The sequence below is a fragment of the Psychrobacter sp. TWP2-1-2 genome (assembly GCF_049896785.1).
Classification (GTDB): Bacteria; Pseudomonadota; Gammaproteobacteria; order Pseudomonadales; family Moraxellaceae; genus Psychrobacter.
On the sequence record NZ_JAFCVA010000015.1, the window covers coordinates 1 to 50,314 of the forward strand.

Sequence of the window (50,314 nt, forward strand, 5' to 3'; positions counted from 1 at the left end):
AACTGATATATAGGGTAATTCTCTTGCTGTTTAGTCTTAAACCCTTGCGGGTCAAGCTATCTAGCGAGCCGACTATCTTATCATAATGATTTGATTTGTCAAGCTTTTTTATGTTTTGTCTCACTCAAGTGAATTGGGTTATTTATATGTATCTTACATATAAGCTTCCAGCTCGTCTTGATGAGGGCGTATTATAGAGGGTTTGAATCTTTAGTCAAGGGCTATTTTATTTTAATTTGAATAATCTTGGTGATTAAACTAAATTAGCAGGATGGCGACACTACTTTTGCTTTAACTGGATGGCAGTGTATGTTTATTTGCGCTGGGCTGAGGTAAGCTCGTAAATAAGCATGCTTATTTCATCTCAATCATGTGGGTTTCTTTAACGAGTCGTTATCAATGATCATTAGCTAAAAAATGAGTTGGTTCTTCTTTATCTTATCGTGATGAATACACTGATAGCCAGCTTGATATCTAAAGCGCATAAAAAAAGGAACTTACCCTACGGTAAATTCCTTAATATGACACCAACAATCAATTCTAAAAATTTGCTTTTGCTTTAATCGTCGTAACAATACCCGACAATGCATAGATAATACCAATGGCTAAAATACCGACAGGTATGTCATAGAGCACAATACTCATGACCAACACACCGATTATTAGAACCACAAAAGGTACTTTCTTTTTATCAAACTCTTTAAAGCTATAGTATTTGACGTTACTAACCATCAATAAACCACAAATCACCACCCAAGCAGCAAATAAGAACATGACCGCCGTATCGTACTGCCCAACCCATTCATTATGGTCAACAGCGACCATAACCGCTGCCGTTACTAATATAGCAGCGAGGGGACTGGCCAAACCGACAAAGTATTTTTTATCGACAATGCCGACCTGAACGTTAAAACGTGCCAGACGGAAGGCAGCACAGGCGGTAAAGACAAACGCACAGCCCAAGCCAATGCGACCTAACGGCTGCAGCGCAAAACTATAAACTAAGATCGCTGGTGCAACACCAAAAGCCAGCATATCGGCAAGCGAATCATATTGCTCGCCAAACGGGCTTTGCGCATTAAGCATACGCGCCACTCGCCCATCAGCACCGTCGAGAATAGCGGACAAAAAGATGGCTAAAGAAGCTTTGTAGAACTCGCCTTGCGTACTGGCTAAAATCGAATAAAAGCCAGATAGCAGTGACAAGGTTGTAATTAGGTTTGGCGCTAAATAGACACCGCGACTGACTACTCGCTGCCCTTCAGCAACTTCTGCTTCAATCACTTCAAAGGTCAAGCCATCATAACTCTCATTATCCGCTAAGCGAATATTGAAATCATGCTCATCAACAAAGGGCGGCTGGGCGGCTGCGCTGTCTTGTAACAATCCATCATTTAGAGGCGGATGATTTGATTCGTCTTTAGGTGATTGCACGTTAGTCATCTCAATATCCTTATTTGCCGGCATAGTTATTCACTAACATGGTTATTCGCCGACTAGCCAGCGTACATTGGTTGCGCTATCAGGCGTTAAATCTGGAGCATCAGCCACTTTTAATGCAGGCTGTAAGAAGCGTAATATCTCACGTGCATGATTATCAAATTGCCAAGGTGGATTGATTACCAGTAAACCTGTACCGTTAAGACCAACCGCCACATCATTTGGATAAATATTCAGCTCACAAACCAACTGGCGGCGCATTTCGGTACGCTTCAGTTTTTTGTAAAACAATTCAACGGCTTCAACGTTCTTAATAGGGAACCAAAGCGCGTAAGTACCTTGTGGCCATTTATTATAAGCAGCAACGAGTAGATTTATAAGGCGTGTAAAATCTTTGTGCTCTTGCTCATAAGGCGGATCAAGAAAAATCAGACCACGCTTTTCTTTTGGTGGAATAACGGCAGTAATACCTTCAAAGGCATCACGATGCTGTATACCAATAGGTAACTTGTGCAACTGATAATTTAGCGCATCATATTCGCTAGCTTTGGCTTCAAAAGCTTCACCGCGCACGCCTGCATCTGGATTTTTCTCAATATGATGGGCAACCCACCAAGGAGAACCAGGATAGACTTTATTGTCATAAGTGAAACGGGCTTGCTTAATGCCTTCCATATAATCTTTGACAGCAGCGGGTGCCTTGTCGGTATTGGCATTTAATAACGCTTGGATACCACCTTTGGCCTCACCTGTCTTGCGCGCTTCTTCACTGCTCAGTGAATACAGTCCGCGACCACCATAAGCATCAAGCACATAAAAAGGTTTGTTTTTTTGCCCCAATTGATTAAGGAGTTGTACCAATAAAATGTGTTTAACCACATCAGCAAAGTTACCAGCGTGGTAGGCGTGTTTATAGTTCATAATCTCAAAAGTTTAAATAAGAAAAATTACATCTATGGTAGCATAGGCAGAGTAAAAGATAACGATGGTTTTGGTAAAAAGGCATTGATTGGCTATGTATTGCTAGCTAACTGACCATAGTGAGACGAAATGACAGAGATTATTAGCAATCTTGATGTGACAAAGTTGGCGATTGATCATCCGATAGGAGAAGATAATCCACCATTATTGTTTCCTCATAGCGACGACCCAAGCCAAAAACCACTGACTCAGCACGTATTACAACAGTCTGATTTTGATATCAGTTGGCAAGATAAGCTGACTGATACACAACTGGATAAATTCGTTGATGATGGTTGGATCATTATTGATGAGGTCTTTGAAACAAAAGCGCTGTTAGCCTTGCAAGCAGAGAGTGGTTTTATTGACTATCGTGACGCAGAGCTGACGGCTGGGATTCGTGTCAGTGATATTCGCGGTGATCGCATCCGCTGGATTACAGAAAACTTCTTTGCTGGGTTTTATTATTTGCAAAGTATCAATGCGCTTGCCACCTTATTTAATCGCAGTTTATTTGCCGGTATTCGCCACAGTGAAGCGCATTATGCTTGCTATCCGATTGGTTTTGGCTACCAATGGCATAGTGACAATCCAGCTGGGCGTGATGAACGCGTTATCTCTGCGGTGTTTTATATCAATGATGAATGGGAACCAACTGACGGCGGCGCACTAGAAATCATTGATAAACATGGCGTTCATCATAACGTCATGCCTGTCGCCAATAGATTGGTGATATTTGACAGTGACCTAAAACATCAAGTGCAAACTGCCCATCGGCAGCGTTACTCTATCGCGACGTGGATGCGCCGTGATGGTTTGGTGCCGTTTGTTGAAGATAATATTTAAAACGTATTAGCAAGCAACGAGCAACGACTGCAAGCAACGACTAATTGTATCGTGGCTGCCAATCTTAAAAATTTATCATTTTAATTTATAATAAAAAGGTTTATTCATGTCGGACTTTAATAAACAAACCATCCATCAACAAGAAAACCATCAGCAGCAAACGCTAGATTTAAGTATTGCGCTACTTGAACGCCCTTCAGTCACCCCAAATGATGACGGTTGCCAAGATATATTGTCAGAGCGCTTGGAGCGAGCGGGCTTTGACTGTGAGTTTATGTATTATGGTGATAGACAAGCAAAGGGCGAGCACGCTGAAGTCAAAAACTTATGGGCGCGCCGTGGCACCATTGATCCAGTTATTTGTTTTGCTGGTCATACCGACGTCGTGCCTACGGGTGATGAAAACAATTGGACGTATCCGCCATTTACGCCAACCATCGCTGATGGTTACCTATGGGCTCGCGGAGCCGCCGATATGAAAACGGGGATTGCGGCTTTTACCGTCGCCGCCGAGCGTTTCGTCGCTAATTATCCTGAGCACAATGGTTCGATTGCTTTTTTAATCACCTCAGATGAAGAAGGCCCGTCTATTAATGGCACGGTCAAAGTCATTGAGACCTTAGAAGCCCGCAATGAAAAAATCACCTATTGCTTGGTTGGCGAACCATCGAGCACAGATACGCTCGGCGATATCATTAAAAACGGTCGCCGCGGCTCATTGGGTGCGGAACTTACGGTCACTGGCAAACAAGGTCATGTGGCTTATCCGCATTTAGCTTGCAACCCTATTCATGCCACGATGGCAGCTTTGGCAGCACTGACTGCCGCTACTTGGGATAATGGCAATGACTACTTCCCTGCGACATCACTGCAAATATCAAATATCAATAGTGGCACGGGCGCAACCAACGTCATTCCTGAAACATTAAAAGTCATCTTCAATTTCCGCTTTTCTACGGAAACCACTGAAGATGAGCTAAAAGCCAAAACGCACGCTATCTTTGACAAGTATTTTACTGATAGTAAGGCCGGTTATAATATCCATTGGAAATTGTCTGGTCAGCCGTTTTTAACCCCTGAAGGTAAACTGGTTTCTGCCTGTCAAAAAGCCATCAAAAAGGTAACCGATACTGACACGACACTATCTACATCAGGTGGTACTTCTGATGGACGCTTTATTGCACCAACGGGTGCACAAGTCGTTGAGCTTGGTGTAAGAAATGCGACGATTCACCAAGTTGACGAAAAAGTAGAAATCGATGACCTAGGCAAGCTTGCGCAGATTTATGAAGGAATTTTAGAGAATCTACTACTGGATTAATCATTCGTTGAAGTAAGCAAAAAAAAGCGCCAAATCTGAATTAGATTTGGCGCTTTTTTATTACTATAAAATACAGCTTTAAACTTTAATATACCCTATAACCATTTCACCTAAAGTTGTCATATGTGTTGTACGACCGTTACTTTTAACTAGTCCAAAGCGTAGTAATGTGTCTTTATAGCTATCTTGCAATGCAGCTTTCTCCAGTTGTTCATCAGAAGCAGTATTATCTCTAGATATCGGATACAAAACATCTGGATGCTGTAATACCCAATCAGAATGTGGACCTTTGCCAAGTCTTGGTTCAAGAGAATAATATATCAACCAAATTATCTCAGGATCGGTTAACTCTCTAAATATATTGAGAATTTTCCTTGATTCTTCATATTTTAAATCTTGTTTACCCAAGGACTTTTCAAGTATAGATGCAAGTCTCTCTTTACGTTCACGACTTATCGAACGAGAAGCCTGTAGCATGCCTTCCTCTAGTAAATCTATGCCTTCCTCACTATTTAGATTTAACTTAAAGTGTTCAAGCTTTTCATCGATTTGAGATACTTTTAAGTCTAATTCTTGAAGAAATACTACTATACGTTCGAACCTCAGATTAGGGACAACGCTATCAAGCAGTTCTGAGACTAGATTTCCTATGTATGGAAGTGTACCTGCTACTGCTTTAGCAATGCTAACCAACCTATCTTGAGAATTTGGCTCTAACTGACTCATTATTACTCCGATATAATAGCTAAGGTATAATACTGCTAAAACATTACTTTTAAGTAATTGATGCGCCTTAATAATTAAATTTATTTGAATTGATTATAAGAGCTTTCACTCAGTTATTTAGAATCAATAGCTTCACTCAATACCAATATAGAGATCAACTTGACCATACTCTAGATTACCACCGATATAATGCTCAAAATCGACATCAAAAGTTCGGGTATGCTCACAGCTGCGATCATTAAAATAGGTCCAAGCCTTTTCCCAAGCATTCATCACCGTGTATGGCATTCTACCCTGCTCAGAGAATACCAAATACTTTCCTGCAGGAATATCTACTGTTACTAGGTTTGCAGCCTTAGACATATTTTCACTGTCTGAGGGCTCTTGCTCACTGGCTACTTTCCAACTGGCAACCACATCAAAAGCGCCGACCAAATCATCGCTCTCATAGTTATGATAGACACCATAAATGTCTTCGCCTTTAGGCAGATCACTGGCATGGTTTTGGTAAAACTTTTGCCATAAACGACCCAGTTTCGCCGTGTCTTCGCTAATCTCAGCGTTATTGGTCGTACGAACGCTAATACCTTTACAAGTTATTGCTTCAGGTAGCTCTTTAATTTGTGAAGTCATGATCTGTAAGTCCTATATATTTATTCAGTTTTCTATTTGAGATAGTATTAAAAATAGCGCTTCAGAGTATAAATCTAATCTGCTTCATCAATCCAATTCATCTGAATGGCTTCTAAGATGCCTTCGTTTGATTTTTGTGGATCATCATCAAAACCTTCAAGCTCAGTCACCCAGCGATGTAAATCAGTAAAACGGATGTACTGCGGATCGGTCTCTGGAAACTTCTCATACAGCTCAATAGCGATATCTAAGCTGTCTGTCCATTTTAATTTTTGCGGGGTCATGGTAGCTCCTTAACTTTTAATCATTTTTAGACACGTCATCAAATCAGTGGTCAATTTGAATGGTGATTTAATTGGCAACTTAATAACCGCTATCCTACCAAAATTCGCCCGCTGATTATAGACAAGTTCGTTATGCAGCATTTGTTGTTTTACTCGTTTCAGCAGATTTGACAGATTTAATCGCCACTTGATGCTCATTCCAAGAATCAATGACCTCATTCAACCGCTCGCCTATCATATCCAATATCTCTGGCGCACATTTGCCTTTTTTATTGGTCAATACAAACTTAGTCATACCAACGCCCATCAGCTGGTTTTTTACAAAAAAGCGCGTTTCAAAATAAACGTATTTTTTATCCCAGCCAACAAGCGTGCTACTTACCGTCATTTTATCTAAAAATTTAATTTCTTTCAGATAAACCATCTCTTGCATGGCGATAACCCAATTCAAGGGCTTAATACCTTTTTGATGACAGCACGCCATCAGCCAGCGAGTAATGTTTAGCTCAATAAAGGACAAATAACGATAATTAGGCAGATGATTCCGAAAGCCCATATCATGCGGCAACACTCGATAATGACGAACCGTCGGTGCAATCAAGAGCTCAATACTAAGGCGCTCGCTTACTGATTGCTGCTTAAGTTGTTGTTTTAGCAAGCAGACCATAATAAAAAAACGTATCAACATGTTCATAAATGACTCTCTTAACGCTTATTTTGTGTAAATTTATTGGGTATAAATTATTGTATATAATATATAAACAGTGACTGGCTATAAATGCAGCGTACCTTAACGCAAAAAAGCCACCTAAGTGACTTTTTTATTTAAAAGCGGATATTTAAAAGCCTACATTTAAAAACTTATATTTAAAAACTAATTTTAGAGATTAATGACCTGCACCATTGATACTACGTACCATCTCTTCGACCATTTTCTTGGCATCACCAAAGATCATCATAGTCTTGTCCATGTAGAACAGGCTATTATCAAGCCCTGCATAACCTGTATTCATTGAGCGCTTGATGACCATGATCGTTTGGGCTTTGGTCACTTCTAGAATCGGCATACCAAAGATTGGCGAAGTTGGATCATCTTTTGCAGAAGGGTTGACCACATCATTTGCACCGATTACCAAGACGACATCTGTGCTCGCGAAGTCTGAGTTGATTTCATCCATCTCTAAAATATCATCATAAGGTACGTCAGCTTCCGCCAATAGGACGTTCATGTGACCTGGCATACGACCAGCGACTGGATGAATGGCAAAACGCACGTTCACGCCTTCTTCTTTTAGCAACTCATACAGCTCTTTTACCGCGTTCTGTGCACGACCTTGCGCCATGCCGTAACCCGGAACAATAACCACACTACTGGCATTGGCCATTAAGAACCCAGCATCTTCTGCTGAACCAGCCTTGTAGTTTTTAGGTGCACCATCATCAGCGCCTGCTGCTACAGCTCCTGTACCCATACCGCCAAATAAGACGTTGAGTAATGAGCGGTTCATGGCTTTACACATGATATAAGATAAAATCGCACCTGATGAACCAACCAACGAACCCGCGATAATCAACATCGAATTGCCGAGGGTGAAACCAATTCCTGCCGCCGCCCAACCAGAAAACGAGTTCAATAATGAGACAACCACTGGCATATCACCGCCACCAATCGGCGCAATCCACATCCAACCAAATATCACGGCAATCACTGCCATCGCATAAAATGCTGGTAATGAGTCAGTGATGAAATAGACGCCACCGAAAGCAATCATCGCAATGAATAATAATGCTTGGACGGGTTTTACCCAACCCCCAACCAATGTTTTAGCCCAGCTTTTTGCGGCTAATTTACCAAAGGCAAAGACAGAAGCTGAAAAGGTAATCGCACCGATGAAGCAACCAATAAACAGCTCAACTCGCGCAACCGCGCCATGCTGTTGTTCCGTATGCAGTACCGTTGCCAATGCAATGGCGACCGCAGCTAAACCGACAAAGGAATGCATTAAAGCAACGGTTTCTGGCATTTGCGTCATCGCGACTGTTTTCGCTTTCCACATGCCGACGAGGGCACCCAAAATCATCGCACCGATAATTAACCAAAGGACAGGGCCTTCTGCTAAGAAGAATGTCGTGACGACCGCAATCGCCATCGCTACCATACCAAAACGGTTACCACGGATAGCGGTCTTTGGGCTGGATAAACCACGCAAGGTTAAAACGAAAAGGATAGCGCCGACCAGATAGAACCAATCCGCATTTGCCGCAATCATTGCTGAGAAATCATTCATGCGTCACCTCCAACATCAGTGGTTGCTACTGGTGCTTTTTTTACTTTCGGTTTAAACATCGCAAGCATACGCTCAGTCACGGCAAAGCCACCGAAGATATTGATACTGGCTAAGAATACGGCAAAAGCGCCAAGGATACTGGTCGGTGTAAAGACAGAGCCGTCAATAGTGACGGTCTGTAGCATGGCACCGACGATGACGATACTCGATAGTGCGTTGGTGACAGCCATTAATGGTGTGTGCAATGCAGGCGTGACGCCCCAAACGACGTAATATCCGACAAAAATAGCGAGTACAAATACGGTAAAAATCGCTACAAATGGGGTGCTACTCATGGCCGCACCAGCTGGCGCTGCCGCTAAAATAGTGGCAATCATCTCATCCTCCTAAAAATTTATTCGTTACTGGCAAATGTGTAGTGAAAGGCAGTTAAAACTTAGCGTTTGGCTAGTCGTACCTGACTGTTATGTGTCACTGCCAGTGCGCCTTGAATCTCGTCTTCCATGTCTAATTTAAGTGCCAAATTAGCTGATGCGTCACTTGCTGACGCGTCATCGCTAGCAGGCGCAATTAATGTGGTGATAAAGTTAACCAAATTGTTGGCATACAAATCTGAAGACTGCGCGGCGAGCATCGATGGGATGTTGGCAGCACCAACGATACGTACGCCGTTGTCTGTAGTAATGGTCTCATTAGGCACACTGCCTTCGACGTTACCACCTGTACCAGCAGCCATATCGATCAATACGGAACCCGCCTTCATTTTAGCAAGGGTTGCGCCGTGCACCAGACGAGGAGCGTTACGACCAGGAATCTGCGCTGTAGTGATGACGATATCAGCATTGCTTAATGCCTTGTCAACCACTGCCGCTTGGTCTTTGACATATTGCTCTGATGGCGTCCACGCATAACCACCAGTAGACTTGGCAGTCTCAGCCTCCTCTGCACTCATCGGCACATCCAGCCATTTACCACCCAATGACTCTACTTGCTCACGAGCAGTCGGACGTAAATCGCTCGCTTCTACCACTGCACCTAAACGCTTAGCCGTTGCAATCGCCTGCAAACCTGCAACGCCGACACCCAAGATGACCACTTTGGCAGGCTTAACTGTACCAGCTGAGGTCATAAACATCGGGAAAGGACGCGAGTATTCATTAGCCGCCAGCAATACTGCTTTGTAACCTGCAAGGTTGGCCTGTGATGACAGTACGTCCATATTCTGTGCGCGTGACAGTGTGCGAGGCAATAACTCCATGGCAAAGGCAGTGACACCTTTGGTCGCATAAGTATCAAGCTGAGTATTACGATACGGGTCAAGCATGCCAATGACGATCTGACCTGACGTCAAGCCTTCAATAGCTGCAGCAGGCAAGTCATTGACGGTGGTAATAATTCGAGACTGTGTGATTACCTCGGCGCTGCTGCTGGCAATGTCGGCACCTGCAGCCTGATATAACTCATCCGCATAATATGCCGCTCTACCTGCACCTGACTGTATGAGGACTTCAAACCCAAGCTTACGCAATTTTTTGACTGCGTCTGGGGTTATCGCTACACGGTTCTCGCTCGCGATATCTGCACTGATTACACCGATTTTCATACCGTCTCCTTACTTACGTCTAATGACTATACTTACGTCTCACGACTACCTTTAACACCCTCAACGCACATTTAAAAAGCACAGGGGACAAAAAAACCTTTGGTCATGGTTGGTTCAACATCATGACCAAAGATTATCAATCTAATAAATGATAGCGACTTTGCCATCATGTCTTTTTATTATAGAGACATCATCTGCCAACTTTCATTGCCTAATGATGACCCACAAGTAAAATAAAAAGTTAGGCATTTACACCATCTGCATAACTTTTATTGTTATATTAAAAATTTTTCCTTTTCAATTAAACGCTAAACTTGACAAGCTATCGGCTTATATCACTCAATTATGTCATTTTTAAGGATAACGTTAAACAACACGAAATAACGACGGGTAGGTCAAGATACAATGCTGCTTATCGTATAATAAGAAAACTTGATACATAAATAGAATACCCATTGACTCACTATAATAAGGAATGACGATGTATTTTTTACTTTCCCCTGCCAAATCTTTAAATGAGAAAAATGCGGTGCCAGTGAACTTAGACAAATATTATAGTCAACCAGAGCTCATCGAACATGCGCAAGCGTTGATGAAAAACTTAAAATCAAAAGAACCGATTGATTTACAAGAACTGATGGGCATCTCTGATGATTTGGCACAGCTCAATGTCAAGCGCAATCAAGAGTGGCGTTGGAGCAACGATAAGCCATTTACTTTAGACAATGCCAAACCTGCAGGTTATTTATTCGATGGCGATGTTTATACTGGACTTGATATGTATCATATGGATAAAGAAACCGCCATTTACGTCAATAAGCATCTGGGTATCTTGTCTGGATTATATGGCGTATTGAAACCGCTCGATTTAATTCAACCCTATCGTTTAGAGATGGGTACCAAACTGAAAAATGAACGTGGCGATAACCTTTATGAGTTTTGGGGCGAGGAAGTAACTGCCATTATTAATGCACGTATGGTGGATAGTGATGATAAGATTTTGATTAATCTGGCGTCAAATGAATATTTCAAAGTGGTCAAGAAGAAAGCGCTGAATGCGGAAGTTATCACGCCACGATTTGAAGATGAAAAGAATGGTCAATACAAAGTGATTAGCTTCTATGCCAAAAAAGCACGTGGACTGATGGTGAAGTATGCTGCTGATAATAAGCTGACCAATGCTGAGCAGCTAAAGCAGTTTGATTTGGCGGGATATTATTACTGTGAAGCCGCTTCTGATGATAAAACGTGGACGTTTAGACGGGATGCAGCCAGTCAGTAGTTTTTAAAAACATATCTAATTTGTATAAATAAACCCCGATAAGCTCAGCCTATCGGGGTTTTTCGACAGCATATCATCACCAGTTGCCGTAAAAATTCTCAATGATCATACGGTAAAGCGCAATTTATCTCTTGAGGCATCAAGTACGACAGTTTGATCATATACGTTATAGGTATGAAGACGATCGATATCGTTCTCCCAATTGGGTTCGATATAACGCACAAAGGTTTCTTTGTAAGATGTCGGTGTCAACTCTTCTACCAGATACAAAGCCACTCTACGCCCATACCTAATAGTGCCATCTTGAGCCGTACGAAACAGCTGACCATCTCTCTTAAATAGTGCACCTGCTAATCGTGACCCACGCACGTCAATTTTTAAAGGCGCCGAGGGATGAATGGTCCAGTTATCTGACTCCAACTTATCAGACGTATAAATATGCAATTCCAAATCCATTGTAAGGACTGAAATTGAACCATGCGTGGTAAAAAGATACCATAAGCCATTGTGCTCAGTAACGGCACTATCTGCTGCCTGAACTCCAGACACCAACTCATGAACTTTTTCCCACTTCTGCGGAAAATCCGTCGCTTTTAATAGGTTGATACAATTGGTCTTGGCCGCTTCTGGAATCATATATACAGCGTCTTCATGCTCGAATACATTAGGAAAGCTTAAATGAGAGCTAATACCTAAATCGACTGGTCCAGCATTGATAATTTGATGGTGCTCATCCAGTTCCACCCACTCTATACGGCCGATACCTTCTTTATAATTTAAGCTCTCAAAAAATATATAACGCCTTGAATCTTGCTCAATATAAAAAGGGTCAGCCCAAAAACATCCTTTTTCAGGCAATAGCTCAGTGTATGTTTGCATCGACTGATCAATAGAACCAATCAAAATACTCCAGTTATTGTGATAAAGACTCTTATAGAAAGTCTTTATCGTATAGTTTTAAAAAAAACCCATCAAATGCCGTATGGCAGTCAGTTGTTGGGGTTGTTCGTAAATTGCATCGTCAAGCATTAAATTTGTCGAATTTCCATTTTTAACGCCAATTTTATTTTTATGGAAATACCAATACAATATAGATGCTGCGACACCATTTAATTTATGCTCGGTTAAATTATAGTCCCAGTAAAATAAAGAGCCATACCCTCTCCCAACGACTTTATCACCATTAAGACGCTCATTTAACAGATGTAGCGTGACTACACTATTCTCCCATTGTTCGGCAAACTGCCAATACAATGCTGATCCGCGTCTTTGTTTGGTTTCATCGCCGTAACGAAATAAGAGAATACCTTTTTTTGAAACACTCAGAATTCTCCCTGCTAAGGTGCGAAAACCAAATTTGACCAGATAATCTAGATTGGCGGCTTCAAGTTTCTCAATCACTGAATCCTCAATCTCATCATAAATCTTATCCTGATTTACTACTGATATTACGATGGGCATCGTACCATTAGCCACCAAGTCATGAATAGAATAACGCTTGGTATTACTCTTATTTCGAGAAAGAAATGAAAATAACTTTTGATTAATGGAAGGAATAACTTTGGATAGACGAGACATGTGAAACGCTTGTTTTTTATCTCGTTGGACAGCAATACAAACCTCAACCTTGCCTTCATCGACGAGAGATTTTAATGGTTTGAACTTATACCATGCCAATGTTTCCTCTTCTACAAGAATCCCAAGCCTAATTTTTTTCATCATCATCACCTTGAATTGCACAAGAGTTTGTGGCTGGGCAGCCTTAACACATGTTCAATTGTCCTTTGATAAAGTATCAGTCCATTAATTACATTTAAATAATAACATATATAAAAAAACTTTATATATTCAATGCTCTTGATAATGTGAGGTCGATTTTGTTGATCTAATGGGTATTTTATTTGTTGAAGTTTTTAGAAATGCATCAAAGACCATGAGTAAATAGCAGGTAAAGTGTCACCACTAAGTCTGGGAAACAGCAACGCCCTCACTATGTCTGTCAATTGGCAACCTTTCCAAGCATAAAACACTTATCCAACCTATCGAATGAATGTATATAAAACCGTGATTACCTCATATACCAATGAGTAGCGCTATAAAAATTAGGCAAAAAAAAAGCCCTGCTATCTTCCGATAACAGAGCTTCTAATAATCAAATAAACTTTATGACAAAATCATACTTCTAGCGAAAAGCGATTTGTCGAGGAAGATGCGCAAAAATAGTACCTGTTGTACATTGAGCGCATCTGACGAAAAGAAATCGCTTTGTAACAGAAGTAAAATTACATCATGCCGCCCATTCCACCCATACCGCCCATTCCACCAGCACCGCCCATGCCAGCCATACCGTCATCACCTTGTGGCAAATCAGTAATCATGACTTCGGTCGTTAGCATTAGGCCTGCAACAGATGCTGCATTTTCTAGCGCTGAACGAGCTACTTTAGCTGGATCAAGAATACCCATCTCTAGCATATCGCCGTATTCGCTAGAAGCTGCGTTGTAACCATAGTTACCGCTGCCACTCTTCACTTCGTTCACTACCACTGATGCTTCTTCGCCAGCGTTGGTAACGATTTGACGTAATGGTGCTTCCATTGCGCGACGTAAGATATTGATACCCGCGTTTTGGTCATCGTTATCGCCACGTAGCTCAGACAATGCATTCATTGCACGAACTAAGGCAACACCGCCGCCAGGGACAACGCCTTCTTCAACCGCTGCACGAGTCGCATGTAGCGCATCGTCAACACGATCTTTCTTCTCTTTCATTTCAGTTTCAGTCGCAGCGCCAACTTTGATAACGGCAACGCCGCCAGCCAGTTTCGCCATACGCTCTTGAAGCTTCTCTTTATCGTAGTCAGACGTTGATTCTTCAACTTGACGTTTAATAGATTCAACGCGATTTTCGATGTCAGCAGAGTTACCAGCGCCATCAACAATCACAGTGTTTTCTTTACCGACAGTGACTTTCTTAGCCGTACCAAGTTGCTCAAGAGTAGCAGTCTCTAAACTTAGGCCAATCTCTTCAGAAATCACAGTACCCCCAGTTAGCGTTGCGATATCTTCAAGCATGGCTTTACGACGATCGCCGAAACCTGGTGCTTTAACGGCACAAGTTTTTAAGCCGCCACGCATGTTGTTGACAACCAATGTTGCCAATGCTTCGTTTTCAACGTCTTCAGCGATGATCAGCAATGGCTTGCTTTGCTGCATCACTTGCTCAAGTAATGGCACGATTTCACGAATGTTGCTGATTTTTTTATCAACCAACAAGATATATGGGTTTTCAAATTCAGCGGTTAAGCTATCTTGCTTATTCGCAAAGTACGGGCTGATATAACCACGGTCAAACTGCATACCTTCAACGACTTCTAAGGTATCTTCAAAGCTTGAACCTTCTTCAACAGTGATTACGCCTTGCTTACCGACTTTTTCCATCGCTTGCGCAATCAATTCACCGATTTTGGTGTCTGAGTTGGCAGAGATAGAACCAACTTGAGCAATCGCTTTTGAATCGTCAGCTGGGGTAGATAGCAAATGGATTTGCTCAACAGCCGCACGTACCGCTTTATCAATACCGCGTTTTAGATCCATTGGGTTCATGCCAGCGGCAACTGACTTCATGCCTTCTTGCAAGATAGATTGCGCCAATACAGTCGCAGTCGTCGTACCATCACCAGCAACGTCGTTGGTGCGGCTAGCAACTTCACGAACCAATTGAGCGCCCATGTTTTCAAATTTGTTTTCAAGCTCGATTTCTTTAGCAACTGAAACACCATCTTTAGTGATGGTTGGCGCGCCAAATGATTTATCGATAACCACGTTACGACCTTTAGGGCCTAAAGTTACGCGTACTGCGTTTGCTAGAACGTTTACGCCGTCCATCATTTGTTTACGGGCATCAATGCCGAATTTTACGTCTTTTGCCATGTTAAATTACTCCACTATTATAAGTATGAGAATGCAATTAAATGTTTCAATAATTTTTCAATGATATTGTCAAAATGCGTTGAGTATAATAATACTCAAAAGGGACTAGCCTTCTAACACACCCAATACATCAGATTCTTTCATAATCAATAGTTCTTCGCCGTCAACTTTCACGGTTTGGCCAGCATATTGACCGAACAAGACTTTGTCGCCAGCTTTTACATCTAACGCGCGAGTTTCACCGTTGTCACGAATCTGACCGTTACCAGTTGCTAGCACTTCACCTTGTGAAGGCTTTTCTTGAGCAGAACCAGGAAGCAAGATACCACCAGCCGTTTTTGTTTCTTCTTCTATGCGGCGGACAACAATACGATCATGTAAAGGACGAATATTCATCAATATGTCTCCAATAATTGGTTATTTAAGTTAAAAATTTATTTGGTTTGTTGGTCTCAACATCCTATCTTCAAAAGCCATCTTATAAAAACGCTTTTATTAAGATAAGCCTTGAGCTTGTTTCAAAAAGTGGGGGCATAGCGAGGTAGCTTCAAGTGTAAAGACCAAAAATTTACAAGAATTTTGCATATCGTGGATTATTTAGTTGGTAATGACGTTTATGAACAGTCATTTGATTGGATTGCACCGTGTTAAAGGCCTTAGCAAGATTTTAAAAGCAGCCATATGAATGCTAAATTTCAGCACCGATAAGTTACAGCATATCATTTACAACTGACCGATTAACTTACACCTGCTTGCTCAAGTTACAGCAAGTGACGCCTGATGATATCGCGCTCGATGTCAGCAACCTTGACTACAATAGCAACACCACAGGGACGGCCTTCACTCTTGAAAAGATAGCAGAACATGACCATTATAGTCCTTGAGAAAATAACAATAGTTATAAGCAATGCCATAAATAGCGATTAAGGAATGTCCATGAGTTTTTTATCAAACGATCAAAAGTCATTAACAACCGATACTAATAATACTAAACGTAGCAAGTCTAAGTTTTTAACCGCCCTAACCACTGGGGCCAGTATTGCTACGATTGGAGCGATAAGTATGACTGCACCAACCCTTGCCAGCGCAAAGAATATCGAACCTTCAAGCGCCAACTACAGCTTTACGGTTGAAGACAAATATAAAGGTACGGCTACTCGCATGCTTAACAAATCAGGCAATACTTGGAAATATAATGTCAATGCTCGGGTGGCAGGTGTTGCAAGTGCTTCGCAAAACAGCACTTTTACCATTAACGGTAATAATGTCATTCCGACTCAAGCCAGCACCACTTATAAGCTATTAGGCGTTGGTCGTACGCACAAATTAGACTTCAATCCAAGCAGTAAAAAGGTGGTGAGTAACTATAAAGGCAAGTCGACGACCATGAACATGGCACAACAAGCTTTTGATGATTTAAGTTTGGAAGTACAAATTCGCCAAGATTTATTGAACGGTAAATTCTCTGGCAACTATTACATGGCGAAAAAAGACAAAATAGAGAAAACCCCTTTCAAAAAATCTGGTAACACCAAGATTACCGTTCCAGCTGGCACATTTGATACCGTACGTGTCGACCGTATCCACGATGACAATAGTCGTTCTACCAGTTTTTGGCTCGCACCAAGCTTAGATTACCTACCAGTAAAAGTTAGCCAAATTAATGATGGCAAAAAGATGGATTTAGAATTAACCAAAGTAAATTAAGCTTTTTATTAAATAAGCAGAAATAGCATAAAAAAAGCGGCGCTCTAAATAGAGCGCCGCTTTTTTTGTCTGAAACTTCGCTAAATCAACTAACGTGGCTGCTTAACGACGTTGTTCATTGAAGGAAGACGCTTTAGTAGAATAAATAACCAAATATTGATTGCCAGTAATAAGACAAAATCAAGCAGATAAACCACTATCTCTGCCCAGCTGCTGCCGTAAACGCGGGTAAACAGCACCACACCACTCGCCCCCAAATAAACCAAGGTAAGCATACTGCCTATCAATAGCACATATGGCGAACGACCCCGTAGTATCGCGGGCGTCAAAATAAATGCTGGCACTAGCCATAATGCTTGCCAAGCGATACCGCCAATGACATCAGGACTACTGGGATTAAAAACATTGATAAAAATAGGTAGCCCAAGCAGTCTATAAACCAACCAAATCAGCCAAGTTACCATCAAGCGCTGACGAATGGGCGTAATTGGCTTTTTAAGTTTAGCAGCTTTGGCAGATTTTTTGGCTGGTGCGCTTATCTCACTATCGGAGCGGTTTGTGACCATTAGATATATTTACTTCCTAATTAATAGCGTTATATAAGACCTTTCATGCTATAAAAATCCGCTTAGCGAGTCCAGTTAGCTTGCGCCAATGCAGTAGCACTAATCGCCAAGCGGCGACCTTGGGCGATAGCCAACTCGCGCTCATCAGCTGAGACGGGTTGATCATGTAACGCCCCACTCACGTGGCTGGCACCATAAGGCGAGCCACCACGATGAGTACGATTAAGCGCAGGCTCAGCATAAGGCACACCAACAAGGATCATGCCGTGATGCATCAACGGCAACATCATGGTCAGCAATGTCGTCTCTTGACCGCCGTGCATCGAGCCGGTCGCAGTAAATACAGCAGCAGGTTTGTTCTGTAAATTACCTGCCAGCCAAATAGTGACCGTATTGTCCCAAAAATATTTCATGGGAGCAGCCATATTACCGAAGTGCGTCGGGCTACCAAGCGCCAAACCCATACAGTCTTTTAGATCGTCCATAGTGCAATACAAGTCACCTTCATCAGGTATTGCAGGCTTGCTCGATGTGGTCTCGGGTGCAACCGTTGGTACAGTACGGATACGGGCTGTCATACCAGCATCCTCAATACCTTGAGCGATAGCATAAGCCAATGTCTTAGTCGTACCGTAATTTGAATAATAGAGCACCAAAACATAAGGGGCGGTCTGACTCATTAGCAATACTTCCTCATAAAACCATTAATGTTATTGTTGATTCTAATCACCTACAACCGCTTCTATGCAGTCTATTTCTTTAGCATAAAACCTTATTGATTATGTAGCTATAGTCGATTCAATTTAAAAATAGTACTAGTTCAAGGCAACCGAGTGTAGATGTATATTTAATACTTCAAGCGAGGTTAACGCTGTAATAATTTTATAGTGGAATGACTATATATATAATCTGTGACAGATACCGCAATATAGGCATATATTATGCCCCAGTCATTCACCGACATGCAAACAGCCTTGGTACACATTGTCGCTAATAACCTGCTAGAGAGGTTGCTGCTGTGCATTTTGACACAATTAAACCGCAGATGGTAACAGCATATCTTTGTTACACTACTGTCACTCAAACACCTGCTAAATGGTCGATATGGAAAATTTATCAAAAAAAATCCCGTTTTTACATCAACGCTGGTTTCAATTCTTACGATTCTTGACTCGGCACTTTTTTGAAGACAATTGCCAGCAAAAAGCGGCATCGCTGACCTACACGACTATGTTGTCAATTGTACCCGTCCTAACCGTCCTATTGATGATTTTATCTTCTGTACCAGCACTTGCGTCCGTTAGAGCACAGATATATGAAGTGATTTATAGTAACTTACTACCACAATCCAGCATGCAGGTCAGTGAGTACATCAATAGCTTTGCTGAAAAATCCTCAAATCTAACCATCATTGGGGCAATGGTGTTATTTTTTACGACCATTATGACGTTAACAACTATCGAGCGCGCATTTAACCAAATCTGGCGGGTAGAAAATCGCTCTGGCGGTATGAAAAGTATGCTGCGCTATTGGACCATCGTCACGTTAGGACCGTTAGTACTGGGTACGGCATTTCTTGCTTCAAGCGCGGTACAAAGCTTGAGTTTTTTAAATCGACAAATCGCTGGTTATGGCATTGACTGGTCTTTTTGGGTACAAGCTGTATCCATTGGTATCACTGTTGCAGGCTTTATTGGTATGTACTGGTTCATCCCAAAAGCACGTGTACCCGCAAAAAATGCAGCCATTGCTGGTCTCTTCGTCGCTATCGTATTCGAGCTGATGAAGCACCTGTTTGGTACAGTAATGGCAAACTTCACCAGTTATGAAGCGATTTACGGGGCTTTTGCGGCACTGCCCATCTTCTTATTATGGATATATTTGTCGTGGAATTTAATTCTATTAGGTGTTGAGATTAGCTATACCTTGACGATTTTTGAGACTGAAGAGGTCTATCCACGCCACCCGCTCCTAAGTTTGCTCGATATGCTAAACCTCATTTATACCCATCATTTAAAAGGGGAAGCGGTAAGCGAACAAGCGCTACGTAACGTGCTAGGACGCAAAGAGCTACCGAAATGGTATACCTATATTAATTATCTGCAAGACAGCAATCTAATCACCATGACTGAAGATAATGATTATGTGCTCAAGAGAGATTTGAGCAAAATGACATTATGGGATTTTTATCGCACGCTACCTTATCCCTTGCCTATCAAAGATGAGCTAGATGAGATGGGGCCAGAGGATCAAAAACCTTGGCTTAGCTTGCTAGTCAATCGTTTTGAAAATACGGAAGCTTATGCCAAGCAACAGTTAGATCTACCGTTAAATGCTATTTTTGCCAATAGTGAGCCACGTAAAAAAGCTGATTCTAATGGAAAAGGCATCAAAGGCGGTCAATCAAATTTATTTAGAAAAACCTCGGCGACCACTGCAGCATTAGACAAGAATGCGCCGATCAAAGACACCCCACACTTTGACCCAATAGCTTATGATAAAGACAGTGATATTGAATGCGATGAGCAGGATAATGAGATTCTTATCCCTAAAGATTTGAATGACTCTCAAATTAAAACCAATGGTAATCTCTTTAATCATAAAGGCGATATCATTACTGAATCAGATAACCCAAAAACGAATTGAGAAAAGCGTTAGTAACGAATGAGGCATATTGAATAATAAAAATTAGTTTTCACTAGAGGTTATAATAGAACTTATTATTATACATCGAACAAAAGTCGTACGAGATGCTAACACAGCTGTTATATTGCCTTAAACTTTATTAGGGCAATAACTTGAAAAATACAATAGCATTCCCAGTAACAGCGCTAAGCATTTGTGTCGTATCCATTATGCTTTCTGCTTGTGGTGAAGGTGATGGCAGCACATCATCACTTGTACCACCAACCATTAATCTACCAGTAGAAACGCCGCCTGTTAAACCACCGGTAATCAGTATTCCTGCTACGCCACTTGAACCAAGTACGCCTGTTAAACCACCAATAACAAGTATTCCTGCTACGCCACTTGAACCAAGTACGCCTGTTAAACCACCAATAACAAGTATTCCTGCTACGCCACTTGAACCAAGCACGCCTGTTAAACCACCAGTAACGAGTATTCCTGCTACGCCACTCGAACCAAGTAAGCCTATTAAGCCGCCAGCAACGAGTATCCCTGCTACGCCACTCGAACCAAGTACGCCTATTAAATATCCAGAACCAAAAAAAGATATTGCTGATTTTTATTTATTAGGGTTTTTTGACCACGATGGTAGAGTGGGAGAAATTCGTGCTATTCGTCCAGACTTGGTTGGCGACTTTCAAGCGATGATACAGTTTGGGCAGAATCATACCGTTGATCCACAGGGTAACGAAGCAAAAAACATGCCGCGCCTGACGGCAGAAAAAGAGGCGCTGTTATTAGTGACGCCTACGCTTGAAATGGGTGACATTGATGAGCTAGTGGTAGAGATTTATCAAGATGGGGTTTTATTACGAACTGTCAATTTAGCCGACCCGACTCAAATCCCAGACACGGATCAGACTAACACTGATCAGCGCGCACGCGTTGCTTACAGTAAGCGCGCATGGTCAACCAAACTCAACTGGGATGAGGTACAAGGTGGTCTCAAAATTCGCATTGTGGATGACCAAAATCGTAGCGGTGAATTGTCAGAAGATAACATAGATTTTGCCGCCCCTGGTGAGTTGGTATTGACCAATATCCGTCTAGGCATGTTAACGGATGCGCCTCAATCTTGGGGTCACTACATGCTACGCGATCCAGAAAGAGCGGGTTCAGATTACTTCCAAACCATTCCAGCAGCACAAATGACCGTTGCTAGCTATGATAACATGAAGCTCGAACGAGTAATGGTCGCCAATGGCACTATTTATGATTCAGTCAGTGACTCAAATGATGCTGGCGTTTATGCTGGTGATATGCGCGAAAACACCGCGAAATCAACCTTTGGTGTTGGCATTAATTTAGCCAATTGGGGCGTCACCAGTGCTTCAATGCAAAGTCAAGAGCAACCGCAATTGACCCAAAACGTCAATGCGCATCACGCTCGCGGTAAATATAAGAATGGTGAATATAACCACGGCTTAAGCGGCGGTAATGGTATGTTGACCCTAATCGACTCTCAAGGTAATGAGTTCAGCCACGAAATCGGTCATCATTATGGCTTGGGTCATTATCCTGGTGAACAGAACGGCGATTTCTTTTGGGCCGAGCATCATGCCAATAGTGGCTGGGGCTATAATGGCGTCAGAAACAAAATGCGCAGCAACTTAGACTGGCCACGACAGGTCGAGGGTGATGGTCTCACTGGCAAACCTCTTTTCTTAGCCACCTATGGCTATGGTCGCGATGCGATGTCTGGTGGATCACAGAGTGGCGCTTATTCAAACTATACCCACTATACGGGTTATAGTACAAAAATTAAGATCCAGCCAGCATTTGATAAAGCAGTATTTGACGCTGACTCACCAACTGGCTATAAGAAATGGAATGCCGATCTCAGAAAGATGGAAGTCATCCAGCCTAAGGTATGGCAAGGTTCTAAAAACGTTTGGTACAACAGCGCGGATGGTAATTACTTAAAACCACGTTTGCAGGGCGTGCCAATATTTACCATTTTAGGCGGTTATGACCCTGTCGCGCAAAAAGGCATCATTTATCCAGAAGCACGTGGTAACTGGGGCAACGTCTTTGAGTTACCGACACCCCATAACTCGCTTGAATCAGCAAGCTGCTGGTTAAGCGTTACTTATAGTAATAACACGATTAATGATATTGCGTTGGCTCCTAATCGGATGACCAGTAACGCCAATAAGTTCCATGTTAATTTAGCGATTGCAGACAACCCGAAAAAAGTAGATTTGTACTGTAAAAAGGTCAATGAAGCACAAGTACAGCTCTCAACTATTGATATTCGTCAATATAGTGATGCGATTAAACCCGCGGTTACCTTTGGTAAAGAACAGGGCTATACGGCACTAAGAAAGGTAGAATTGCCAATCTTAGAGCAGAAACTTCTTGCTCAAGCAGAAAATTCGACTATTAGTTTAGACGCCAACGGTCAGTTATTATATGATTCTTACAAAGAGTATCGTGATGAGCTTAGCCCTCTCGCATTCCAAACATTAGAGCGTTATGAGAAGCAGCAAGAAACTCTAAATCGTCTAAATCGTTGGGTCAATGTCTATCGTACGGATTTAATCAAAAAAGAGCCTGAAGCACTTACCGAATTTCAAAAGTTTGTTGTAGATTTAGAGCTACAAGATGATAAACCTTTAGATAATATGACTACTATCCGTAATGGCAACAACTGCCTTAAAGTTGAAACTCTAGAAGGTGGTAAGTTAAATAGCTTTATTAGTGGCCCAAGTGGCTGTACTGGTGACGACTCTGAACAGTGGATTTACGATCTTAAAGGTAAAATTCACAGCAAAATGGCATTAGATCAGTGTTTAACAGAACAAGGTTCTTGGGTGGTTTTGGGTGCTTGTAGCTTGGACTCGCCAGCGCAAGTTTGGGAGATGAACGGTGCTGACCAAATCAAACAGGGCAACAAATGCTTTGATTTGCGTACTGGTAATTTAATAGATAATCGCGGAAGCTTAATTACTTACAATTGTAGTGGTGGCTGGAATCAGAAATGGACAACGTTAACCAAAAACCCAAGCTTTATCTTAGCAACCGCTGGTAATAATCTACCGTTAATCGTAGATAGTCTGCAAAAACAGCCAGTATCGACGGATGATATGCAAACGCGTTCATTAAGTATGGACAGTAAAGAAGAGCCATCAGTGCTAGCAAAAGTAAGCACTGCGATAAGCACTTGGATTGACAATCTAGTCAATTAACAAAACAATCCATCATGCTAAAAATAAGCTCCTATGATAGGGGCTTATTTTTTACTAAATTTTTGTGCGCAATCTGTTATATGATAAGCTAATTTACTTTTAAGCGTTTTTATTCGTCAAAAAATATCGCCGTTTTGTGACAAATAAGTTTTATGATGAATAAAAATCGGCGTCACTTTTGGAGCTGACCACATTGAATAATTCCCCCGAAAGCGGCTTGTTCACGCGAATAATGACAACCATGATGCAAGGGGTGAGGCAGTTTTTTCAATTATGGTCGCTACAGACACTGACCGATATGCCTGATCGACTAAGAAACCTATGGCAGCAGCTTATTGGCTCTTATTGGTTTATCCCAACGGCGTGCGTCATCGTTGGAATATTGCTTGCGCCTTTATTAGTCACTATCGATCAACACTTTGACCGCGAAACAGTCCGAGAGATTACCTTTGCCTTTACGGGTGACGACGATGCTGCGCGCGCTATCATGACTGCCATCGCAGGCGCAGTATTGGGCGTAGCAGGCACGACCTTTTCTATTACGATCGCGGTACTGTCGATGGCCTCTTCGCAATTTGGCCCACGGCTGTTGCGCAATTTTTTGAGCGATACGCCAAATCAGTTTGTGTTGGGGGCGTTCATTGGCACCTTTAGTTATAGTTTACTGGTCTTAAAATCCATCCATAAATATGACGTTGCTTTTGGTGTGCCACAGCTCGCCGTGACTTTTGCCATTATTATGGCAATCATCTGCGCGCTATTATTGGTCTACTTTGTACAACACATGGTGCATGCCATTCAAGCCTCACATGTAATTCAAAACGCCAGCAACGATGCACTCGAAAATATTCACTATTGGTATCGCGATCATTGTGATATCCAACATCAGCGTGATGTTGAACATCATGATGTTCAACAGTTCCGCAACTGGCCTGCTATGCCCATCCATCCGCCAAAATCAGGCTATCTACAGCAAATCTACCTTGAGTCATTGGTAACACTGACCCAAGATTATGGCGGCATAATACAGATACATAGCAATCTTGGCGATTATGTGACGGACAAAAACGTCATCGGCTACTTTTACCAGTGTCCAGCAGATCATCCAAATAATCGACAAAAAACAGCGACGCCTCAGTTGGCGCTGATACCGCGCGCGCCTGATGGCATTTTCTGGCAACGTTTTGCCGGCTGTATACGTATCGAACAACGATTGACTCATTCTAACGATATTGCTTATAGCTTGGGACAAATGACTGAAATCGCCGTCCGTGCCTTATCGCCCGGTATCAATGATCCAAAAACAGCGGTCAACTGCGTACAATCACTAACCAGTTGCTTAAGTATTATGATGCGTCGCCAGCCGCCCAGCCCCTATCATTTTTATACACCAGCACAAAACGATGATTCATCGAAAGCCGAAGTTAAACAGCGACGCTTGGCTATATTAGCCGTGGTTACTCATACTCCCAAAATATCTGATTTTATCAATACATCACTAGGCGAGATACGTCGGTATGCAGCAGCAGATTTGATGGTCTTAAAAGCGCTATGCCAGGCGATGGTCAATCTAAGTTATGCTCGCGTAAATAACGCACAGCAGCAAACCCTATTGCATGAGATAAAACTGATTGAGCGCGCAGGAGAAGAAAACCTAAGCTATCAAGAGCTGATAGATGACTTGAGCGCGATGTGCCAACAAGCCCAACAATTCATACTTAGCAACGATGCTCATCATCAGTATTTTGACTATGTTAGCGCGTTTGACAGCCATATTCGCCAAGCATTACAAACGCAATCAAAATAAAAAGACAAACGATAACTAAACTAAAATCAAACCTATTCAGTGTTTGTAAGCGCTAAGCTTATGACAATTTTAAACTCACTTGAGAATTTTTTCATGGCCCCTACCAGTAGCCTAACCGTACTTGAAATCAGCGCCATATTTTTATCCATCACAGCCCTATTAACTTACGTTAACCATCGTTTTATTGGTCTACCGACCACGATTGGCGTGATGGTTATCTCCATTTTATTATCTATTGGCGCCATATTTTTGGGATTTTTGGGATTTGATCAGCTGATTGATTATGAAGTAAGCTTATTAGAGCAGCTTGATTTTACCGAAGTTTTATTAGATGGCATGCTCTCTATGCTGTTATTTGCAGGGGCGCTACACGTCAATATCAGCGATTTAAAACGTTATAAACTGCCTATTGGCATCCTTGCTTGCGTCGGTACTATTGTCTCTGCGATGCTTATCGCCACGGCGCTTTATTTTATGCTGCCGCTGCTTGGTTTCGGTTTGCCGTTTCTTTGGTGTTTGCTATTCGGTGCTCTAATATCACCGACCGACCCCATTGCCGTGATGGGCATCCTTTCATCGGCTGGCGCGCCAAAAAGCATAGAAACGGTCATCGCGGGCGAGTCTTTATTTAATGATGGTATCGGCGTCGTCATCTTTGTATTGCTGCTAGGTATTTTATCCAGTGGTGATATCCCAACCGCCAATTATGTGGCGCATACTCTAGCGGTTGAAGCTGGTGGCGGCATTATTTTTGGGTTGGTACTTGGGGCGATTTTGTATTACATGCTGAAAAGTATCGATAGCTATCAAGAAGAAGTGTTGTTAACGCTTGCTGGTGTGATAGGTGGTTATGCACTCGCCAGCCATTGGCATTTATCAGGACCACTCGCCATGGTGATGATGGGATTAATGGTTGGTAATCGCGGACGAGCATTGGCGATGAGCGATAAAACGCGGCATTATATTGATTTATTTTGGGAATTAATCGATGAAATTCTCAATGCTATTTTATTCGTACTCATCGGTTTAGAAGTAGTGATGATTGAGTATTCGGGTAATTTATTTATCGCCGCTGGCTTGACGATTGTCATTGCCCTAGTTGCGCGTTTTATCGTTGTAGGTATGACGACCAAAACCTTTCATCGTCAGCTCGATTTACCGACTGGTGCATGGAAAGTGCTGACATGGGGCGGATTACGTGGTGGTATTTCGGTTGCCTTAGTGTTGCAGCTGCCGCTGGGAACCGAACGCGACATCTTATTGGCGCTCACTTATGCAGTGGTGATATTCTCTATCTTAGTGCAAGGTTTGAGTATTGGCAAAGTCGCCAAAAGCATTCGCACTGATAAAAGTACAGCAAAGCCATAATTTGTAACCAGTTTTAAGCCAATCGTTTTAGCAAAAGAAAGCCAGCATAAGATAGTATCTTACGCTGGCTTTTTCATACACATTCAGTTTTTTTGATAGCCGCTATATACGCACTTTTTATATTAAACCTTTACGCTTCATATTACGATAAACCACGACCACAATAAGAAGGTTCGAGACTAATATCCCAAGCTTAAACCAATCAAATGGACTAACGATTAGATAGTAAAGCTCAATAGGAATAAACACTCCATAACCCAGCACACCAAACCAATACGCCCATGTTTTATCTTGCCATAAGCCATAAGCCTCAAGAAAACGCAGACTGGCGTAAGCAAAGATTAATAACAAGAATAATGGCCAGTTTTTACTTGCCTGCTGGGCAATCCGTACTGCACTGTCAACTTGCGGTGCCAGTAGCTGTCCAAAAGTCTGTTGCCAAGAATCAGTCGCTGTCGTCAGCCAATGGTCAAGATCAGTATGCCATGACCATAAAGCCCCTGCCCCTAATAGTGCACCGACCCCTTTAACCACCTCATAGATTGCCACCGCTTTGATAGATTCACTGGCAGTACTGTGCGACTTGATAGTTTGGTTGTGCAAGTGATGATCGTTATCCTTCGAGGATGGTTGCAGACTATCATCCTGCCTAGGCAAATTAGCCAAAGAAAGTCTCCACAACGCGGCCTTGCAACTGCTGATTAAAGAATGGCGTGTTTTTACCATTGGACAGCATGGATTGTGCGGTCACTTGCCACTCTAACTTAGGATCCACCAGTACTGCGCCGCCGATTTTTTCATATTGCTCACTAATACCAGCGATTTTCGCCGGATTGAGACAGATTTTATCGACAAGTTGCTCTAAGGTTAACACCTCATCATTGACTAGCTGACAAGCCAGCGCCATAAAGGTATCAAAATTTGAGATGCCTGGTGTACTCTCAGCAAATGGGGCTTTTTTGGCGGTACTGTTCAAGGGTTCATGATGGCTACATATCGCGTCAATGGTGCCATCTTTCAAACCACGGCGGATGGCTTGCTGATCGGTATTACTACGCAGGGGTGGTAATACATAGGCTTGGGCGTTAAAACCCTCTAAATTGTCATCGGTCAAATACAACTGATGCATCGCCACATCACAAGTCACGGGCAGACCTTTATCTTTTGCCCAGCGCATCAATTCGATCGAAGATTTACAGGATAATTGACTAAAGTGAGCAGCGATGCCTGTTTCTTCAACCATTAGCAACTGCGTTGACAAGGCAACCGTTTCAGCGATCCAAGGAATCCCTTGCAAGCCATGATATGACGCGATATAACCTTCATGCGCCACGCCATCACCAGATAGACTCGGTTCATCAGGATAAAAGAACACTTTCATATTAAAAGTCGCGGCGTATTCCAGTGTACGCAGTAATACTAAATCATTGCGAAAAGGGCGGCGCGCATTAGAAACGGCTATACAACCGCCTTTTTTAAGCCCAGCGATATTTGATGGACGCTCGCCTTCTAAACCAGCAGTCAATGCACCCAAAATATGCAAATATATGCCGCCATCACCAAGCGCGCGCTCACGTAAGCCTTTTAATAATGAACCGTTCTCTAAGATAGGATTGGTATCAGGAGGAATGACCACATGCAAGAAACCATTGCCACGAGCAGCGCGTCCTTCTGATTCCAAAGTGCCATGTTGTTGTTGACCTGGTTCACGTAGGCGGGCGCACAAATCAACTAAAGGCGGCAGGAGCCACATTTCACGACCAGCTTCGAGTGAAGCCAACTTATCTGTCGCAGCACTTGATAGTGAGTCTTTAAATGATTGAGGAAGATGGTTAATTATCGTTGCATCCGTATTTAACATAGTTGTCATGAGCGTTATTACCGTATCAATAAAATGGGATAAATAAATATAAAACAGCGAGGCAGAGGATTATTTACTCGCGGCTTGGTGAGCGCGCTGACCTTCCATAGCTAATGACAGTACTGCCATACGAATAGCGATGCCGTTATTCACCTGTTTTAAAATCACTGACTGGTCGCCATCGGCAACGCTTGATGCAATCTCAACACCGCGGTTCATCGGCCCTGGATGCATGACCAACGCATCGGGCTTGGCCAATGCCATGCGCTCTGGTGTAATACCGTAGTGTTTATAATATTCACTCGATGATGCCAATAGTGGCGAGCCGATACGTTCGTTTTGAATTCTTAATCCCATAATGACATCACAGTCCGTGACACAGTCATTCATATCTTCATAGACTTGTACCCCAAAACGCTCAATACCTTTCGGTAATAAGGTACGCGGCGCACAGACGCGAATGTCTTTGACACCTAAGGTCTGTAGTGCACTGATATCTGAGCGCGCCACTCGCGAATGCTTGATATCGCCAACGATAGCCACTGACAACTCCTCAAATGGGCGCGGCGCTTCACGATGAATAGTGAGCATGTCGAGCATCCCTTGCGTTGGATGCGCATGCCAGCCATCACCGCCATTAATAATGGCAATATCAGGTGTCACCTCTGTTGCCATAAAATGGGCAGCACCTGATGCTGAATGCCGTACCACAAAAATATCTGCCGTCATGGCTTGTAGATTCCACAGCGTATCGCGCAAGCTTTCACCTTTTTTGGTACTAGAGCGCTCGATATCGATATTAAGCACATTGGCACCGAGACGCTTTTCGGCTACTTCAAAGGTCGTGCGGGTACGCGTTGACGGTTCAAAAAACAAATTCATCACCGTATAGCCCTCAAGCTCAGGACGGTTGATGAGCTGTCCGTTATCATCAAAAAACGTCTCTGCTTTGGCAATAATCGCCTGTAACTGCGCTTTATTAAGACCTTCCACCCCCAAAAAATGGCGAATACTGCCATCGCTATTAAGCTGCGGACGACTTAACGACGCATCAAGTTTCTCATGAATGGTATCAGGGTCGAATTTGGCATAATCCGTTGGCGAGACTGTCTGAGTTGAGCGGCTATCAGTAGAATTTGGCATAATGGCAGGTCTTTATTGTTGGTTTATATGATTTAATAATCATTATTTATGCGTTTTTTGGCGATTTATAGTCGACGATAAGCACAGAGACAAGGACATTTTGGCACTTATTTGCTACAATTTACCCCAGTGGCAGTGAGAGACATAGCGCCGTAAAAAACAGCCATTGTTATCCTCTTGGGCAGTAGCCATAGACCTGTCAAAACCATCATCAAAAATCCGCTTAGCCAAACGATAAATAAATAATAATAGTGATAGTGTAGCTGATTTTGTGGTCAGGACAAAGATGCCGTGCGAGGTATTTAAAAATTTGCCAGATTTAGGTCTGTAACGTGCGACCCAACCGATTTTCCAACCCCTTATTTAATCCTTAGTTTCAGTAGCCTTTATTTTAACAGCATTTATTAGGAAGCCTTATGACAACCCTTACAGACTATCTCAATGATTATTCACCCAATCCTGCACTGAGTGACGTTATTACGACTGTCACTGACGTGGGTAAAACCATCTCACAATTATTGAGAAAAGGGGCGCTAGCCGACATTCTAGGCGAAGCTGGCAACCAAAACGTCCAAGGTGAAGAGCAAAAGAAACTGGACGTACTGGCCAATGACTTATTATTAGATGCTTTGGCGAAAAATACCCATTGTGCAGGCGTTGCTTCAGAAGAGCTTGACGATGCTACCCCTGCTAATGCAGATGGCAGTTTGTTGGTATTGTTCGATCCGCTTGATGGTTCATCAAACATCGATATTAATATGGCCGTTGGCACTATCTTTTCTATTTTACCGTACCAGCGCCAAGGTCAAATCAGTGAAAATAGCGACTTCTTGCAAGCTGGTAATCAACAGCTAGCAGCCGGTTATTTGCTTTATGGCACCTCTACCGTACTAGCGCTAACTATCGCCGATCATGTCGTGATGTTTAGCCTAGATCCTGACACTAACGATTATGTATTAATACAAGAAGACGTGCAAATCGATGCCGATACCAGCGAATATGCCATCAATGCTTCAAACTACCGCTACTGGCGCGCACCCATGCAGCAGTATATCGATGAGTTAATTGCCGGCGAAACGGGTGTTCGTGGTCGCGATTTTAATACGCGCTGGGTGGCTGCCATGGTCGGTGATGTGCATCGTATTTTATGTCGCGGTGGTCTCTTCACTTATCCGTTCGATACCAAATATGCCAATAAAGCGGGCAAATTACGCTTGATGTATGAAGCCAATCCAATGAGCTTATTAATTGAGCGTGCGGGTGGCGCTGCTACTGATGCAGTCAATCGCATTTTAGACATAGAACCGAATGACATTCACCAACGCGTCCCAGTGGTACTTGGCAGCAAAAATGAAGTCGATTATGTTAAAAATCTGCATGTAAATTACGCTGATAAATAAGCACTTTAACGTTACTTTGATAATAATCAGTATAAAGCCAGAGCATTTGTAATACTTTATACTGATTGTTTAATTTTTTTATATTTTTTTCTAAGCGATCCACTATGGTAGCAAATCCCACCGAGCTTATTACCTCAGATAAAAATACGACCGTTAAACTTGTCAAATCCTTGTTAACGCAAGCGCGGCAGCGGAAGAAGCAAGGGCAAACGGTGATTGAGGGCGTCCATCTCATCGATGCGGCGCTGCGTAGTGACTACCCGTTTGTCCAAATCCTACTCGCAGAGTCTGCGCACAACCATCCTGAGGTTCAGCAAATTTTGAAGCGCTTGCCTACTTATACGCCTATTTTAACGTTATCAAATTCGCTGTATGAGAGCATTCGTAGCTTAGGTACCGGTATCGATATCATGGCCATCATTATAGTACCAACGCCTCGTTTATCGATGATTGATAATGACTGCTTGATTTTAAATGATGTGCAAGACAGCGGCAATGTGGGCACCCTATTACGCACTGCAGCAGCGGTTGGCATCAAGAACATACTCTGTACCAGTGCTACGGCACAAGCGTGGTCCCCTAAGACATTACGAGCAGGCATGGGCGCTCAGTTTGCTCTGACTATTTATGAAGGTCTAAGTGTGCAAGATATTTTAGACCATGTACAAACACCGCTATTTGCCACCAGCTCCCATACTGATACAGTCATTTATCAACATGACTTGAAAGAACCAATCGCTTGGATTATGGGACATGAAGGTCAAGGCGTTTGTGATGAGCTGATGCAGTGCGCCACCCCTATCGCTCTACCACAGCCTAATGGTCAAGAAAGTCTGAATGTCGCCATTGCAGGCTCACTCTGCTTGTATGAAACACTACGTCAAAGGAATTATAACTAATGTTGTTTGACTGAATCAAAAACATACCTCTCAAATATGAAAAACCCGCTATAAATAATAGCGGGTTTTTATACTTAACTAATTACTAAATAACGATTAAACCTTGCTAGTAAGCTCAGGCAATGCTGTAAATAAATCTGCTTCTAAGAAGTAATCAGCAACGCTAGCGATAGGTGCTTCTGGGTCATTGTTGATAGCAACAATAACTTTAGAATCTTTCATACCCGCTAAATGCTGAATCGCGCCTGAAATGCCCGCTGCGATATATAAGTCTGGTGCAACGATTTTACCCGTTTGACCGACCTGCATATCGTTTGGTACGTAACCTGCGTCAACAGCGGCACGTGATGCGCCAACAGCAGCGCCAAGTTTATCAGCCAATGGCTCGATATATTTGGTGAAGTTTTCGCCATTTGCTAAGGCACGACCACCAGAAACCACAATGCCTGCTGAGGTCAATTCAGGACGGTCAGATTTCGCCATCTCTTCATTAACGAAGCTTGCTTTGCCAGTTTCTTGCACGTTGTCGATTGTCTCAACAGTAGCTGAACCACCTTCGCTTGCTACTGGGTCAAAAGCCGTGGTACGTACTGTCATGACGACTTTATCTTCTGTGGTCTTAACCGTTGCTGTGGCGTTACCAGCATAGATAGGACGCTCAAACGTTTGCGCATCTACGACGGCTGAGATTTCTGATAGCATGCTTACGTCAAGTAAAGCGGCAACGCGTGGCATAAAGTTTTTACCAGTAGTGGTTGCTGGTGCAAGAATATGACTGTAATCACCAGCGATATCAGCAACCAATAGCGCGACGTTACCCGCCAATTGATGCTCATAGGCAGCGTTGTCTGCTAATAATACTTTAGTCACGCCTTCTGCTTTAGCTGCTTGGTCAGCGACAGCTTGAGCACCACTACCTGCAACCAACACATGGATATCATCACCCATTTGCTGAGCAGCAGCGATGGTATTCAAAGTTGCCTTTTTTAGACTGGCATTGTCATGTTCTGCATATACCAAAATTGCCATGGTTTTAATCCTTTTTTGTTCGTATCATCTATTCATGCGGTTGTTTGTGTACAAAGCTGTTTGAGCAACTATTATTTTATATAAAATAAATCAGTTAAATCTATAGCCTTGTACAGGATATGCCGTAGCGAAGTATCCAATCATTGAAACATTAAATGACTTTTGCTTCGTTTCTTAGCTTATCGACCAACTCATCCACTGAACCCACTTTGATGCCAGCTTTGCGTTCAGCAGGTGGCACAACTTTAATGATCTCTTGCTTAGAGGCCATATCAACACCAAAATCAGCAGGCGTTTTTTCGTCAAGTGGCTTTTTCTTCGCTTTCATGATGTTAGGCAACTTAGCATAACGAGGCTCATTCAAACGTAAATCAGTGGTAATAACCGCTGGTAGCTCAAGTGCTAGCGTCTGTAAACCACCGTCGATTTCACGAGTCACGTTTACTTTATCGCCTTCAACCTTCACTTCTGATGCAAACGTACCCTGACCAATACCCATCAATGCCGCTAGCATCTGACCAGTCTGATTATTATCATCATCAATGGCTTGCTTACCTAATAAGATAATATCAGTGCCTTCACTCTCGGCGATATTTTTGAGGATCTTAGCAATTTGTAATGGATACGGCTTGTCTTCAGTCAACACTAAAACACCACGATCAGCGCCCAATGCTAAAGCTGCACGAATTTGCTCTTGTGATTCTTTTGGACCGATTGAAGCAACAATGATTTCATCAATCACACCCGCTTCTTTTAGACGAACCGCTTCTTCTACTGCAATCTCATCAAAAGGATTGATTGACATCTTAGTGTTTGATAAATCAACGCCAGAGTTGTCAGCTTTTACACGAACTTTTACGTTGTAATCAATGACACGCTTGACCGCTACTAATGCTTTCATACGTTCCTCGTTTATTAATGTTATGAATTAAAAATTGTCAGTTAAGAACCAAAGGTTCATTTTTTTAAACTGTCGTTCAAAATACTACTTAGTGTTATTACTGCGTCAACAGATAGTAGTTAATTAAGCAAGAAGAAACAATACCGAAAATGGTATTAGTGTCACACTACTCATTGATAAAATCTGCTAAAGCTAAGCCAACCATTATTATCAGACCCCTGTATCTTGCGTGACCACAGGCATAAGGTCAAGACAACGCCGTGAATAATGCGTCATAAATTTGTCACCATTCTATAATAAATAGTTTATAAGTGCACAATTTTACGGTCTTCTTTAACCTACATTCTCAATATTTCACCTGTTTTCAGCACTGTCAACACAATAGTTACTCAATGGACTGTTATGATCTATCTCGTTGTCATCAATCGAGAACAACAATCAAAAACTCAAAATCTACGATTTGCTATTTTTACTGGAACCAATCAGCAACTCACTGTCGCGTATATCATCGAATAATGACCAGTCAGGCGTCACTGCATTGTTTTTGATGACACTCATATCCCCTGTAGTTTCCATAATGACAGCAAATACTTCCGTTTTAGACTTGATCCCATTCTTGCGCAAAACCTGTTGAACATCACTGGTACTGAGATTGGCCTCTTTTAAATTTCCACTAAAATACTCGCCATGCGCCATTAATATAATGGCTCGATTGTCTATCAGAGATTTTAACGGTTTGAATTTACGCCTGATAAATGAGATAACCCCTTGAATAACAAATAATACCGCGACAGCAAACAGCCCTTGCATTAATGACGGTGTGTCTGATAGCACCGTTGAAGCGAGTATACTGCCAATACCGACAGTCATCGCAAAATCATGGCTTGAGAGCTTGGAGAAACTTCTCAACCCCATCAATCTTGTAAACAACATTAACCCTAAATAAAAACTGATTGCAGATAGAGAAATACCTAGCACTTGCTGCCAATCGATTGAAAACCATGCCTCCCACTTCATAAAACAACCTTATTTTGTTAGATCTTTTTTGAGTCAGTGCTGATGACTGACAGCTAATATCAGTATGCTTTTGATGATTTTACGTTTATAGCGAGAAAAATGGCATAAAAAAAGCAACCTGATAAGAGGTTGCTTTTTTTTAGAGTTGAAACAGTATTTTTATTGTTTTAACAAACAAAGGCATCAATGCATATTGATAATCTTACTGTCATCAAGCTTACTGACTAATCAGCTTACCAGATGTCAAGTGAGATTAGATAGCTTCGATTTGCTCGGCTTGTGGGCCTTTTTTGCCATCACCTAAGATGAAAGACACTTTTTGGCCTTCGGCTAGAGTTTTGAAACCACCACCTTGGATAGCGCTGTAGTGAGCGAATACGTCTTGTCCGCCATTGTCTTGAGCGATAAAACCAAAACCTTTAGCTTCATTAAACCACTTTACAGTGCCTTCAACTTTATCTGACATAAATTTTCCTAACTCTTTAACTGTTGGCGAGACGTGTGTCGTCACCGATTAATTGATATATACCCAAACTATTTTCTGCTAAATGCAACAGTCAATACGATCAAAATATCGTTAGATAGCTTGAAATTACGACCTAAAATCTTTTGAGTACAGCCTGATTATAGCAGCTTTTTATAATCGCAACAGGTTAAATTGATGATTTTTGTAAATAACGATAATCCGTTTTGAAAAGTCACGAAAGCCAATTAAATACTATCTAATACATTGATAAGAAAGATATTTTATATCATTTACTATCTATCATTCTAACGTAAAGGTGTCATTTAAGTTGGTGACAGCATTATCTCAAATAATAAATAGGTGATAAGTCAGCATATGCTTCATTGAGATATCGGTAGCCACGGTGAACTTAATACTAACAAACAAAGCGCAAAAAATATCAGCGAAAATGACTGACTATAGGCGATGTATTTAGCAGGTATCACCAAGTCTTTAGGAGAATCAGGAATACCTTTACGTTTTAGTAAACGCGTCCCGTATATCCATCCAAAGGTAGTATAGATGCCATAAGCAGCAGGTACTGTAATGGCTAGTGGCGTCAAATCAATCACATATAATATGACAACGGAAATAAAGAACCACAAAGTATCCAAGAGTGAGCTGATTTGAAAAAACTTAGACTTCGGCAATTTGCCATCGGTTTTTTTGAGCATCTCCCCTTCTATCCATATTAAAACAGCTACCACAGCGCTAAGAGTAATATATACGAATTGCGGCGTTAGCCAGTCTGGATAAGATATTTGCACAACACACAACCTATAATCTATAAAAAAGTAAGAACGCGCAACTCAATCGTCTTGATAATTAACCAGCAATTGGTTGCACTAAGAATATTCAAAAAATTCAATGAAGGCTAGATATATGAGGCATCGATTGGTCGTTTTCAACCAACACCAAAGCGATTGTGGTTAAAATTTCACTAAAGTAGTGCAAACTAAAAGCCCACACTATTAATTAATAGCATGGGCTCTTAGTTTTATATCAGCGATTAATCTCTTAATAGCCTAATACTGAATTAGTTTTTTTCTTTATCGATGATTTTGTTACCACCGATCCAAGGCATCATGCCACGTAGCTTAGCGCCAGTGATTTCGATTTGATGCTCTGCATTGTTACGACGACGAGCAGTCATTGATGGATAGTTGGTTGCGCCTTCAGAGATAAACATCTTCGCGTACTCACCAGACTGAATGCGTTTTAGGGCATTACGCATGGCTTCACGTGATTGCTCATTGATGACTTCAGGACCAGTTACGTATTCGCCATATTCAGCGTTGTTACTGATTGAATAGTTCATGTCAGCGATACCGCCTTCATACATGAGGTCTACGATAAGCTTAAGCTCATGTAAGCACTCAAAGTAAGCCATTTCTGGGGCATAGCCAGCTTCAGTTAGGGTTTCAAAGCCCATTTTCACCAGCTCTACTGCACCGCCGCAAAGTACCGCTTGCTCACCAAATAGGTCGGTTTCAGTTTCGTCTTTGAACGTTGTTTCGATGATACCTGAACGACCACCACCAACGCCAGCAGCATATGACAATGCCAATTGTTTGGCTTGACCTGAGGCATCTTGATAGATAGCGATAAGATCAGGGATACCGCCGCCTTTTGCAAACTCTGAACGTACCGTATGACCTGGTGCTTTTGGTGCAACCATAATGACATCAAGATCACCACGTGGTACGACTTGGTTATAATGAATCGCAAAACCATGAGCAAAGGCTAGGGTCGCGCCCTCTTTGATGTTAGGCTCAATCACGTCGTTATAAAGCTCTTTTTGGAACTCATCAGGCGTCAAAATCATGATGACATCAGCGGCTTTTACCGCTTCTTCTACTTCAGCTACTTTCAGACCTGCGTTTTCCGCTTTTTTCCATGAGCCAGAGTTAGCACGTAGACCAACGGTCACATCAACGTCTGAATCTTGTAGGTTAAGCGCATGTGCATGGCCTTGTGAACCATAACCAATGATGGCAACTTTTTTACCTTGGATGATTGATAGATCACAATCTTTATCATAATAAACGTTCATAAACAGAGTCCTTTTCCTAAATCATGGCTTGCCATGGATAAATAAACACTTAAATTATAATCACCTTATCGAAGTGATGGGTGAGATAAGCGCTATGTTAATGTTTGAATAAATAATTTGACCTAAATAGGTACAGTAAGCGCCCATTATAAACTGAGCGTTTTTTCGCCGCGTGCAATACCAATCACACCCGAACGCACCACTTCCATAATACGTTCACGACCAATCACATCAATAAAGCCGTCAAGTTTGGCTTTGTCACCGACGATTTGAATGGTATATAGATTGGCGTTCACATCAACGATTTGTGCACGGAAAATATCGGCACTGCGTTTAATCTCTTCACGTACGCCGCCCGTTGCCCGTACTTTTATGAGCATCAACTCACGTTCGACGTGTACGGTATCTGATAGATTAAGCACTTTAACCACTTCAATCAATTTATGCAATTGCTTGGTGATTTGTTCTATTTTTTCAGGTGACGTAATAGTGGTCAATGTTAAGCGAGAAATACTCGAGTCGTCTGTTGGCGCAACGTTCAAAGTTTCAATGTTGTAGCCACGTTGAGAGAACAAACCGACCACTCGCGACAACGAACCCGCTTCGTTTTCCATCAATACCGAAATCAGATGTTGTTGTTGCATTAGGTACGCTCCCCTTTTGTTAACCACATATCACGCATTGCTTGCCCAGCGATTTGCATCGGATATACATGCTCGTTACGATCGACATAAACGTCAATAAATACCAATCTATCTGTTGTTGCCATGGCTTCCGCCAACTGGGCTTCCATGGTCGCAGGATCAGTAATCTTGATGCCGACGTGACCATAGCTTTCAGCGAGTTTGACAAAGTCTGGTAGTGAATTCATATAAGAATGGGCATGACGACCTTCATACAGCATATCTTGCCACTGCTTCACCATGCCTAATTGGGCGTTATTTAGATTTAAGATTTTAACTGGCAAATTATATTGTAAGCAGGTTGAGAGCTCTTGAATATTCATCTGAATAGAGCCTTCACCCGTGATACAAACCACATCACGCTCAGGGTTAGCAAGTTTGGCTGCCATCGCATACGGCAAGCCAACACCCATCGTCCCTAAACCACCTGAGTTTAGCCATTGGCGCGGCTCATTATAGGTATAATAAAGCGCTGCAAACATCTGATGCTGACCGACATCACTCGTGATAATAGCGTTACTATTCGTCACTTTATCTAAGGCTTGTACGACCGCTTGAGGCTTAATGCCGTTATCAGTGCTGTTGTCATAACGCAGGCCATGACGCTTACGCCACTCATTAATCTGTGACCACCAATCCAACAATGCTGGTTGGTCTAGCTCTTTATCATCACCAACAATTTCTATGATATCGGTCAGGACAGATTTGACATCGCCCACGATCGGAATATGCGCATTAATCGTTTTTGAAATAGAGGTAGGATCAATATCAATATGAATAATCGTCGCATTCGGACAGAATTTTTTGACATTATTAGTGACACGGTCATCAAAACGTGCACCAACTGCCAAGATGACGTCGGCATGATGCATGGTCATATTGGCTTCGTACGTGCCATGCATACCGAGCATACCCAAGAACTGACTATCAGAACCAGGGAACGCACCCAAGCCCATTAAGGTATTGGTTACTGGTAAATTTAAACGGTGCGCAAGATTAGTAAGCTCTTTATGAGCATTGCCTAAAACAACACCGCCACCAGAGTAAATAATCGGACGCTTTGCAGCAAGCAGTGTTTCAACCGCTTTTTTAATCTGACCACTATGGCCTTTTAATGACGGCTGATACGAACGTATAAACACTTCTTCTGGATAAGCGTAAGCAAACTTTTCACTTGGCGCGGTCATATCTTTTGGTACATCAATCACTACAGGACCTGGGCGTCCAGACTGAGCAATATAAAAGGCTTTTTTGACAATCATTGGAATTTCGCTAGCGTGGCGCACTTGAAAGCTATGCTTCACGATAGGACGTGATACACCGACCATATCTGTTTCTTGGAAGGCATCTTCCCCAATTAGGCTGCTAGGTACCTGACCTGCGATGACCACCATCGGCACAGAATCCATAAACGCTGTTGCGATAGCCGTTACGGTATTAGTAGCACCCGGACCTGACGTCGCTAATACTACACCTGTCTGCCCTGTGACTCGCGAATAAGCATCTGCCATGTGACCGGCTGCTTGCTCATGACGTACTAAAATATGCTCGATATTCTCTTGTTGAAACAAAGCATCATAGATATGAAGAACCGCACCACCTGGATAGCCAAAAATATATTTGACGCCCTCATCAGTCAGTGATTGCACCAACATCTCAGCACCAGATAGCATTATAGGTTGCTCACTACCCTCAGCGAGGCGTTGTTGCTTTTCTTCAAAATTTTTGGCGGCATTCCCCGTTTGGGTATGTCCCGTCATATTCGGACTTTGCGTGGTTTGCGTCACTGTCATCACCTTTTTTTTGTCAAGAATTGGCGTTCATTTATAAGAGAGAACCACGCTATTTACACAAGATGGTTCATCTTATAGAAATGGCTGCAAATCCTTATCCATATCAAGAATGTGTGCCCACTATCTCTAAGTAACGCTGTTTTATAAGACAGCAGGCTACTCAAACACAGCAATATATGTAGGGTCAGTTTTATGGCAGGAGTCTATCGATGTACAGTGACAAGATGCGCGTGCATCTATAAAAGAAGCTTATTATTGATAAATAGCAGATAGCATTTACAACAGATTGATTTATACAGAGGCAGTGATATTCACAATTTAAATCACTTTCACAGCCAATACTAATTTGTAAAATGGTTAGATTTTACGACAGGCTTATTAAAAAGATTGAATTGCTGAATATTTTTCCATGTTTAATACAACCGCTAGAGTCACGCTTAGCGCATTTCAAATAATAAGTTTATCTTAGTCATTGTAGACAGATAAGTCCGGAGACAATACATAAAGTCATCGATAACAATCGTTATAATTACTATCTTTGCAATATCATTGTCACAAAGAAACGAAAACTGCGTAAGCCACTGATAAGTAACCTATCGTCCTCATTTTCAAGTGCCACGGCAATATCATAAAAGCCGCTCACTGACCAATCAACTGCTATTATATTCGATGGTTTGTGAGCTATTGTCAAGAAAAACTTCTAAAGCCCATCCCTAACTATTAGTTATTAAATAATATACATTCATAAGGATTATTTGTTAGAATCGAAAGCTGGTACATTTTTAGTACCATTCCAACACTTAAATGTTATATTGACACATATATACACATCTGTTTTTTACCCCTTGAGAGGATTGCTACTATGGCATATGCGTTTAAAATCAATACTGCTACCAAACTGCTTATGAGTACTGCGTATGTGCTAATGCTGTCGATGAATGCCAGTCATGCTATTCAAGTTTATAAATCTGTTGGTGCACATGGTGAAGTCAAATACAGCCAACATGCGCCGCAAAATGGTAAAAACATTGAGCTGATTGAATTTCGTAGTGATGGCAGACAAAGCAATGCAGGGCAATTGGCTGGCAAAACAGATGCCAATCAAAGTACTAGTACTCAAAGCGTAGAAGAGCAAAGAGTTGCAGCGCTTGAAGCACGGATTAAAGAACAAGAAGCACAAGCCAATGCACAGCGTTGCCAGTCACTCCGCAATAATTTAACCAACTTGAATGTCGGCGGACGTATTTATGAGATGGATGCAAATGGCAAGCGTCAATATTTAGACGGTCGTGAAATTGAGCTCAAACGTGAACGTGTACAGCAGGCAATTGATCAGTATTGTGGCAACTCAACTACTTAGGCTTAATGCTAATTATAGACGTTAATCAATAGCTGCATCACATGACGAATGGCTGCTGGCATATCCTGAGCTTGTAGCCCTCGCTGTCCAACTAATAACGTATTATTACTTTGATTGACCAGCGTATCCCCTGCTAATCCATGTATAACAACCGCTTGATGCAAGCTTTGCATTTTTGATGATAAATCTTGTTGTGCTAGCAGACCAGCAATGACACCGGATAACACATCACCCATGCCAGCCGTCGCCATACCCGCATTACCGGCAGCACAAACATAAACGTGGTGCTCATCTAAGCCCTGCTCTAATATCAAAGAACCTGCGCCTTTTAGCACCCATTCACCACCATAAGTTGTAGCGCACTGTTTTATCGCTTGTAGTCTATCGCTTTCCACCTCACTGATTCTCTTATTCAGTAATCTAGCAGTTTCGCCACTGTGCGGTGTCAAACAAACTTGATGATTAACGCTATATTCTCGCAGCTGACTGACCAATTCATGATGCTCTAATTGCAATGATGCCAAATGATAAAGTCCATCAGCATCTATCACTATTGCCTTTTTAACTGTCATCGCAGTTTGTAGATACTTTATAAATAACACTTTTGCTTTTTCATCACGACCAAGCCCCATACCAATCGCAATCACAGTGGCTGACTTGATTAACTCCTGCACTCCATCCACATCATGCAAATTAATCGTCATTGCATCTGGTAACGAAGTTAATAGGGCGCTATGAAAAGCCTCATGGCAAGCAACTGTAATTTTACCCGCTCCTGCCGCCATCGAGCTCGAAGCAGACAGTATCGCAGCGCCGCCCATACCTTGTGAGCCATCGATACGATTACCGCCAATAACAAGTATATGACCATAGCTACCTTTGTAGCTATTTTGACGGCGAGGACTTAGACCATATGCAGTAGTAATCAGTGTTGCTACTGGCATGAACCTTTTATCATTTATTGGATAAGGTATCAGCGGTATATCAATTACCTTTCCGCTACAATCCATACCATCTTTGGTATGCAAACCGAATTTCCGTGCAATTAAACATAGCGTTATATCAGCTTGTATAGCCACATGTTCAAACACCTCGCCAGTCGAAGCCACCAAACCACTTGGAATATCAACCGCAATGGCCAAGGTACTATTTCGTTCAGATAACTTATTAAAAGTGCTAATGGCTGTTTTATAAATACCTGTAGGTGTACGATCCAGACCAATACCAAACAACGCATCAATATAGACATCGGCTTGCAGATTACCATCTATTCCTTCTTCTAGATCACAAGCACTATTTTCAAAGCGTTGATAAGGGCAATTGGCCAATAGCGCCTGTTTTAGGGCTTTTTGTGCGTCGGAAAATGCTGTTGTGTCATTGGTATCAAAATCATCACTCTCAAAACCCACTGTTACCACTTGTACCTGCCAACCCATTTGCTGTAAATAATGAGCAATGAGCCAACCGTCGCCACCATTATTACCCTTTCCAACCCAAATGCTCACTCGATGCTGGCGCATATGACGACGAGGCACATAAGTAGTGGCTGATGGATATATGTTTAATTGTTTTTGTTCATATAATTGCTCTATGTGTTGCGCCATTTGCCAGGCTGCTTGTTTCATCAACCCAAAACTATCATGACCCTCTACAAACCATGCTTGCTCCATCGCATAGAGTTGTTCACTGCTATATAACGGGATAGGTTTTGTACTTTTTATAGGTAATAAATTGGTCTGATTTTTCATAGCTAATCCTTGAGTATTTTTTGCTGATTTTTATTTTATTGAGATATGATTACTATCATTTAGCACCAGCTTAGCAAACGCTTACATCAACGTATGTATCAATATGAATGTGAAATTATTTGCTTTTATACTTGCGCTCTTAGCTCACTGGCTTATCATAGCGGTATTCACTCTATCACCTACTGTCACACATGAATAACCTTCCTAAAGTAAACTTGCCTATCTCTTCAACCCAGCAGAAATCAGCTAAGAAAATCTCTGCTGAACCTAAGCCTGCGTCCGAAAAAAAGATTAAGGTGAATAATAGCCCAACATTTACCACCACAGCAGATGTCAAACAATGGATTAAAGACCAAGCACAGGCTTTAGGGTTTGCCGACTGTGGGTTTTTATCAGTGCATCATCCTTTATTTGCTAAGCAGATTGTACAATTGCAACAATGGCTCGATAAAGGCTATGAGGGACAACTGCAGTTTATGCATAACAATCATGAACTGCGGGCAAATCCTGACCAACTGGTAGAAGGGGCAAAAACCATCATCAGTGTCCGTATGGATTACCTGACTCAAGCACCAACCCCACGTAAGATCACTGACAATGACTACCCCAATCAAGGCATCATCGCTCGTTATGCCAGAGGACGCGACTATCATAAAACGATGCGCAGTCGTTTGAAACAATTGGCACTAAAGATAGAAGCCATGCTTCCTGAGTGGCAACACCTCAATATAGGTTCAGAGCAAGATTTTATTTTTAGGCCTTTTAGCGACTCTGCTCCTATTTTCGAGCGACCCATTGCCGATGCTGCTGGTCTTGGCTGGACAGGAAAGCACACCTTATTAATCAACAAGCAAGCGGGTTCATTTTTTGTATTGGGTGAGCTATTTATTAGCCTCGAGTTACCTGATGACAAACCCGTCAAAGAGCATTGCGGCAGTTGTAGCGCTTGTATCGACATCTGTCCCACTCAAGCGATTGTCGCGCCCTATGAGCTCAATGCTGCAGCTTGTATCTCCTACCTCACTATCGAGCACGACGGTATTATCGATATAAAATACCGCCGCGCGATTGGTAATCGCATCTTCGGTTGTGACGATTGTCAACTTATCTGTCCTTGGAATCGCTACGCCAATCTTACACCTGTAGAGGACTTCGCACCACGGCACAACCTTGATAGCAGCAGTCTGCTTGAGCTGTGGCAGTGGCAAGAAGCTGAATTTATGAAAAAAACTGAAGGCAGCCCGCTCAGACGCACAGGCTATGTGAACTTTTTGCGTAATATCGCGATTGGTCTTGGAAATGCTAATGGTAATGAAGAAACCATTACTCAGTTACAATCAAAGCTGGGCTTACACAACGAAATGCTCGATGTACATATCAATTGGGCCATAGCGGAACAGTACGAGAAGTTAAAAAACCTCTAAATCTTAAGTTTATATTTCTATACGCCAAAAAAATGCCTCTTATTATAGTAAGAGGCATTCTTTATTTTATTCACACATATCGCTGACAGTTCAAAACCATATTATGGCTTATGGCTTAGGAATACGCAGTACTTGACCAGGATAAATCTTATCAGGGCTAGATAGCATCGGCTTATTGGCTTCAAAGATTTTCATGTAATCATCCGCTGAACCATAAACCTCTTTTGCAATCTTAGACAAGCTATCACCAGATTTCACTGTATACATCGTTGACTCAGGCGCATCTTCTTCGATATCAATATTATCGATTACCTTAGCCACGTTTTGTACATTACCAATGGCGATAATCGCTTTTTCGCGGTCTGCTTGCGTTTTAGCTTTACCGCTGATTTCTGCAGTATCTGTTGAGCCGTTATACTTGATTTTCAAATCGCTAATATTAAGATTCTGCTGTTGAATACGACGAAGTAAAATATTGGCAACTGATTGCGCAGAAGGTTCGCTACTCTGTACTGGCGTATTGGCGTCTGCTTTTGTTTCTGACTTGGCATCGTGTTTGGCGTCATCACGATTGAAAATTTTATCACCGATATCTTTTGCAAAACTGAACATACCCATTTACATACTCCTTTAAATATTGTTATTTATTATTCATCATTATTTTTTTAATGGCATATACTTTCATATATAACCACACTTTGTATATAACTACACTTTGTTACTGCTTACCATTATGAGTATAGACAAAGATAGGTGAGGTAGATAGTAATAGTATGTTGAGTAATGTTGATTTGGCGTAGCTTATGTTAACGTATTGATTAGTCACATAACTACCTGTCGCCATGGAAAATTAACAACATAAAAAAACCGCCTATCTCTACAGATAGGCGGCTAAAATAACTCGCTAAGCCACTAGCTAATTATAGCTGCGCTTGTACATAATCAATCGCTTTTTGAACAGTCGTTAATTCTGCTGAATCTTCATCAGGAATGGTAATGCCAAAGTCACTTTCAAATGACATAACCAATTCGACTAGGTCTAACGAATCTGCACCTAAGTCTTCCATAAATGATGCATCATTGTTGATATCTTCAACATTCATACCCAATTGCTCAGCTACTGCAGCTTTAACTCTTAGCTCGGTATCATTACTCATGTAGATTTCTCCTTTTTGATCTATTATTTTGGCAAGTCACCATAGGCCTATCATTAGGCTCTACAGCATTGTATATAAAATCATATCTTCAGATTAGCACAGCTATCTGAGTACTTTGTAACTTGTTTTATAGCTGGTTATACGTTTTGACTGATGTCTAGTAAAGCCCTGCTATAATACAGGGCTTTGACATAAAAGTATCCGTCATTATAACACCCTTTATTATAGTTTACACTCGTGCACAGAGTTTTTTATTATAACTGTGTAACACTTGTTTATCACCTACATATACATACCGCCATTGACAGGAATAACAGCGCCTGTGATATAACTGGCCTCATCGCTGGCTAAGAAATGTACGGCGGCGGCAATGTCTTCTGGCTGTCCAAGGCGACTGATAGGTACAGCGTCTAGCATAGAGTTCAATAGGCGCTCATCAAGCTCGTCCGTCATATCCGTTTCGATCAAACCAGGGGCTACGCAATTAATCGTCACTTGTCGTGAGCCAATTTCACGCGCGAGCGTACGACTGAACCCTTCGACGCCTGCTTTGGTCGCCGCATAGTTCGATTGACCTGCATTACCCATTTGAGCAACGACAGAGGTTATATTGATGATGCGACCACGGCGTGCTTTCATCATACCGCGCACAGCACGTTTACTCATGCGGTATACAGACGTCAAATTGGTATCGATAACATTTTCCCAATCGTCATCTTTCATACGCATCAGCAGACCATCTTGGGTGATACCTGCATTATTGACCAAGACTTGTACTGCGCCGTAGACGCTCTCAATCTCTTCAAACAGCTTATCAATTTGTGCGGTATCGCGTACGTCTAAAACACGTCCAATACCGCCACTATCGTGGAGATAACCATCAATCAGTTCAGCACCTTTTTCCGTAGTGGCTGTACCAATAACAAAGTGTCCTTCTTTGGCGAAACGTTTGGCAACGGCTTTACCAATACCACGGCTAGCACCTGTCACTAGAGTAATCGTACGACTCATGATAACACCTCCATTAATTTATCAAGACGAGCGGGCTTGTCAGTAGGATAGCTCGTAATTGGCTGTGCTTGACGCTTCGCCAAGTTGCTCAATACATTACCACTGCCGCATTCGATTAAAATATTAATTTGTTTGTCAGCCAGCTCTTGCATGGTTTTTGACCATAATACCGGTTGGCTTAATTGCTCTGTTAATGCCTGCTTGATACCGACCGCACTGCTCTCAACACGCGCATGTCGATTTTGGATAACAGGAATCGTCGCTTGATCAAATTTTATTTCTGCCAGAATCTCAGCCAATGCATTACTGGCTGGCTCCATAAGCGCGCAATGTGATGGTACGCTTACCTTTAGCGGGATAGATTTTTTGCCGGTGTTTTGCACTTTATCAATAACAGCATTCACACCAGCAGCATTACCCGATATCACCACTTGTCCTGGACTATTAAAGTTGGCTGCACCAACAATCGCGCCATCAACATGTTCAGTCGCTTGCTCACACAAGTTTTCTACTCGATTGTCCTCAAGCCCTAACACTGCTGCCATGGCAGTATCGACACCTACAACGGCTTCTTGCATCAACTGACCGCGCTTATGTACCAATTTAACCGCATCAGCAAGCGATATGACTTCAGCCGCACAAAGCGCACTGTACTCACCTAGAGAATGACCCGCTAAATAACAAGGCGCTGTGGTTATTTTTTGTTTTAAGATACGCCAAATGGCGATGCTGGCCGTCAGTAATGCTGGCTGAGTATATTGTGTTTGATTGAGTTTTTCTTCATTTTGACAGATTGCCCATAAGTCTTCACCAAGCGCGGCGCTAGCTTCAGTAAAGGTATCGAGAATCTCTGGATAGATTTCAGCAAGCTCATTAGTCATCCCGACTACTTGCGATCCTTGACCAGGAAAAATTACCGCAATACGTGTCGGCGGCTTTTTTACCATATCGGGTACAGAGGCCATAACCAATATTCCTTATTTAATTGGAAATATCCCTAAAAACAATTGGGGTTTATTATATTATTAGAGGCGATATAAAGCCGTTACTTTAGTATTTGTCTAAAAAAACGGATTATCGATAAACTATACACTGACGCACACTATTATCATAGTGGATGCTACTGAAACACGTATAGTAAAAGATACCATGCAAATTAAAATGGTAGAGTATATCGGTTCATTTTCATATTTTCTAAAGGCACATGGTAAAAGGTTGTTCAAATACCTACCATAAAAGCCAATAGCAAAAAGCCAAGTTATCTAGCCACATAATATATGATAGCGAAATAACTTGGCTTTCTTCAGCTCAAAGCATATTACCTAATAATAGCGTTGCAAAAATAATGACAGTCACCAGTACTATCATTATTTTTACAATCAGCTATTGAATAGCCAATAATTTAAGCGTCTTGACTAACTTTAAACAACTGGCGACCACGGTAGAAACCATCTTTAGTCATGTGATGACGACGATGTTTTTCACCAGTGGTAGCATCTACGCTTATCTCAGCGATTTCCATACGATGATGTGAACGGCGCATGTCACGACGAGAACGACTTTTACGACTTTTTTGAACGGCCATGATATAGCTCCTATACTTAAAAGGGGATAAGCTTGAAATTCAGCTTTAATCGACACTGACAGAGGCTATATAATCACAACAACCTAAGTCTTACGCATCATTAGTTAAATAGATTGCCACGTATTAAAGTGTTGATTACGTCTAAAATCTATAGTTAGTCTGCAAGATCAGCATCTATCTGCCAGTAGCAGATTGCTAGAATGCAATAAACGGGACATTATACGCATGTTTAGCGGATTAATAAAGCCCTGCTTCTCACTCTTTGGTAGAAAGCTGATGAAAGGTATCATAAATTTATTAAGTAGTACATTGATATATGACTTGTCTCTTAATAAGATTACAACTTGCCTTTTAGCGAGGCTAAAGCAGCAAAAGGATTTTCGCTTTCTTCCTCTTCTGGAATCTCACCAAATTGCTCTACCGTCATTTCACAGTCGTCATGTTTTGGTGACATTGGCGTCTTCAGCAATATCTCATCTTCTACCAATTTTTTGAATGGCAATAAAAGCTCTGGTGCAGGCTCAGTAATAATTTCATCAAGTAATAAATAGTCTTGTTCATCATTGATTGAACGTGCTTGGCTCTCATCTTCTAGTAGCGCAATATTATAATCATCAGACAAATCGATAGCCACTGGCTGTAGGCAACGTTGACAGGTTAACCAAACTTCACCCGTCAGTGTGAATGCCAAATGTAAAAAATTATTGCGGCGATACAGATTGGCATTAAGCGAGATATTTGCTTGTTCATGTTCGGTGGCTAAGGTAGCAGCAAGACGTTTGAAAGCGCTTGGCTCTACCTCTCCTGTCCATTCATAACCAGTATCTGCCCATTTATCCAAAGAAATAGATTCAGGCATACTAGTAGATAAAGGCACTTTTTTATTATCAGCATAACCTGCTGACGGTTTACTTTCTGGAGTGCTTGACATGCGCGACCTCATTCATCAAAACGGTGTATAATATTGCCTGCCATACTAACGGAAAGCATTGAGCGACGCTAGCGCTAGTATGTTAAATTTATTTGATATGAGCTCTATTTTCATCTCTTTATTTCTCCTATTTATATTCAAAGATAGTTCTTCTTTTTATCTTTTATTTGACCAGTGTTTTACCTATGAATGTGTTTAATGATAAATCTGACTTCTCGAACCTACTTTCTCCACTTGAAGCAAAAATACTATTGCAACGTCTCACTACGTTAACCAGTAATGTGAATGCCTCTTCCACTGACTCGTGGAACCTTAAAAATAATCAGTGCTTAGAGGATGTAAAAAGTGAATGGCAAAGGTTAGAAAGGTTAGCTGCTATCAAAGGCTTAGATGGCACTCCATCATTGGTTAATAAATACGATCAAGCGGCTACTGATTGGCTCATCCAATTATTCAATAATTTATTCGCTCATCAAAACGTTACATTGGTTCGTGGACAAGGAGAACCAGAGTACTTTCCGGCACAAAATAACGACCCCGCAAAAATTGAATTCGCTCATGGATTTTTTGCTAGCGCATTGCATGAGCTGAGCCATTGGTGTGTGGCTGGAGAGGCTCGTAGACGTTTGCCTGACTTTGGCTACTGGTACGCACCAGATGGGCGTACCGCCGCTCAGCAACAAGCATTTGAGCGCGTAGAGATTAAGCCTCAAGCATTAGAGTGTTTATTTACTCTCGCTTGCGAACGATCATTTGAGGTGTCACAAGATAATTTGTTTGCTGACTTTGATACGAGCAATAGTACATTCGCAAATGACGTCTATCGACAAGTGCAACAATACATCGCTAAGCCCAATATATTGCCACCTGATGCTAAGACTTTATTACACGCCTTACTCAGTGTCTGTATAGCTGATTCAAAATAACAGCAACCTATCAGTTTAAAGGTGTGGCATTTTTGCTTTAACGATTGTCTACGCATAGTAACGCCTTGCTACCAAACTTATATTGCCTTTGCGCTATACTAGGAAAGCAGTGATACTTTTTTAGCAAATTTAGGGCGTGTCCCTAATCTGTAAAAGTAAGTATAAAGGCTTTAAAATAAAGAGACTATTTCAAACAGGGCTCTCTAAATTATGGCAAGAACAGTGCTCACCGATAATACATGGGAACAA

46 protein-coding genes are annotated in these 50,314 nt (G+C 41.9%); 13 read left to right on the forward strand and 33 right to left on the reverse strand.

Annotated features, from left to right (window positions below):
* Positions 1-540: 540 nt before the first annotated feature.
* Both pssA and ACP7AE_RS11975 read right to left on the reverse strand, forming a co-directional pair.
* Positions 541-1,443: a CDP-diacylglycerol--serine O-phosphatidyltransferase gene (pssA, locus tag ACP7AE_RS11970; RefSeq protein ID WP_227678062.1), complete on the reverse strand. Its 903-nt coding sequence runs from the start codon at positions 1,441-1,443 to the stop codon at positions 541-543.
* Positions 1,444-1,485: 42 nt separating this feature from the next.
* Positions 1,486-2,361 carry a 23S rRNA (adenine(2030)-N(6))-methyltransferase RlmJ gene (locus ACP7AE_RS11975; protein WP_045446718.1) on the reverse strand — a complete coding sequence of 292 codons (876 nt, stop codon included), beginning with the start codon at positions 2,359-2,361 and terminating at the stop codon, positions 1,486-1,488.
* A 129-nt stretch (positions 2,362-2,490) separates the two neighbouring features.
* Between ACP7AE_RS11975 and ACP7AE_RS11980 the strand changes: the two genes are divergently transcribed.
* Both ACP7AE_RS11980 and dapE read left to right on the forward strand, forming a co-directional pair.
* The gene (locus tag ACP7AE_RS11980; protein ID WP_426243304.1) at positions 2,491-3,246 is read left to right on the forward strand and encodes a 2OG-Fe(II) oxygenase; all 756 of its coding nucleotides are present in this window, start codon (positions 2,491-2,493) and stop codon (positions 3,244-3,246) included.
* Between the two features lie 106 nt (positions 3,247-3,352).
* On the forward strand, positions 3,353-4,567 hold the full coding sequence (dapE, locus tag ACP7AE_RS11985; protein WP_426243306.1) for a succinyl-diaminopimelate desuccinylase: 1,215 nt from the start codon (positions 3,353-3,355) through the stop codon (positions 4,565-4,567).
* A gap of 78 nt (positions 4,568-4,645) precedes the next feature.
* Here dapE and ACP7AE_RS11990 read toward each other — a convergent pair whose 3' ends face one another.
* The 7 genes from ACP7AE_RS11990 to ACP7AE_RS12020 all read right to left on the reverse strand — a co-directional run bounded on the left by ACP7AE_RS11990 (position 4,646) and on the right by ACP7AE_RS12020 (position 10,101).
* Positions 4,646-5,293 carry a hypothetical protein gene (locus ACP7AE_RS11990; RefSeq protein WP_426243308.1) on the reverse strand — a complete coding sequence of 216 codons (648 nt, stop codon included), beginning with the start codon at positions 5,291-5,293 and terminating at the stop codon, positions 4,646-4,648.
* 132 nt (positions 5,294-5,425) lie between these two features.
* Positions 5,426-5,926, reverse strand: a complete 501-nt coding sequence (locus ACP7AE_RS11995) for a GyrI-like domain-containing protein (protein ID WP_045446712.1) — start codon at positions 5,924-5,926, stop codon at positions 5,426-5,428.
* Between the two features lie 74 nt (positions 5,927-6,000).
* A complete protein-coding gene (gene iscX / locus ACP7AE_RS12000; RefSeq protein WP_021812734.1) occupies positions 6,001-6,210 on the reverse strand; it encodes a Fe-S cluster assembly protein IscX in 210 nt (69 codons plus the stop codon).
* 130 nt (positions 6,211-6,340) lie between these two features.
* Entirely contained in the window at positions 6,341-6,904 is a 564-nt protein-coding gene (locus tag ACP7AE_RS12005; RefSeq protein ID WP_426243310.1) for an acyl-CoA thioesterase, read from the reverse strand.
* A 193-nt stretch (positions 6,905-7,097) separates the two neighbouring features.
* Entirely contained in the window at positions 7,098-8,498 is a 1,401-nt protein-coding gene (locus ACP7AE_RS12010) for an NAD(P)(+) transhydrogenase (Re/Si-specific) subunit beta (protein ID WP_426243312.1), read from the reverse strand.
* Positions 8,495-8,833, reverse strand: coding sequence for a proton-translocating transhydrogenase family protein (locus ACP7AE_RS12015; RefSeq protein WP_201540922.1), 339 nt, complete (start codon positions 8,831-8,833; stop codon positions 8,495-8,497). The genes ACP7AE_RS12010 and ACP7AE_RS12015 overlap by 4 nt, the downstream gene beginning before the upstream one ends.
* A gap of 101 nt (positions 8,834-8,934) precedes the next feature.
* Entirely contained in the window at positions 8,935-10,101 is a 1,167-nt protein-coding gene (locus ACP7AE_RS12020) for an NAD(P) transhydrogenase subunit alpha (protein WP_426243314.1), read from the reverse strand.
* Positions 10,102-10,582: 481 nt separating this feature from the next.
* On the opposite strand from ACP7AE_RS12020, the gene yaaA reads away from it, so the two are divergent.
* Positions 10,583-11,383, forward strand: coding sequence for a peroxide stress protein YaaA (gene yaaA, locus ACP7AE_RS12025; protein WP_426243316.1), 801 nt, complete (start codon positions 10,583-10,585; stop codon positions 11,381-11,383).
* A gap of 105 nt (positions 11,384-11,488) precedes the next feature.
* Here yaaA and ACP7AE_RS12030 read toward each other — a convergent pair whose 3' ends face one another.
* From ACP7AE_RS12030 to ACP7AE_RS12045, 4 genes are all read right to left on the reverse strand, one after another.
* The gene (locus tag ACP7AE_RS12030) at positions 11,489-12,262 is read right to left on the reverse strand and encodes a glucosamine inositolphosphorylceramide transferase family protein (protein ID WP_426243318.1); all 774 of its coding nucleotides are present in this window, start codon (positions 12,260-12,262) and stop codon (positions 11,489-11,491) included.
* A 78-nt stretch (positions 12,263-12,340) separates the two neighbouring features.
* On the reverse strand, positions 12,341-13,102 hold the full coding sequence (locus ACP7AE_RS12035) for a hypothetical protein (protein ID WP_426243320.1): 762 nt from the start codon (positions 13,100-13,102) through the stop codon (positions 12,341-12,343).
* A gap of 563 nt (positions 13,103-13,665) precedes the next feature.
* A complete protein-coding gene (groL, locus tag ACP7AE_RS12040; protein ID WP_426243322.1) occupies positions 13,666-15,315 on the reverse strand; it encodes a chaperonin GroEL in 1,650 nt (549 codons plus the stop codon).
* A 105-nt stretch (positions 15,316-15,420) separates the two neighbouring features.
* Complete coding sequence (locus tag ACP7AE_RS12045) at positions 15,421-15,714, reverse strand: co-chaperone GroES (protein WP_025652227.1); 294 nt, start codon at positions 15,712-15,714, stop codon at positions 15,421-15,423.
* A 537-nt stretch (positions 15,715-16,251) separates the two neighbouring features.
* On the opposite strand from ACP7AE_RS12045, the gene ACP7AE_RS12050 reads away from it, so the two are divergent.
* Positions 16,252-17,022, forward strand: a complete 771-nt coding sequence (locus tag ACP7AE_RS12050) for a DUF3108 domain-containing protein (protein ID WP_426243324.1) — start codon at positions 16,252-16,254, stop codon at positions 17,020-17,022.
* Positions 17,023-17,111: 89 nt separating this feature from the next.
* Here ACP7AE_RS12050 and ACP7AE_RS12055 read toward each other — a convergent pair whose 3' ends face one another.
* Positions 17,112-17,588 carry a hypothetical protein gene (locus ACP7AE_RS12055; RefSeq protein WP_055125291.1) on the reverse strand — a complete coding sequence of 159 codons (477 nt, stop codon included), beginning with the start codon at positions 17,586-17,588 and terminating at the stop codon, positions 17,112-17,114.
* A gap of 62 nt (positions 17,589-17,650) precedes the next feature.
* Positions 17,651-18,268, reverse strand: coding sequence for an NAD(P)H:quinone oxidoreductase (gene wrbA / locus ACP7AE_RS12060; protein WP_060490546.1), 618 nt, complete (start codon positions 18,266-18,268; stop codon positions 17,651-17,653).
* A gap of 424 nt (positions 18,269-18,692) precedes the next feature.
* Here wrbA and ACP7AE_RS12065 point away from each other — a divergent pair, with 424 nt between their 5' ends.
* The 4 genes from ACP7AE_RS12065 (at position 18,693) to ACP7AE_RS12080 (ending at position 26,639) form a co-directional block, all read left to right on the forward strand.
* Positions 18,693-20,234, forward strand: a complete 1,542-nt coding sequence (locus ACP7AE_RS12065) for a YihY family inner membrane protein (protein WP_426243327.1) — start codon at positions 18,693-18,695, stop codon at positions 20,232-20,234.
* Between the two features lie 164 nt (positions 20,235-20,398).
* Positions 20,399-23,464 carry a M66 family metalloprotease gene (locus ACP7AE_RS12070; protein WP_426243353.1) on the forward strand — a complete coding sequence of 1,022 codons (3,066 nt, stop codon included), beginning with the start codon at positions 20,399-20,401 and terminating at the stop codon, positions 23,462-23,464.
* A 193-nt stretch (positions 23,465-23,657) separates the two neighbouring features.
* Positions 23,658-25,271, forward strand: a complete 1,614-nt coding sequence (locus tag ACP7AE_RS12075) for a DUF2254 domain-containing protein (protein WP_426243329.1) — start codon at positions 23,658-23,660, stop codon at positions 25,269-25,271.
* 93 nt (positions 25,272-25,364) lie between these two features.
* Positions 25,365-26,639 (forward strand): cation:proton antiporter, encoded by a 1,275-nt coding sequence (locus ACP7AE_RS12080; protein WP_426243331.1) that lies wholly within the window; start codon positions 25,365-25,367, stop codon positions 26,637-26,639.
* Between the two features lie 117 nt (positions 26,640-26,756).
* On the opposite strand, the gene ACP7AE_RS12085 is transcribed toward ACP7AE_RS12080, so the two are convergent.
* The 3 genes from ACP7AE_RS12085 to ACP7AE_RS12095 are packed head-to-tail and all read right to left on the reverse strand — an operon-like array spanning position 26,757 to position 29,643.
* The gene (locus ACP7AE_RS12085) at positions 26,757-27,305 is read right to left on the reverse strand and encodes a DUF2127 domain-containing protein (RefSeq protein WP_426243333.1); all 549 of its coding nucleotides are present in this window, start codon (positions 27,303-27,305) and stop codon (positions 26,757-26,759) included.
* Positions 27,298-28,509, reverse strand: a complete 1,212-nt coding sequence (locus ACP7AE_RS12090; protein ID WP_426243335.1) for a dihydroorotase — start codon at positions 28,507-28,509, stop codon at positions 27,298-27,300. The genes ACP7AE_RS12085 and ACP7AE_RS12090 overlap by 8 nt, the downstream gene beginning before the upstream one ends.
* A 60-nt stretch (positions 28,510-28,569) precedes the next feature.
* Positions 28,570-29,643, reverse strand: coding sequence for an aspartate carbamoyltransferase catalytic subunit (locus ACP7AE_RS12095; RefSeq protein ID WP_201540799.1), 1,074 nt, complete (start codon positions 29,641-29,643; stop codon positions 28,570-28,572).
* Between the two features lie 416 nt (positions 29,644-30,059).
* Between ACP7AE_RS12095 and ACP7AE_RS12100 the strand changes: the two genes are divergently transcribed.
* Both ACP7AE_RS12100 and ACP7AE_RS12105 read left to right on the forward strand, forming a co-directional pair.
* Positions 30,060-31,043 (forward strand): class 1 fructose-bisphosphatase, encoded by a 984-nt coding sequence (locus ACP7AE_RS12100; protein ID WP_426243337.1) that lies wholly within the window; start codon positions 30,060-30,062, stop codon positions 31,041-31,043.
* 104 nt (positions 31,044-31,147) lie between these two features.
* Positions 31,148-31,942: a TrmH family RNA methyltransferase gene (locus tag ACP7AE_RS12105; RefSeq protein WP_426243340.1), complete on the forward strand. Its 795-nt coding sequence runs from the start codon at positions 31,148-31,150 to the stop codon at positions 31,940-31,942.
* A 96-nt stretch (positions 31,943-32,038) separates the two neighbouring features.
* On the opposite strand, the gene ACP7AE_RS12110 is transcribed toward ACP7AE_RS12105, so the two are convergent.
* The 8 genes from ACP7AE_RS12110 to ACP7AE_RS12145 form a co-directional block, all read right to left on the reverse strand.
* A complete protein-coding gene (locus ACP7AE_RS12110) occupies positions 32,039-32,971 on the reverse strand; it encodes an electron transfer flavoprotein subunit alpha/FixB family protein (RefSeq protein ID WP_109591459.1) in 933 nt (310 codons plus the stop codon).
* 151 nt (positions 32,972-33,122) lie between these two features.
* On the reverse strand, positions 33,123-33,872 hold the full coding sequence (locus ACP7AE_RS12115; protein WP_201540796.1) for an electron transfer flavoprotein subunit beta/FixA family protein: 750 nt from the start codon (positions 33,870-33,872) through the stop codon (positions 33,123-33,125).
* 453 nt (positions 33,873-34,325) lie between these two features.
* The gene (locus ACP7AE_RS12120; RefSeq protein WP_201540795.1) at positions 34,326-34,889 is read right to left on the reverse strand and encodes a DUF421 domain-containing protein; all 564 of its coding nucleotides are present in this window, start codon (positions 34,887-34,889) and stop codon (positions 34,326-34,328) included.
* 253 nt (positions 34,890-35,142) lie between these two features.
* Positions 35,143-35,355, reverse strand: a complete 213-nt coding sequence (locus tag ACP7AE_RS12125; RefSeq protein WP_010196799.1) for a cold-shock protein — start codon at positions 35,353-35,355, stop codon at positions 35,143-35,145.
* Between the two features lie 380 nt (positions 35,356-35,735).
* Positions 35,736-36,161 carry a hypothetical protein gene (locus ACP7AE_RS12130; protein ID WP_045454429.1) on the reverse strand — a complete coding sequence of 142 codons (426 nt, stop codon included), beginning with the start codon at positions 36,159-36,161 and terminating at the stop codon, positions 35,736-35,738.
* 269 nt (positions 36,162-36,430) lie between these two features.
* On the reverse strand, positions 36,431-37,447 hold the full coding sequence (gene ilvC / locus ACP7AE_RS12135) for a ketol-acid reductoisomerase (RefSeq protein WP_045446660.1): 1,017 nt from the start codon (positions 37,445-37,447) through the stop codon (positions 36,431-36,433).
* Positions 37,448-37,593: 146 nt separating this feature from the next.
* Positions 37,594-38,091 carry an acetolactate synthase small subunit gene (gene ilvN, locus ACP7AE_RS12140; protein ID WP_045454430.1) on the reverse strand — a complete coding sequence of 166 codons (498 nt, stop codon included), beginning with the start codon at positions 38,089-38,091 and terminating at the stop codon, positions 37,594-37,596.
* Positions 38,091-39,923: an acetolactate synthase 3 large subunit gene (locus ACP7AE_RS12145; protein WP_426243355.1), complete on the reverse strand. Its 1,833-nt coding sequence runs from the start codon at positions 39,921-39,923 to the stop codon at positions 38,091-38,093. Before ACP7AE_RS12145 ends, ilvN begins: the two co-directional genes overlap by 1 nt.
* A gap of 862 nt (positions 39,924-40,785) precedes the next feature.
* On the opposite strand from ACP7AE_RS12145, the gene ACP7AE_RS12150 reads away from it, so the two are divergent.
* Positions 40,786-41,283: a DUF4124 domain-containing protein gene (locus ACP7AE_RS12150; RefSeq protein ID WP_426243343.1), complete on the forward strand. Its 498-nt coding sequence runs from the start codon at positions 40,786-40,788 to the stop codon at positions 41,281-41,283.
* A gap of 8 nt (positions 41,284-41,291) precedes the next feature.
* On the opposite strand, the gene ACP7AE_RS12155 is transcribed toward ACP7AE_RS12150, so the two are convergent.
* Positions 41,292-43,031 (reverse strand): NAD(P)H-hydrate dehydratase, encoded by a 1,740-nt coding sequence (locus ACP7AE_RS12155; protein WP_426243345.1) that lies wholly within the window; start codon positions 43,029-43,031, stop codon positions 41,292-41,294.
* Positions 43,032-43,222: 191 nt separating this feature from the next.
* On the opposite strand from ACP7AE_RS12155, the gene queG reads away from it, so the two are divergent.
* On the forward strand, positions 43,223-44,455 hold the full coding sequence (queG, locus tag ACP7AE_RS12160; protein WP_426243347.1) for a tRNA epoxyqueuosine(34) reductase QueG: 1,233 nt from the start codon (positions 43,223-43,225) through the stop codon (positions 44,453-44,455).
* A gap of 108 nt (positions 44,456-44,563) precedes the next feature.
* Here queG and lysM read toward each other — a convergent pair whose 3' ends face one another.
* The 6 genes from lysM to ACP7AE_RS12190 form a co-directional block, all read right to left on the reverse strand.
* A complete protein-coding gene (gene lysM / locus ACP7AE_RS12165) occupies positions 44,564-45,073 on the reverse strand; it encodes a peptidoglycan-binding protein LysM (protein ID WP_055125278.1) in 510 nt (169 codons plus the stop codon).
* Between the two features lie 302 nt (positions 45,074-45,375).
* Positions 45,376-45,612, reverse strand: a complete 237-nt coding sequence (gene acpP, locus ACP7AE_RS12170; RefSeq protein ID WP_025652201.1) for an acyl carrier protein — start codon at positions 45,610-45,612, stop codon at positions 45,376-45,378.
* A gap of 282 nt (positions 45,613-45,894) precedes the next feature.
* On the reverse strand, positions 45,895-46,623 hold the full coding sequence (gene fabG, locus ACP7AE_RS12175; protein WP_045454442.1) for a 3-oxoacyl-ACP reductase FabG: 729 nt from the start codon (positions 46,621-46,623) through the stop codon (positions 45,895-45,897).
* Positions 46,620-47,588, reverse strand: a complete 969-nt coding sequence (gene fabD, locus ACP7AE_RS12180) for an ACP S-malonyltransferase (protein WP_201540788.1) — start codon at positions 47,586-47,588, stop codon at positions 46,620-46,622. Before fabD ends, fabG begins: the two co-directional genes overlap by 4 nt.
* Positions 47,589-48,025: 437 nt before the next feature.
* Positions 48,026-48,208, reverse strand: coding sequence for a 50S ribosomal protein L32 (gene rpmF, locus ACP7AE_RS12185; protein WP_011512869.1), 183 nt, complete (start codon positions 48,206-48,208; stop codon positions 48,026-48,028).
* A 337-nt stretch (positions 48,209-48,545) separates the two neighbouring features.
* Positions 48,546-49,139 carry a YceD family protein gene (locus ACP7AE_RS12190; protein ID WP_426243349.1) on the reverse strand — a complete coding sequence of 198 codons (594 nt, stop codon included), beginning with the start codon at positions 49,137-49,139 and terminating at the stop codon, positions 48,546-48,548.
* A gap of 185 nt (positions 49,140-49,324) precedes the next feature.
* Between ACP7AE_RS12190 and ACP7AE_RS12195 the strand changes: the two genes are divergently transcribed.
* On the forward strand, positions 49,325-50,065 hold the full coding sequence (locus ACP7AE_RS12195; RefSeq protein ID WP_426243351.1) for an elongation factor P hydroxylase: 741 nt from the start codon (positions 49,325-49,327) through the stop codon (positions 50,063-50,065).
* Positions 50,066-50,314: the final 249 nt, after the last annotated feature.

Coding starts and splice junctions, on each gene's coding strand:
- ACP7AE_RS12055 (WP_055125291.1), bottom strand. CDS start 17,588: ATGGTCACAAACCGCTCCGATAGTGAGATAAGCGCACCAGCCAAAAAA.
- ACP7AE_RS12065 (WP_426243327.1), top strand. CDS start 18,693: ATGGAAAATTTATCAAAAAAAATCCCGTTTTTACATCAACGCTGGTTT.
- iscX (WP_021812734.1), bottom strand. CDS start 6,210: ATGACCCCGCAAAAATTAAAATGGACAGACAGCTTAGATATCGCTATT.
- ACP7AE_RS12020 (WP_426243314.1), bottom strand. CDS start 10,101: ATGAAAATCGGTGTAATCAGTGCAGATATCGCGAGCGAGAACCGTGTA.
- ACP7AE_RS12095 (WP_201540799.1), bottom strand. CDS start 29,643: ATGCCAAATTCTACTGATAGCCGCTCAACTCAGACAGTCTCGCCAACG.
- ACP7AE_RS11990 (WP_426243308.1), bottom strand. CDS start 5,293: ATGAGTCAGTTAGAGCCAAATTCTCAAGATAGGTTGGTTAGCATTGCT.
- fabD (WP_201540788.1), bottom strand. CDS start 47,588: ATGGCCTCTGTACCCGATATGGTAAAAAAGCCGCCGACACGTATTGCG.
- ACP7AE_RS12035 (WP_426243320.1), bottom strand. CDS start 13,102: ATGAAAAAAATTAGGCTTGGGATTCTTGTAGAAGAGGAAACATTGGCA.
- ACP7AE_RS12110 (WP_109591459.1), bottom strand. CDS start 32,971: ATGGCAATTTTGGTATATGCAGAACATGACAATGCCAGTCTAAAAAAG.
- pssA (WP_227678062.1), bottom strand. CDS start 1,443: ATGACTAACGTGCAATCACCTAAAGACGAATCAAATCATCCGCCTCTA.
- rpmF (WP_011512869.1), bottom strand. CDS start 48,208: ATGGCCGTTCAAAAAAGTCGTAAAAGTCGTTCTCGTCGTGACATGCGC.
- ACP7AE_RS12015 (WP_201540922.1), bottom strand. CDS start 8,833: ATGAGTAGCACCCCATTTGTAGCGATTTTTACCGTATTTGTACTCGCT.
- ACP7AE_RS12120 (WP_201540795.1), bottom strand. CDS start 34,889: ATGAAGTGGGAGGCATGGTTTTCAATCGATTGGCAGCAAGTGCTAGGT.
- lysM (WP_055125278.1), bottom strand. CDS start 45,073: ATGGGTATGTTCAGTTTTGCAAAAGATATCGGTGATAAAATTTTCAAT.
- wrbA (WP_060490546.1), bottom strand. CDS start 18,268: ATGAGTCAGACCGCCCCTTATGTTTTGGTGCTCTATTATTCAAATTAC.
- ACP7AE_RS12195 (WP_426243351.1), top strand. CDS start 49,325: ATGAATGTGTTTAATGATAAATCTGACTTCTCGAACCTACTTTCTCCA.
- fabG (WP_045454442.1), bottom strand. CDS start 46,623: ATGAGTCGTACGATTACTCTAGTGACAGGTGCTAGCCGTGGTATTGGT.
- groL (WP_426243322.1), bottom strand. CDS start 15,315: ATGGCAAAAGACGTAAAATTCGGCATTGATGCCCGTAAACAAATGATG.
- ACP7AE_RS12100 (WP_426243337.1), top strand. CDS start 30,060: ATGACAACCCTTACAGACTATCTCAATGATTATTCACCCAATCCTGCA.
- ilvN (WP_045454430.1), bottom strand. CDS start 38,091: ATGCAACAACAACATCTGATTTCGGTATTGATGGAAAACGAAGCGGGT.
- ACP7AE_RS12115 (WP_201540796.1), bottom strand. CDS start 33,872: ATGAAAGCATTAGTAGCGGTCAAGCGTGTCATTGATTACAACGTAAAA.
- ACP7AE_RS12010 (WP_426243312.1), bottom strand. CDS start 8,498: ATGAATGATTTCTCAGCAATGATTGCGGCAAATGCGGATTGGTTCTAT.
- ACP7AE_RS12125 (WP_010196799.1), bottom strand. CDS start 35,355: ATGTCAGATAAAGTTGAAGGCACTGTAAAGTGGTTTAATGAAGCTAAA.
- ACP7AE_RS11995 (WP_045446712.1), bottom strand. CDS start 5,926: ATGACTTCACAAATTAAAGAGCTACCTGAAGCAATAACTTGTAAAGGT.
- ACP7AE_RS11980 (WP_426243304.1), top strand. CDS start 2,491: ATGACAGAGATTATTAGCAATCTTGATGTGACAAAGTTGGCGATTGAT.
- ACP7AE_RS12030 (WP_426243318.1), bottom strand. CDS start 12,262: ATGCAAACATACACTGAGCTATTGCCTGAAAAAGGATGTTTTTGGGCT.
- acpP (WP_025652201.1), bottom strand. CDS start 45,612: ATGAGTAATGATACCGAGCTAAGAGTTAAAGCTGCAGTAGCTGAGCAA.
- ACP7AE_RS12005 (WP_426243310.1), bottom strand. CDS start 6,904: ATGAACATGTTGATACGTTTTTTTATTATGGTCTGCTTGCTAAAACAA.
- ACP7AE_RS12190 (WP_426243349.1), bottom strand. CDS start 49,139: ATGTCAAGCACTCCAGAAAGTAAACCGTCAGCAGGTTATGCTGATAAT.
- ACP7AE_RS12145 (WP_426243355.1), bottom strand. CDS start 39,923: ATGACAGTGACGCAAACCACGCAAAGTCCGAATATGACGGGACATACC.
- yaaA (WP_426243316.1), top strand. CDS start 10,583: ATGTATTTTTTACTTTCCCCTGCCAAATCTTTAAATGAGAAAAATGCG.
- ilvC (WP_045446660.1), bottom strand. CDS start 37,447: ATGAACGTTTATTATGATAAAGATTGTGATCTATCAATCATCCAAGGT.
- dapE (WP_426243306.1), top strand. CDS start 3,353: ATGTCGGACTTTAATAAACAAACCATCCATCAACAAGAAAACCATCAG.
- ACP7AE_RS11975 (WP_045446718.1), bottom strand. CDS start 2,361: ATGAACTATAAACACGCCTACCACGCTGGTAACTTTGCTGATGTGGTT.
- ACP7AE_RS12155 (WP_426243345.1), bottom strand. CDS start 43,031: ATGAAAAATCAGACCAATTTATTACCTATAAAAAGTACAAAACCTATC.
- queG (WP_426243347.1), top strand. CDS start 43,223: ATGAATAACCTTCCTAAAGTAAACTTGCCTATCTCTTCAACCCAGCAG.
- ACP7AE_RS12090 (WP_426243335.1), bottom strand. CDS start 28,509: ATGACAACTATGTTAAATACGGATGCAACGATAATTAACCATCTTCCT.
- ACP7AE_RS12050 (WP_426243324.1), top strand. CDS start 16,252: ATGAGTTTTTTATCAAACGATCAAAAGTCATTAACAACCGATACTAAT.
- ACP7AE_RS12080 (WP_426243331.1), top strand. CDS start 25,365: ATGGCCCCTACCAGTAGCCTAACCGTACTTGAAATCAGCGCCATATTT.
- ACP7AE_RS12150 (WP_426243343.1), top strand. CDS start 40,786: ATGGCATATGCGTTTAAAATCAATACTGCTACCAAACTGCTTATGAGT.
- ACP7AE_RS12105 (WP_426243340.1), top strand. CDS start 31,148: ATGGTAGCAAATCCCACCGAGCTTATTACCTCAGATAAAAATACGACC.